A 57,671-nucleotide genomic window follows, 5' to 3' on the forward strand; every position below is an offset into this window, starting at 1 on the left:
ACCATCCGTAAAAATTTTTACTTCATTATCTTGGGTTAAGAGGGCATTATTATTGGACAAAAACAAATTCATTAAATCCCGACGAGCCTTTTCTTCGGCCGTTTTTAAAGGGTAGCTTCCGTCACGAATTTGTAACGTCTGTTGTCGGATTTTTTTTTCAAAACCAATTTTCTTTAAATCTTCCCAAAAAAACAGTCGCTTCCTTGCCAAATTTTGGCCTAAAACTAAGTAAAGGATAAAGCCCAATAATGGAATAAAAAATAAAACGAGTAACCAAGCCCAAGTAGCACTCGGGTCCCGTCTTTCTAAAAAGACGACGACAACGGCCAATATAATGTTCAATAAAAAAGTGATGCTAATGAAAATTGTTAAAAGATCCATCATTTTGCCCCTAACATCATGGAGGTGGATGAAAAAACTCCACCGACCCGTGATTAGTGATTCCGTTTATTTTCCAATGACCAATGATTTCCGTGTGTGAAAGATGTAGAGTATTTTCAACAAAAAATTTCCATCTAATTTGATAAAAAATGACGGTTAAAGTCATAACTTTACATACTATAGCATTTATTATAATACAAAATATTTTTGTGTGAAATTTAAATTACTTTTGTCCGATCAATAGTGAAAAAATTTGTTTTATTCACACAGGTTCTTTAATAAGAACAAATCGACTGATAAGCCTCAAAAAATGAATATTTATAATTATCTTTTTGTTTGTTATAATACAATTGTTAAGGGTTTGATTATTCGATTTGTTCTTTAAAAAGATTTATTCTTTTATTTTTTAAAAGTGGGTGGTTATGTTGGGAACACTCCAAAATTCATTAAACAAGATGAATGTTTATGTGCAAATTTTACAAAAAATCGCAGACCATTTCCATAGTGTTGTTACATACAGTACGATGTCAGGAATTATCCGATATGTTTCTCCTAATTCAAAAGATATTCTCCAATACGAACAAGAACGGATGGTAGGCAAAAAAATTTCCGATTTTTTACATGAAAATGATTGGATGAATGCTGGTGGGAATCGGGTGCTTTTTCAAGGAAATGGAAGCAAATATACGATGCGAATTCGAAAAGGGGACGGTACGTATATTTGGGTAAATGTAACCGTGTATGCCGTCAATGAAAGGGGGACGTTAAATCAAGGAGGGCTCGTTTACGTCATAAACAAGTTAATCGATCATGAAGATTCTTTGCTGCAAAATGATAAACTCTCCCTTTTCGGTCAATTGGCTGCCGGAATTGTCCACGATATCCGAAATCCATTAACATCATTGAAAGGATTCATCCAATTGATGAAATCGGAAAAAAAATATAATAGTGAATATTTACGGATTATGGAAACGGAAATGGAACAAATCGATGCCATATCGAAAGAATTAATGATTTTTGCTAAACCGACAGAACCCCAGTTCACTTCGTGCATCTTACAATCGATTTTATATAGCTGTCTGAGGTTGTTGGAAGGACAATTTTTCCAAAAACGGATTAAAGTCGAAACAGATTTGGAGAAAGAACCTATCTATATTGTCTGTGATGAGCAAAGACTACGACAAGTGTTGATCAATTTGATGAAAAATGCCATTGAAGCGATGGACAAACCCGGAAAAATTACGATGAAAGTAACGAGGGGGACAAAGGAAGGAATTTTTGAAATTACCGATGAAGGTAGTGGAATTCCTGAAGAGTTAATCGGTAAATTAGGGCAACCGTTTTTTACAACGAAAAACAATGGAAATGGATTAGGACTAATGATGTGTTATAAAATAATTGAAGAGCATGCTGGAAGGATTGAAGTGGAAAGTAAAGAAGGAGAAGGGACAACTTTCCGTGTATACTTACCATTAGCGAAAAAGGAAAAAGCAAATCCGTCTACGTAGATAGGAGGAATGAAATGATGAAACTCGGTTTTGGAGAATTGGCGGTTATTTTATTCGTCGCCCTTCTCATTTTTGGACCTGCGAAGCTTCCTGAATTAGGCAAGGCTGCTGGAGAAACGTTGAAAGAATTTAAAAAGGCTTTGCATCAGTCAGAAAAAGAGAAAAAAAAATAAAAAAGTTTTATCGTGTCTTTATCATTTGTTCATTAGGAAAAGTGTTAAAAAGCCTCCGCGTTTTTGCGGAGGCTAAGCCATGTTTATTCATTTTTAATAATTTTGTTGTCCACCTGAAAGTTGTTGTTGGGCCATTTGAACTAACCTTTTTGTAATTTCTCCTCCTACGGAACCGTTCGCCCGGGAAGTTGTGTCTGGTCCGAGGGTTACACCAAACTCTTGGGCAATTTCCATTTTCATCTGGTCGATCGCTTGTTGCACTCCTGGAACTAACAATTGATTTGAGGAACTGTTGTTTGCCATGCTAATCTCCTCCTAATGATTTTTGGTTGGGTTTGTCGGGATTTCACCGACTAGCACCTCTTCAGAACGGATTTATAATTGTCCTGAAAAAGTGCCACCTAATTAAAGGTTCAACCCATCGATGAAATAAGGAATTTCTATTTCATATTGTGTTAAAAAATAAAATCCCTATACATTTTCGTATAAGGAAAATGATTCCTTTATTCATTCGATAAAAGGGAAAAATGTGAGTATAGGTAATGTTTTCGTATGAAAAGGGTAGGAAAAATGGAAACATGTTTTAATGAAATCCACGAATCGTTCCATTGATATTTAAAAAATCATTATGAATAAGAAATAGGTACTTCATTGAATGGTGGAAAAGAATCAACGATGGGAAAATGATTTCAGATCGTGTTAGGGGATGTTGAAGGGAATAAAATTGATTGGATAGGTAAAAATGTAAAAAACCTACCTTGATAAAAATCAAGCTAGGTTTTTATATAAGGGGGATAACAAAAGGGAATATTATTCAGCTCCACGAATTCGGATTTCCGATTCAGGATCGAAGAAATGAGCTTTATTCATGTCAATCGCTAATTTAACATTTTGACCAGCTTTGTATTCCATCCGTGAGTCGATCCGTGCGACGAATTCATGTTTTCCAATGGTCGAGTATAACATTTCTTCAGCACCGAGTAATTCAGCTACTTCAATCTTCACATCGATTGTCGACCCTGGGAAAGATTCTAGGAATACCGGTTCATCATGGAAATCTTCCGGACGAATACCAAATATGACGTCTTTTCCGACGTAACCTTGATCCCGTAACACTTTCATTTTACCTTCAGGGATTTCTAGTTTTAAATCTGCAATTTTGATGGCTCCATCTTCTACCGTTCCTTCAAAAAAGTTCATGGCAGGAGAACCGATAAATCCACCGACGAAAACATTTTCTGGGAACTCATACACCTCTTTTGGTGTACCGACTTGTTGAATTACCCCATCTTTCATGATGACGATTCGAGTGGCCATCGTCATCGCTTCCGTTTGGTCGTGGGTTACGTAAATCGTTGTCGTATTGAGTCGTTGGTGCAACTTGGCGATTTCAGCACGCATTTGTACACGCAATTTCGCATCGAGGTTGGATAATGGCTCGTCCATCAAAAACACTTTTGCATCCCGTACGATTGCCCGACCGAGTGCAACCCGTTGTCTTTGTCCACCGGAAAGTGCTTTCGGTTTTCGCTCCAAATATTCCTCTAATCCTAAAATTTTCGCTGCTTCTTTCACCCGTCTGTCGATTTCATCCTTCGGGAATTTGCGTAATTTCAAACCGAAGGCCATGTTATCATAAACGGTCATATGTGGGTATAATGCGTAGTTTTGGAAAACCATGGCGATATCCCGATCTTTTGGAGGAACATCATTTACCCGTTTTCCATCGATGTAAAGATCACCTTTCGAAATTTCTTCAAGTCCGGCAATCATTCGAAGGGTGGTGGATTTACCGCATCCAGATGGACCGACAAAAACGATGAATTCTTTATCTTTTATATGCAAGTTGAAATCCTTTACTGCGGTCACTTTATTGTCATATACTTTATAAATATGTTCCAATTTTAATTCAGCCATATATTTTTCCCTCCTGAGTGAAAACGATTTCTATTTCACTAGTTAGTTTACCGAAAAAGACAATTGACCGGTATAGGCAACGTGCACAAAAATGATTCGGTAAAATTTGGGCGCTTGTTCAATAAAGCACAGAAATGGTAACTCTTCATCGGTCAGACAAAACGGTCTCGGCAAAGATGCAGATGAAATAGACGGAAATTGCCCCTTTAAACTCTTTAATATCAATCGATGAGCGTTCGACAAATTTATCGATTCGATATTGGAGACTATTTCGATGTAAAAACAATTTTTTTGCCGTTAAGCTCGTGTTTAGATTATTTTCTAAGTAAAGTTTAATGGTTTCCAGTTGTTCTCGGTCATTTTGAAATAAATCTTCCCATTCCGCACGTAAAATTGGAATCAGTTCATTTCCATCCATCGTCACAATGGTGAGGGGAAAAGCTGTTTCAAATGTAAAAATATGGGTTTGGGGAAGAATTTTTCTCGATAAATAAAAATATTGCTCTTCCCTTGAAAAATGGTCCTTTAACAGTGTTGATACGTGATAAAAACGACCTAAGTAAAAATCGACGGAAAAATAAAAATCCGATAATACCGCCTCTGTTAAGGATAGAACGTCGTCTGGTAATAAAATTTCTTCCGTTTCCTTTTCAATGATGACCCCACTGTTTTCCCGAAGCCAAACGATCGTCATATGATCTTGAAAGAAGGATTTTAGCGTTTCTTTAAAATTATCCCGATTGGATTTATCACGGATGGAAAAGTGGATAAACCGAATTCGATTTCCTTCTGTAGATGGAGGGTCTCCCCCTTCCGTTAAAAACTTGTACCATTGTTGTTCGATTGCCGAATGATTGAGTAAATGATTAGATGGTTCAATTAAAATAAAAAAGGTTTCCAAAAGTTGTTTTTCCCGATGATTTATATCCTCTTTCGGTATGGCGATATAGGATTTTGACAACTCATCAAAAAAACAATAAAACGTTGGATTAGTAATTGGAGTATCTTGGATGATGGCGTTTCGAAAAATCGACTTTATTTTTTCCAACATATAAATAATCCCTTCCATTCTTCCATATTTATAGAAACGAATCTCAAATTTAGTAAAAAGTTTTCGTTTTTCCATTTTCATTCGGGTAAGTGAGATGTCGAAAAAGAAAAAAAGATTATATTGTCATTTTAGAACGGAATGAATCGTTTATTCAAGGAGAAACGGGAAAATATGCACAAGCATTGGAAAATCAGGTATAATGAATGTAACATAAGGGTGAGAGGTGCGAAAGATGGAATATTCCCAAGATGTGATCAATCGATTAAAACGAATGGAAGGACAGATTAGAGGCATTATTCGGATGATGGAAAAAGGAAATGATTGTAAAAATGTCGTAACCCAATTAAGTGCAGTCCGTTCGGCTGTCGATCGAGCAATCGGGCTTGTCGTTGCCAAAAATTTGGAAGCTTGTATTCGGGAAGCACAGGAAAAGGGAGCTACGTCCGAAAATGCGATTAAAGAAGCGGTGGATATGATCGTCAAAAGTCGCTAAACATTACACTAGGGGCTTTCGTTGTTAAAATATAATAAATTTTAAGAAGCCGGCAACCTTTTGCCGGCATGCTTAAGCCTTTCCATATTTATGCTTAAACTTTCCCCACCACCATCCTTTATTCTTTCCATATAGTTAAGGTGAATTCGCTGTGAAAGAAGCATGTTGAATGGCCTTTTCAAAAAATTTTTCCGGAACTAAAAAAAATTGTTCAGTCAAATATACCGAGTAGGACAAAAGAAATTTACGAATCATTTGTTCATTTTTACTCAAATCAGGGTGACTGAAAATCGATCGCCCAGGTTTTGAATTGGCTTCGAACATCCACACGTTACCTTCTTCATCGATCCCAAGATCAAAGCCGATTTCACCTAAACGTTCATGGTACCTTTTATCTAATTCTTTACTCAATATTAAAGCAGCGTTTATAAGAGAAAATACATTCCGGTTTTTCTCCCTTTGATCGGGAAATAGTTCATCCACGGTTTTTACGGATCCACCGGATAATCGATGGGTAGTTGCCCCCAATGGATTTGCGACTTTAACGGCTATAGCTGTAACATACCATTTTCCGTCCTTTCCTTTATTTGTATGGACACGAAAATCCGCCGGACATCCGTTTATTTTTAAAAGGGGAATTCCCCGTTGAATAACGTACTCTCCCTTATCCTTTTTTTCCAATAAGTGTAAAAGCCTTTTGATGGAAGAAAATTTTACGATACGGTTGTTCCCTTTTTTATCTCTAAAACTGCATAATAAATCTTTTCCTTCCTTTTCAATTCGATAAACCCCATTTCCTAAACTACCTTCATTTGGCTTCATATATACGCATTGGAACTCATCGAGCATCATTTTTACATCCTTTTCCTTTTGAAAAGGAATTGTTTTTGGTATATAGGTTTTTGTTTTCGTATTTTGAGTGAGTTTTTTATAGATCTCTATTTTGTTGAAAAATCCCGGGTTAAATGATGGGATAACATATTCCTGCGTTAGCTTCCCCTTTGCTTCCTTTATTTTTTTAAGTTTTTCTACTTCCCGATTCGGTAGGCGGTCGTAAATGATATTTGGTAAAGGAACACTCATTTCCATCCATCGATTTTGATAGAAATAATATCCCCTCACTAACCCCTTATCCCAATCGATATGTTGTAAACCGAAAAGGATCGGTAAAACACCGACACGATGACCAACGGAAAAAAATTTTGCAAATTGATAACTTCGATTCCCAAGGGGGAGTTTAGACCCCCTCGTAAATCCTGCTGTAAAAATGCCGACGATCGGCCCGAGGAAAAAGGTTTGATGATGGCAAAAAAGATGCAATCTAAGTGGAATATTTGGAATGTGTAAAAAATCCTTTAATGCGGTGCTAATCGATATCGTTTTTTTCTTTCGTTCATGGGGAAGGACCTTTGCACTTGTAACGAGAGAACCGAAGGCGACTTGTTCGATGGGCTGGTCAAAATCATTGTCTTTCGGAAAATATAGTATTGGCCGGGAATCCGTAAAAAATTCAACGGAATAACATTTTGTCATTGTTCCCCCTCCTATTTATATGTAATACTAGGCGTGCATGTTGAATAGGTGCTTCATAAAGAGTTTTGGGTTTCGTGGAGAAATACATTTTTTCCTGGTTTTTCCATTACTTCTAAAAGCTATACAACACCATTGCCATCAAAAGCACGCTCAAAAAAATATTAAAAAAAGGAAACGTCTCTTCAACCTATTTGATTTTTCCCTTCGAATATTGACAGTTGGAACTGGTCTTTTTCTTCTTCGCGGCTACAAGGGAAAAGGGATAAACATCTGATCTCTTTTTAAAGCTAAATTAGCCATATCGGAATGGAAGGTGCGATTCCTTTGTTCATCCAAAGTGCTAATTCCGATTGAATGCATTCATTATCCGCCATTGATTTAAAAGGTTTAGGAAAAAGGGGTGTGGTTTCAAAACATTTTCTTTGTATTGCCCCGTTCGTATACAAACGATATAATGATTCAATATAGAGGTTAGATGAAAGAACGTTTATTTTTGGGCGGATGCCATATAGCACATCATATGAAACTGAATGAAAGAATGTGCGTAAATTAATTGGATGAATTTTAGCAGAAAGGTCGAAAACGATGTATTCAATATTGATGATTCTTTCCATGGCAATAATTGGAGCAGTCATTGGTGGGATGACCAACTCCCTTGCTATAAAAATGCTATTTAGGCCATACAAGCCGGTCTATATTGGTAAATGGCGGCTTCCCTTTACCCCTGGACTTATTCCGAAAAGACGAAAAGAATTGGCGAAACAATTAGGATATCTTGTCGTAAATCATTTAGTTACTCCAGAAACGGTTCAAAAAAAATTAGCAGAAGGACCTTTTCTTAATGAAATCAAATTATTTGTAGGGAAAAGCATTCGTAAATTTTTAAATTCTAATCGTTCCCTTGTCAATTGGTTTCAACAAATTCACCTAGAAATCGATCAATCGCAAATTCAGCAAAAAATCCATAGGTTTATGGACGAACAATTGGAAAAGTGGCTGAACAAAAACCGCAATAAAACGATCAACGGATTTATTCCCCTATCCATTTGGTCAAAAGTAGATGAAAATATCGAACGATTGTCAAAGATGATTATGGATAAATTGATCGATTTCGTCACAAGTGATCGAGGGAGAGTGTTAATTCAACATACTTTAAACAAATATTTAGAACGAATTAAGTTCGGACCAATGCTCCAACTTTTTCTCAATGAGGAGCAATTAGTCGCAAAGATTCAAATGGAAATTGTAAGTCTTTTACAGTCCGATTCAAACCGGAAACAATTGGCAGAATTTATTCGAGAAGAGGTTGATCGGGTAAAAGCTCGCCCCCTTTCTGAACTACTGGAAAAAATAGGTGAAAAGGACATTAAAGAGGCAATTACTAAGGAATTGCATCAGGCGGTAGACATTACAGCTTTCCTTCATCAACCGTTATCGAATTATTTGGATTCATCGGAAAAGGAGCAATTGGAAATAAAAGTGTCCGAAACGATCGTTCAATTCGGTATGGAACAATTATCAAAACATATTCATCAAATTATGGATACGTTACAAATTGTTGGGATGGTTGAAAGGCAAGTGGATTCCTTTTCAACAAAAAGATTAGAGGAGCTTGTTTTAACGATTAGTGGTCGAGAATTGAAAATGATTACGTATTTAGGTGCCTATTTAGGAGGGATGATCGGTCTGATCCAAGGCATCATCGTTCAGTTTTTCAATTGATTCGTTCAACGAACTTAGGTCCCTTCCCCCGAAAGAAAAATTTCCGCACTTCCTCGCTTTTTGCCTCATAATTTGATATAGTGAAGTGAAAACAAAAATATGGAAAACCAAAAGAGAAATTTGGTTTTCTTTTTCATGGAGGGATTTTATGTCTGTAGAAGTATACAATATCGCTGAAAATCTAGAAAAGACGATTCGAGAAAGTGATGAATTTACTCAGTTGAAAACCCAATACGACAAAGTTTTTTCCGATGAACCAACAAAGCGGATGTTTGAAAACTTCCGAAATATTCAACTTAGTCTTCAGGAAAAACAAATGATGGGTCAACCGATCTCAGAAGAAGAAGTTCAAAAAGCTCAGCAGATCGCCGCTCTCATTCAGCAGAACGATTTGATTGCCCAATTGTTGGAAGCGGAGCAAAGAATGAGTACGTTAATTGCTGAAGTAAACAAAATTGTTATGAAACCATTGGAAGAATTGTATAACGATCAAATGAAATAGGCGCATGTTTGTTTAAAGAAAATCACCTTATGAAGTATGTAGGGTGATTTTTTATTTTCTCCCTTCCTTCTATGATCCGTGTTCTATAACTTTTTTTTTCAACATAGTCATGTATTGATAGGCATCTAGTGGCAGAGGGGGAAGGAAAATGATTTACCGCTTGCTTGCGATGAATATTGACGGAACGGTTTTGCAATCAAATGGGAAGATCGATAAATCGGTGAAGGCAGCCATTGACTATGTGCAAGAAAAAGGTGTGACAGTAACGCTGATGACGGGTCGTAATTTTTCTTTTGCTAAGCGGGTTGCAAAAGCGTTGAATATCCGATCTTTGATTATTTCCCATCACGGGGCGTTTATCGCTTCATCGATCGATCAGGCGATTTTTGTCAAGCGTATCGGTGAAGAGACTTTATTCGACATCGTTCAATTTTTAGAGTCCTTTCCTTGTGAAATTCGTCTTATTCACGAATCCTTTTCCATCGGAAACAAGCCGGTAAAGGGTCGTCGTTTGATGGCAAGGGCGGTCATCGATTCGAATAGTTTTTCCGTATATCAATACCGATTTGTGGAACGTCTTAGTCGAACAATTCAAGAAGAACATATTCTTCCGACCCATTTAGTGACTATATTTGAAGAAAAGTACCATGCGGAGGAAGTGAAAGCGGCGATTCGAGGGATGTTTGATGACGTGGAAGTGAAAACCTATGGTAAAAAAATGATCATTTTGCCAAAAAATATTTCAAAATTATCCGGGTTACTCTATGTTGCTGATTATTGGAACATATCTTTAAAGGAAACGGTTGCCATCGGAAGTGGAATGGATGATTTAGACGTTCTTATCGCGTCCGGATTAGGTGTTGCCATGGGAAATGCCCCTGATGAATTAAGGGGGAGGGCCGATTGGGTGACGCGTACGAACGACAGTCATGGGATTTATTATATGGTGAAAGAACTGTTTCGAAAACAACAACCATTACCTTTTTTGGAAAAAATACAAGGCGTAAAAAAATAATGCATGCCTTGATTATGTTCTTTCTTTTGCACAATTGAACAGGTAAAAACCATGTTAAAGTTCTTATTTTTTTTTGCTTTTTACAAAAAGAACGTTTAAAATAAGATTTGAAATAACTATTATTTACAAGTAATTCGCTTCTTTTCCCGTTGAACGGATTCGTTTATAAGAGGCATGATACATAAAGTCAAGTATACCTTAAGTGAAAGGGTTTACATGATTCGGCATTTTTGGGAAAGGAATTGACTTACTTTTTATATGAAAATATTTAAGAAAAGTGAAGGGAGATTTGGACATGTCGAACGTATTGGAAGATCAAGTAAAGGCTAAAGAAAAATCGGTAGACGAGCGTGAGCTGTTAGATTTACTCTTGAAACCAGAAGTACAGCAGTCATTGACCGCCTTGGTGGAACAGCTTCCAAAATTAAATGAACTCGTTCAAGTGTTAACAAAATATCAGGATATTGTCCAATCACTTGCTTCCGATGAAATTTTGAAAAGGGAAATGTTCGAGGCGATGCGGGATACGATCACACCTGCTAAGCAGTCGATTCAACAGGTTGCTCAAAACGTCATCGAAGCGAAGGAAGCGGCTGAAAAAAGTGAGGAAGTAATCGGCTTATTCGGATTGTTGAAAATGATTAAAGACCCGCAAGCACAAAAACTGTTTCGCTTTATCAATGCCTATCTAAAAATCGTATCTGAAAAAGAAGAAAAATAATAGATACTGAAAAGAACGGGGGAATCGAAATGTCAAAGCAAATCGTCATCTTAGGAGCCGGTTATGGTGGGGTTTTATCAGCCCTATCTGTTCGTAAATACATGGATCGTTCAAAGGCGAAAGTTACGGTTGTTAACAAATATCCGACCCATCAAATTATTACTGAGCTTCACAGACTGGCGGCGGGAAATGTTTCCGAAAATCGAATTGCTCTACCATTGGAAAAAATATTTAAAGGAAAGGATATCGATTTAAATATAAATGAGGTTGAATCCTTTTCCGTCGATAAAAAACAAATTAAATTATCCGATGGGTCTACTTTATCGTATGATGTTCTTGTCGTTGCTTTAGGAAGTGTCACCGCATTTTTTGGCATCCCAGGACTAGAAGAAAACAGTATGGTTTTAAAATCGGTAGACGATGCGAAACGGATTTATCGTCATATTGAAGAAAGAATTCGCGAATACGCTAAGTCTAAAAATGAAGCAGATGCGACGATTTTAATCGGAGGCGGTGGACTAACGGGTGTTGAACTCGTTGGCGAAATTGCCGATTTGCTTCCAGAATTAACGAAAAAATACGGAGTGGACCGTAACGAAATTAAATTAAAACTCGTCGAAGGTTTGCCGAAAATATTACCAGTATTACCCGATCATTTAATTGAACGGGCGACGAAAAGCTTAGAAGAACGGGGAGTAGAATTTTTAACCGGCTTGTTTGTAACTAAGGTTGATGGCAATGTCGTTGAATTGAAGGATGGAACGGAAATTGTCACGAACACTTTCGTTTGGACCGGTGGTGTACAAGGAAACCCACTCGTTGGCCAGTCCGGTTTAGAAGTGAATCGCGGTAGGGCAACGGTGAATGAATATCTCCAATCCACTTCTCATCCAGATGTTTTTGTGGTTGGTGATAGTGCGGTTGTATTTGGACCGGATGATCGTCCATATCCGCCGACTGCACAACTCGCTTGGCAAATGGGTGATTGTGTCGGTTATAATATTTTCGCTTATTTGGAAGGAAAAACAATGGAAACATTTAAACCGGTTAATCTCGGTACATTGGCGAGTCTCGGAAGGAAAGATGCAGTCGCATCCGTCGGTAGCAATGGAACGCCATTGACGGGAATGCCTGCTTCAATTATGAAAGAAGCAAGCAATGTGCGCTATTTGTCCAAGATTAAAGGTTTGTTTACGTACGCATATTAAAAAAGTAAGAAAGGGGCTGTTCAATCGGACAGTCCCCTTTTTCTAAATGTCAATTCTTGTGTGAGCAAAAGTTTATACATGGAATAAAAGTAATTGACCCTCTGGAGAGACGAGACGGTGGGTATGGTTAGAAAGATTTTTTTCTTCCAGTATCCTTTCTCCTATTTTTTTTGCTTCATCCGCATTTTTTGCTTCAATCGCTTCATCTAAAATTTTTTCTCCATTCTTTTCAAAGGCGGTTAAATAATAAATTTGCATACATAGATCCCCCTGTTTTATTAAATCATGTTCAACAATTTTTTTGCTATTTTAGAAAAGGATCATTCAAGATTGACCCTGTAAATAATGATTCGCCGATAAGAGCATATTTCCTGCTATTTTAAAAAAATTGAAACTTTCTTTCCAGCGAATCGTAATATTTTTATGTAAAGGAGGAGAGGTTATGACATTACGAATCGAACATGTAACAAAGAAATTTGGAGATTTTACTGCTGTTGATAATTTATCATTAACGATACCGGAAAAAGAAATGTTCGGATTTTTAGGTGCAAACGGAGCGGGAAAAACGACGACATTTCGAATCATTCTCGGCTTATTGGAAGCAACGGAAGGAAACGTTACATGGAATAACGAAAAAATTAGTTACAAAACAAGTCCTTATATCGGCTATTTACCAGAAGAACGGGGATTGTATCCGAAATTAAAAGTAAAAGACCAAATTATTTACTTAGCAAGATTGAGAAAAATGAGTAAAAAGGATGCGATAAAAGAACTCGATTATTGGCTAGAAAAATTAAAAGTGCCTGATTACAAAAATAAAAAGGTCGAGGAGCTATCAAAAGGAAATCAGCAAAAAATCCAATTTATCGCAGCGGTTATTCATAAACCGAAATTGTTAATTTTAGATGAACCCTTTTCCGGCTTAGACCCGGTCAATGTCGAAATATTAAAAGAAGCGGTCACCGAATTGAAAAATGCCGGCACATCCATCGTTTTTTCAAGTCACCGAATGGAACATGTGGAGGAATTATGCGAATCCCTTTGCATTCTTCATAAGGGGAAAACCGTCGTTTCAGGATCATTGAAGGAAATTAAACGTTCATTTGGGAGGAAAAACGTTATTATCAATGCGGATTTTGATTTGTCCTTCCTTCAATCGTACCCGGGTGTGGTGAAAATGAAAAAGACGACGGAAGGAGTTATGTTACAAATCGAAGGGGAAGATGTTGCCGAAAGGATTCAAAGGGAGCTACATGGCAAGGGATTTGTTAGAAAGTTTGTACTGGACGAGCCTTCCTTGAACGATATTTTCATTGAGAAAGTGGGTGCAGAATATGAATAATTTTTGGACGGTTTTATCCCATACATATATTTCAAAAATTCGTTCGAAACAATTTATTGTTACAACCCTTTTAACGCTAGCGCTTATTTTAATTATGGCCAATTTTAACAAAATCATTGATTTGTTCAAAGGAGGAGAGGATGAAGCAAAGGTCATTGTCGTCATCGATGAGACAAACAAACTATTTACCCCCTTTGAACAGATCGTTCAAACGATTAATCCAGATTTGAAATTGACAAGTGAGGATGCGAGTGAAGAGGATTTAAAGGAACGAGTATTGAATGATGAGATTTTTGGCTATTTCATTTTGCAATTGGACGAAAATCAGTTGCCAAAGGGGACATATAAAGCAAAATCATTAACGAATTTTTCCATTCCGTCCGATTTAAATAACGCCCTTCAACAATTGAAAATGTCTGTGGCTGCTGAAAATTTACAATTATCTGGCGAACAACTCCAAATTTTAAACAATCCTGCCCAATTCGATGAGGTTGCGCTCGGAAGCCAAGGAAAATCCCAAGAAGAATTAAGTCAAGCCCGTGGACTCGTCTACGTTCTTCTTTTCGTCATTTACTTCGCCGTCATTATGTATGCGAACATGATTGCGATGGAAGTAGCTACAGAAAAGTCTTCTCGGGTGATGGAAATATTAATTTCGAGCACTCCACCGATTACCCAAATGTTTGCAAAAATCATCGGTGTCGCCTTTGTCGGTTTGACCCAACTTGCCCTTTGGCTCGGTGTCGGATATGTGGCAATCAAAAGAAATTTAAATGATATGACCGGTGGATTTTTCTCCGTATTCGGTTTTGAAAATACACCCCTATCGACGATTATTTATGCCATCGTATTTTTCCTATTAGGTTTTCTCCTTTATGCGACAATGGCTGCTTTCCTCGGATCATTAGTGAGTCGAATCGAAGACGTGTCGCAAGTAATAAATCCGATGATGTGGCTCATAATTATCGGTTTTATTATTGCTGTTAATGGTCTAACTATGCCGGATGCTACATTTATAACGGTCACTTCATATATACCGTTTTTTACACCGATGATCATGTTTTTGCGTGTCGGTTTATTGGATCTCCCCCTTTGGGAACCGATTCTAAGTATTGTATTAATGATTTTAACGATTGGGATATTTGCGGTATTCGGTGCAAGGGTCTATAAGGGTGGCGTTTTAATGTACGGAAACACCGGTGCATTGAAAAATATTAAAAAAGCGTTGCAATTGACAAAGAGCGAAAGATAATTGAATTTTCAAGTGGGCAGTTCTCGGTCTCGAAATAAACGAGCGGGGGCTGCCTTTTTTCATAAGAAGTATCCGTATAGATAATATATGTACGAAATTCACAGAGCTGTGGGAAAAACGAGCGAGATCATTTCCGAAAAGGAGAAACGAACGGGAAGGCTCAATGGCTAACCTTAAAAGGGGAATGAATTCCACGTAAATCAACTCTTCCTCATCCAATTACGGCATTTTGAAACGAATCCCATTTCGTCAAGGAGAGCAAATAAAGTGCGGTAGCTGAAATTGTGCGAAGGAAGCGTATTGGAATACGAGATATGTAAGGACAATCGAGAAAAGTTTCTCACATACCTAGGAAATTATGAATGGTATCCGATAATTATTCAAGGTATAATAAAAAAGAACATGTATTCGCCATATTGTGTACGAGGTGTTTTTTTATGGAAACAATCAAATTTATCCATTGTGCAGATTTGCATTTAGACAGTCCATTTGTCGGTTTGAACACATTGCCGAATAAGATATATGAGCAGGTGAAGGAATCAACTTTTCGTGCCTTTTCTAAGGTCGTTGATTTGGCCATTGAGTTCTCTGTCGATTTTGTCATTATTGCAGGCGATTTATACGATGGGGAAGATCGAAGTATACGGGCGCAATTGTTTTTGAAAAAGGAACTGGAAAGGTTGGAAAAGCAGGGGATTCACGCCTTCATCGTTCACGGGAACCACGATCATTTAGGAGGAAAATGGACAAAAGTCAATATGCCTTCGAATACCCACATTTTTCCTCCAAAAGCGAAAATGATTCCCTTTACGACGAAAACAGGTGGGAAGATTCATTTGTATGGATACAGTTACCCGAGTAAACATGTTTATGAAAAGATTGTTGAACGTTATGAAAAGGTCGATGGGGCAGACTATCATATCGGAATTTTACACGGTCATGATTCTTTAGATAATCGTCACTACCGTTATGCACCTTTCCAAGTTACTGATTTATTGGACAAAGATTTTGATTACTGGGCGCTTGGGCACATTCACAAAACTCGAATATTACATGAAAATCCGTATATTGTTTATCCAGGAAATATCCAAGGTCGAAATCCGAAAGAAGATGGTCCAAAGGGTTGCTATGTTGTTGAGATGAATCCATATCGGACCTCGGTTACGTTCCACGAAACGAATGTGATTTTATGGGATGCGATTGAACTTACGGATGAAGAAACGTTCGAACAGTTTGATCAACTATATAATCGGCTCATCCGCTTGAAGGAAAGAATGAGGCGTAAGAAAAAATCTGTGATTTTAGATATCTCTCTTTCAAAAAAACAACTATCTTCCTCCTTAATCGAACTTGTGGAATCGGAGGAATTGTTAGATTTGTTGAGGGAAGGGGAAGAGAAGGAACTTCCATTCGTATGGGTTCGCTCCCTTTCGTTTTCTGATGAAAATTCCATGTCCATTTTCTTAAATGAAAATCATGAATTTTTCCGAGAATTGAACGAATCCCTTCATCAATTGGACAATTTTGAACGACCCCTTGCCCCCTTATTTTCCCATCGAGTAGCGAAAAAATATATTCAACCTTTTACAAAGGAAGAGGAGATGGAAATAAAGGGAAAAGTTCAACAACTATTTTCCCGATATTTTTCCACAAAGGGTTAGAATATCTGTTCGTTCATAAAATGATCCTTGTTCTGATTTAGGAGGTTGTAACATTTGAAAATAAAAGAATTAACCATTTATGGATACGGGAAATTTGAACTTTTTTCTTTGAAAAATCTCGGCTCCTTACAAGTAATTTACGGACCGAATGAAGCGGGAAAATCGACGATCTTGTCCTTTATCCAAAGCATCCTCTTCGGATTTCCATTGAAAAATAGTCAAGAATCCCGTTTTGAACCGAAAAGTCATTCAAAATACGGTGGGCAGCTGGTCATTGAACTTGATGACCATCAAATTGCCCGTATAGAACGGGTAAAGGGAAGAGCGACGGGTGATGTTACTGTAACCTTGGAAAATGGTGTAATTGGTGGGGAAGAGCTGTTAAAGGAAATATTAGGTGGACTCGATCGCCATCTGTTTCAAGGTATTTATTCTTTTAATATCCATGGGTTACAAAACGTACATAAATTAAAGGGAGAAAATCTCAATCGATTTTTGTTTTCAACTGGTACGATTGGAACAGATCAGTTGATGGAGTTGGAAAATACCCTTGAAAAAGAAATGGAAAAACGATTTAAAAAAGCTGGTACAAAACCGGAACTTAATCGAAAACTAAATGAATTAAAGGAAATTGAAACCCAGTTAAAGAGAAGCCAAGAACAAATTGATCATTATGACCGACTGGTGACAAGTAGGGATGAAATGGAAAAAAAACTTTACGATTTACGTATGCAATTGAAGCAGATCGATGAACAATTGATTAGAATGAAAGAATGGAACCGAATGTATCCCCTACTTGTGGAAAAACAACAATTGCTTCAAGATTTATCAAAATTGAAAGAGGTACGTTTTCCGAAGGACGGAAGAAGGCGATTTGAGCAATTGGAATTGGAGAAACTATCGGTAGAAAAACGGATCGCATCTTTCACCGAACGGAAAAACCAATTGAATCAAGAAATCAAACAGCTCAACATTGAAAATGCATTCATCGAAAATGAAGGGAAGTTGAATTGGCTAATTGAAGATCTTCCAAACTATCAATCCCTTGTCGATCAAAAAATGAAGATTGAACAAGATTTGGAACAATTGATCGATGAGGAGCAACAACTTGCGTCGAAATTAGATTTAGGCTGCCCTGTTAATGAAGTGGAGCGGTTCGATCTTAGTTTTGCTGTTAAAGATACAATTTTAGACTTAATGAGTCGGAAGGAATTTTTAAAGAAACAGCGGAAAGAACTGGATCAACAGGATGAAATCATTCGGTTTAAATTAAAGGAAAAAAAACGAGAATTAAACGATTTAGTAAAGAAAAAACTTCCCGATGAAGAAATTACAAAATTAAAACGTATTTTAGAGAATGAAGGGGAAAGACAATTATTAGAAAAGGAAAAAAGATGGATCATCAACCAATTAGATGAACTTGAACATACTCCTTTCCAAAATGTAAATGGGAACTTCCGGATGCCAAAGGTGATTGGCATCTTCCTCATGATGGTTTTTGCCATCACATCCCTTTTATTCAACTATTATGAAATGGCCATCGCCTTTTTCTCTTCAACTATTATAATGATTCTCTTTTTTTTCGGTATGGGTAAAAGGGAATCCAAGGGGAAATCGACGTCCAATCTTCCATTAAAAAATCGTTTGGAACAAGTTGAAAATAAATTAAAAGAAAAAACTTCCTATCCATTCGATCCGTATCAAGCAAAAATGCTATTGGAAAAGGATTCGGACATTGAAAAGAGAATTGAACTGGAGAGAATGAACGTTCGCCTTTTAGAAGATCAATTTGAACAAATAACGATTGCTAATGAAAAATGGGAATATGACTGGAATCGTATAGAAAAGGAATTAAAACAAATAGGAGATCTGTTTTATTTAAAGCCGAATATTTCACAACAACATCTTCCGGAAAGTTTTGATCTTCTAGAAAAAATAAAAAATATCCAAATGGAAAAAAAGCGACTAACAGAACAACGAAGACATCTGGATGAAATGTTGGAATCTAGGGAAGAACAAATCGAAGAATTAAAGAAACAAATGTCCATCCAGGGCACATCCTACCATGAAAGAGTGTTATACTTAAAACAGAAAATGGCTGCTGTAAAAGAACAATATCGAAAAAGAAAGGAATTGGTCGATCAAAAGGAAGAATTGAACAAAGAATTAAATAGCCTAAAGGAAGAACTCCGATTGATCGATGAAAAAGAAGCACAATTATTTAAAGAAGCAAACTCGGATTCAGCCGATTCGTTTTTAGCAATGGAAGAAAAAGCAAAAAGGCGTGCTCATTATTTGGAGAAAATCCAATTAATTGAAAAACAAATTGAAATATCGGGCATTTCCGTTGAATCTCTACAACCGCTTTCGAAGCCTTTTACGGAAAGTGCATTTTTAGAGATGGAAGAAAAGAAAAAGGAATTAAAAAGTGAGATCGATCGGCTAGAACAACAACGGGCCTCCATCAATTATGAAATTTTACAAATCGAACAAGGTGGCATTTATTCGGATTTGTTGCAAAAATTCCATCAAGCAAAATATGAGTTTGCAGAAATGGCAAAAGCTTGGTCCGTGTATGCAACAGCCTACTATTGTTTACGTCAAAGTATGGAAAAATATAAAGCTGAAAAACTTCCAAAAATCCTTCAAAAGGCTTCCGAATATTTTCGAATATTAACAGAAGGCAGCTATTCAACAATCCATTTGGATCGAAAAAAAGATGTATTATACGTTCAGCGTGCGGACGGGTTGATTTTTTCTCCCGACGAATTAAGTCAAGCAACGGGTGAACAATTGTACGTTAGCATTCGTTTTGCCCTAGCTAAAACGTTAAACGAACGAAAAAAATATCCACTTTTGATCGATGACGGTTTCGTCCATTTTGATGAACGGCGATTGAAACAAATGATGCTCGTATTGAAGGATTTGGCGAAGGAGCAACAAATTTTCTTTTTTACATGTCACAAATCATTACTTTCATTTTTTAATCAAGAAGCGATTATTCACCTTCCCTAATCTCCTTCGTGGGAGAAGGAAAATTATACATGCTTAATAGGAGGTTTCTATGAAAAAAGGAATTAGTTTTATGGAAGCTGGGGAACAGGTCGAACAGTTTTTATTAATAAAAAGTAGTACGAAAGGCATTGCCAGTAACGGAAAGCCTTTTTTAACATTAATCCTCCAAGATAAAAGCGGGGAAATTGAAGCGAAATTATGGGATGTTACCGAAGAAATTGAAAAAACGTACGTTGAACAAACGATCGTTAAAATTAGTGGAGATATTCAAAATTATCGAGGAAAACTGCAATTACGTATACGAAAAATTCGCCCAGCATCTCCGAAGGAAAATTTGCAAATCGAGGATTTAATTGAAAAGGCACCTTTAGAAAAAGATGTGATGTTTAATAAAATTACCGAGTATATTTTTGAAATGGAAAATCCGAATATCCAACGTCTTACCCGTTATCTCGTGAAAAAATATGAAAGGGATCTTTTAGAATATCCGGCAGCGACGAAAAATCATCATGAGTTTTATTCGGGACTTGCATATCACGTCGTCTCGATGTTGGATTTAGCTAAGGCAATTGTCAATCTCTATCCTTCCATCAATAAAGATTTCCTTTATGCTGGAATTATCCTTCACGATTTAGGTAAAGTCATTGAATTGTCGGGACCGATTGCCACCTCCTATACGACGGAAGGAAAACTATTAGGACATATTACAATTATGGTGAACGAAATTGCAAAAGCGGCAGAGGAATTGAACATTCAGGGGGAAGAAGTGCTAATCTTGCAACATATCGTGTTGAGCCATCACGGAAAATCCGAATGGGGGAGTCCGAAACCCCCGATGATTTTGGAAGCGGAAGTGCTCCATTATATCGATAATTTGGATGCAAAAATCAATATGATCAATCGGGCCCTTGAAAAAACGAAACCGGGAGAATTTACAGAACGAATTTTTGCCCTTGACAATCGCTCATTTTATAAACCGAAACTTGATTCGTAAAAATTAGCACTCGCACTACAACAAATATGCTCCCCTATAAGGAGTCAGATTTTAAAAAACTGGCTGCTTATGGGGGATTTTTTATGTCCAAAAGATCCTATACTCTTGTAGAAAGAATGGGAAGTATGAAAGGAAGTTGAAGCTTTTTAAAACATTGGATGAAAAAAAGAGGTGAGGAAATTTTTCTGTTGAATTAAAGGGTGAAGGTTTCCATTCGTTTGTAAATGTAGGAGATCATGTAAAAACAGGGGATCAGCTAATCGAAGTAGATTTTCATTTCATCCATTTACAAGGGAAAAACACGATTCCCCCTGTTATTGTATCCAATCATGATCAAATGGAGATTAATTTGGCTATTCATGATATGAAAAATGTACAGGCGGGAGAAGATCTCCTTTTTACAATCGATCTGGTCCGTAATTGAAGGATAGGGATGCGTATCGGAAACGAACTATTCTAAGATGTGAAAATAAAATCATACAAAATGCCTAGTAAAGAAAAGTTCTTTGTAGGATGAACGTTTATTGGATTCAAATTCCCTTTCCGATGTCATATGAAAACATAAAGTGAATAGGATGGTAGTAGAAAGAAGTAGGACAACCTACCTGAATTTTAAACATAGTAAAGGAGGAAAGGGAATGGATTTTCCATTTTGGCTTTGGTTAGTAATTGTGGGCATTTTTTTTAGTGCATATATGACGATACGAACGAATAAAGAAGAGCGGGAAATGGAAAGAAAACTAGCAGAGAAGGAAGGGGAAGTGTATTTGGAGCGGATAAAAAAGGAACGGGAGCGAAGAAAAAAATTATCCTCAGACACATCCTAAAGGGTGGAAAAGAGGAGAAAAGGGGAACCGGTTATTTGTCCGGAACCCCTTTTTCAATGCGTTCATCTATTTTACTCTTGTTTAAATAAATCTTTGAAGTCGGAATCGTTAATTTTAATATCGGCGTTATCGACTAATTTATCAAGCGCTCCTTGGACGACATCGTTTGTTAGTTTCGATTGTTTCACCTTTTCGATTAATTCCTTTTTCATATCTTCGTACGATTGAACATCTTCTTTTTGTTCCACTTTCGTAGCTTGAATGATGTGGAATCCATATTCGGTTTCAATCGGTTCGGAAATTTCTCCTTCTTTTAATTCGAAGGCGGCTGCTTTAAATTCGGACACGAGGTTTGCTGGATCTAAAACTCCGAGGTCGCCTCCGTTTTCTGCAGAAGCCGTATCTTGTGAATATTCTTTTGCCAAGTCTTCAAATTTTTCCCCGTTATTAAGCTTATCTAATACTTCCTGTGCTGTTTCTTCATCATTAACAAGGATATGACGGGCTGTCACTGTTTTCGTTTCATAATTATATTGTTGTTTTAATTCTTCCTCTGAGACTTCCATTCCATCCATCGCAGCTTTTTCTTGAAGTAGACCAAGTTCGGCCGATTGAATCATGGAATTGTATTGATCAGTATTGGCTTTTAATTGTTCCAATACGGTTTCATAACTATCTTCACCATAGTACGATTTCAAAAAATTCACTAAATATTCTTCGATTTCTTCATCGGTTACTTCATACTTATCGGAAAGAACTTTTTTATAGACTAATTCTTGAAGGGTTGCTTCTCCATAACGGTCTTTTAATACTTCATAAAATTCTTCCTTCGTTATATCCCCTGCTTTTGATTCAACGATGACATCACCATTGTTACATGCGGATAGTGCGAAAACGCCAGCGGCTAAAGTAATGGTAAGTAAAAGTTTTTTCTTCATTTTCGATTAACAACTCCTATTAAATTTAATTCTTCGTCAGTCAAAATTTTCTACAAGATACACTATAACATAAAAGTCGATAAGAGAAAAAGCTTTTTTGGAACGAAAAGATGATCGATTAACGAAATCGAAGGAACGAAACAGATACAAATGATAAAGTGTATGTTCAGCCTGAAGCTTCCTTTACGAATCCTAAACATTGCCCTTACGGCTAAAATTATTTTGGAATAAAATGGAAATTACACTCCAGTTTCAATAAGGCACTTGTTTACAATTATGATTGTTATACAGAAGCCAAACTATGTTTTCCATTCTTCGTACGTAAAAGATGTCAAACATCCTTTTGTAAAAAGGGATCGTCAAGGTGGCGACTGATTAAAAGAACATCACTTCAATATACGTGGTGAAAAGCCAAATGACCGTCGTTCCATTTGCCACACGAAAGATTGTTCTTTCCTGTTTCCCAGATATTTCCCGTTGGTTACAAAATTCATCCATCAATTTATTCATATAATAAATGCTCAATGCGGCAATGATTATAAACATAAAAGTCAATACAATCCCCCCAGTCTAACGTTCCATCAGCGTCAATTTCTTAAAATTTCATATCCATCATCACTTTCTTCGATTAAACAATTAACCGGAGATTTTATCATACTTTTTAAATAAATAAAATCAGGTACGCATACGCCGATATGGGAGGCGAGCAAAAACGAGATGTAGTGAAAATAATTCGGGAATATGAACAAAAAGATCAATAATACACTATTTAAAAGAAAAAAAGGCATTAAAAGAGCGACCATATACTTTTCTTTTTTCATCGGCTCTGTGACTAGAATTCGCCAACGGTATAATTTTTTTCGCAACAATACGACTTTTGCTTTCAACAAATATAATGTAATCAAATGTACCACTTTATGGAGCGGATAAAGGGCGAGCAACAAAGTTAGAAAAATTAAGAAATTATCGTCACGGATATTTTGAATATCTAATAAAAAAGATAACGGAAGAAATAATAAAGTAAAAGAGATCAATACGGTAATAAGGGAAAATCCTAGCAATTGCCAGTCACCGTACAACTGATCAATTTTCACCGTTTTCCAGCAATGCATACTCCATTCCATCCTTTTTCAATTTCGTTTTTTCTCCACACATACCATTATCCCTGATGGAAGGAGCATCACCTTTTTCGTCTCCAATCCATCAAATTCATTCAATGATTCCAGTCACGGTATTCGTTTTATGAAACCAATATTTTTTGAAACATTAGTGAAATAATTAAATCTTAACCTAATGTACGACGAAAATGAAAAAAAATCAACGGGTAAAGAAAAAATAAAGGATTTTGTCAATAAAGGAATAAAAATGACAATTTTTTTGAGCAGGAAAAGAAGATCCTGTAAAGAATGTATTAAAGAGGAAAAAATGGTACAATAGTGGCTGCAGAAATGGGGGAATGAATATGAATGACGAGTTATTGAAACGGATTCAACGGTTAGAATATCATCAACGTTTGTTATTACAATTAATCAAAGGGGAACAGGCACCATTTACGAAGTTAATTATTGAAAAAAATTTAGATGAGGAAGAGGTAAAAGCATTTCATAATCTATGTGAGTACATGAACAATAAAATGGAAGAACAAAAAGCGGAAGGATTTCTATACTTTCATCCGCTATTTCAAGAATTCACATCGAAATTAAATTCAAAGTTGGATGCAAAGGAAACGGTCATTGCATGTATAAAAGAAAAGGTTTATCTCGATTTAATGAAGGAGTTTTATAAATACGTTGAAGATTAGACGACTTCTTCTCGGCTTTCATCCTCTATGTCTTCATCTCCCTTATGATGATCCTCTTTAAAAACTTGTTCAAGGTGGTCGAAGGATTTTTGGAATATTTCCATAAAATCATCGCCGTAAATATTTCGAACGATAGCCATCAATTCTAAAATATCCGGGTACTTCCCGTAAATTTCCTTTAAAGGCTTTGCACCTAATAAGACCGTTTGGTTGGAAAGATCGTAATTTTCTAGCAACTCCAAAACGAGTTTTTCTCCCTTTTCTGTCAGACGAATGTACGTATTTCGTTTATCTTCAACTTTTTTGGAAAAGGTTAAATATCCCTTCTCTTCCAACTTTTTCGAAAAATTAAACGCTGTGGAAACATGCATGACTCCAAATTTTGCCACGTCAGAAATAGATGCACCATCCAAATGATAGGCTATCCATAAAATATGATGTTCATTAATATTCAAATCGTATGGTTTGATCCATTGTTGCCAATCTTTTTCAATTGATTTCCAAAGGGCTTTACCCAATTGGAAAATTTTTTGACTGAAAATTAAAGCTTCCAATTTCGAAATATTTTTTTCCATATAATCACCTACTTTTTTAATATATATTGGATGTTGGCCAAGATTAGGAATCTTTTTCATTCACAAAGGAAATAGCTTTTCGAACTTGCGACGAATCATCTGCCATTGGAAATAGTGATCAGTTTGTAAAGGAAATCCACTTTATTACTGTAAAAAATGCGCTTAAATTATTTTAGGGGAAAACTATTTTCCAAAAGGCTTACAAATATAATATATCAAATATAAATAAAGATGGTAAAATAAAAAATATTGCGATTTCTAGCGGGGAACTGTTTGCACAAATTTTGTACCAAGGGATTATACTTTGTATTAGTTTCTTATTCTACAAAAAAGGTAAAAATCCTCTTTATTTCAAAAAATTTTTTTCATATCGAAGAATAGGATGTGGGGAAAGGATCGATAAGAAAATGTAGGGGGATTCGCTAAAAAAAGAGAACTCAATCCGTCGATTAAGTTCTCTTTATTTTTTATGAGAAAATTACGCGAATTCAATCATTTTTGTCCGTTTCGCAATCGAAAGAATAATCGGATATAATACGAACATGACGATCGAATTAACAGCTGTAGCAGGAAGCACAAAAGCACTGAATAAAAATAAGAACGATGCAGGTAACTCACCAATGAAAAGGGCAGATGTTAAAAAGATCGTGCCTGATATTAAAGTACCGATTGCTGTTAAAACTGTGTTTTTAAACACCGATTGTCCCTTTTTAACCAAGGTGTATAAACCAAAGAAGATAAAGGATGTCAAAAATTTATCGATGATATTTGGGATTTGACCTCCTGGAAAACTAGTCGTTAAACCAGAAACGATTCCGGTTGCAATGCCAAGGATTAAAACACTCCTTTTATCGGGGAATAGGAGGATCCCTAGAAAAAGCATAATTAAACTAAAATCCGGCTTCATTCCCCCCGATGGAACAACCATATGAAGCACTGCACCAATTCCGACAAATAACGACATAAGGACTAAATTTTTCGTTTTCAATTTTACCTCTCCTCTTCTGAACTAATCTCTTCTCAACTACCCCTTTTGTGTCCGCGGACCAAAAGCGGGAAAGTTATTTTTTAGTATAGCATAAGAACGATTTTTTTGGAAGCAATATTTTGCGAAAATATAGATAAATTATTAATGATCACCCGATGCTATAGGTGTTTCCCAATCGTTTTTGCAATCGATTGTAAATCTTCCGAACTGTACTCGCTTGTATGGGTTTTCCAGATTGCACCGAATCCGTCATTTTCTCCGTATCTCGGAATGATGTGGACATGGAAATGGAACACACTTTGACCGGCGTGCTCCCCATTATTGTTTAGTAAGTTCAAACCGATTGGATTGTATGCATCTTTGATGGCATTTGCGATTTTTGGAACGGCAGAAAATACATGGGTAGCTGCTTCCGGTGTTAATTCATAAAGGTTTGGTTGATGTACTTTTGGAATGACCAATGTATGTCCCTTCGTAACTTGGCTAATATCAAGAAAAGCGAGTACATGTTCATCTTCATACACTTTTGCAGATGGGAGCTCTCCTTTTACAATTTTACAAAAAACACAATCGCTCATATTTTCAACCCCTTCAAATGATTTTCCTTTATTTTACCATAAATGGGTGGCGACGCGAATGGGAAAAGGGGGGATGATCGACGGATGAAAATGAAGTTTAATCATAATTACCATGTAGAAAAAAAGAGCAAGGTCTATATTGACCTCGCTCCTTGTGAAGGGAAATGGGAGAAGGGACTTACAAGTTTTAAAAAGAACGATCGTGCATTCGACCTCAATCATTTCCGAAAAGGATTTGTTCACGTTTCGTAAAATGAATTTGAGAGTGGTAAAACCGAATGCAAACATTCGACCTAAACAAGTAAGTGAACTTCATCATTGTCCCTACACTGGATTTCCCTTCGCTAATTAAGTTACCCGTTTTTTTCGACAATATACAAAAAAATTGTAAAACGTTCTTCTTTTTTTCGTTTTTTGATAAACTAAAATTTAGTACGTGGAAAAAATGTTGCGGGGAGATTGAACAATGAAATTATTGGAAATCGATTCATTAACAGGTGGTTACACGAAAAAAAACGTGTTAAAAGACATTCGTTTTTCAGTTAATCGAGGGGAAATCGTTGCTTTAATTGGATTAAATGGGGCGGGAAAAAGTACGACAATCAAACATATTATCGGGTTAATGCAACCGAAAAAAGGAACGATTAAAATTAATGGACTGACCATTGATTCGAATCGAAACGAATACCGAAAACAATTTTCCTTTATCCCGGAAACCCCTGTCTTATACGAGGAGTTGACCCTTCAAGAACATTTGGAATTGACGGCGATGGCCTACGGTTTAGACAAGGAAACGTATAAAAAACGTCTCGAATTCCTATTAAAAGAGTTCCGAATGGAAAAACGATTAAAATGGTTTCCATCTCATTTTTCCAAGGGAATGAAACAAAAGGTGATGATTATGGCTGCTTTATTAGTAGAGCCGGAGTTACTGATTATCGATGAACCCTTTGTCGGTTTGGACCCATTGGCGATTCAAAGTTTACTCGATCTATTGAAAAATCGGAAGGAAGAGGGTTCGGGAATTCTCATGTCCACCCATATATTGGCGACTGCAGAAAAATATTGTGATCGGTTTGTCATCCTCCACAATGGGGAAATAAAAGCCCAAGGAACCCTTGATGAGTTAAGGGATTCCTTACATATGGAAAGGGCGAGTTTGGATGAAATGTATATTCAAATAACAAAGGATGGTTCAGACCATGAATCGTGAAAAATTATGGGTAAAACGTTCAGGTGAGCGATTCCGTGAACTTTTCCGCTACAGTCGATATATGTTCAATGATCACCTTTTATTCGTCATCATCATTGGAGTTGGTGGTGGAGCATATTATTACCAAAATTGGGTTCATACGCTGTCACCCCAATTTCCAACGGCCATTCTTTTCTCTATCGTTTTCGGCGTTTTATTAGCCTATGGAAATATCATCACCTTTTTTAAACAAGCGGACAAAGTTTTTTTACTTCCTTTGGAAACGAAATTACACGGGTACTTGCGCCGTTCTGCTCTTTTGACGATCCTTTGGCATTGGTACATATCCGGTCTTAGTTTGCTTATTTTGGCACCTATTTTTTTTCAAACTGAAGGGGATAGCAAAAAATTTTTCCTTTTCACTTTCGTCATTCTTATTTTAAAATTAGTTAATTTGTTTATTCGATGGTATGTTGATTTTGAAACAGATCGATTGTCAGTTATCGTCGATTTGTTATTCCGCATCCTTTTTAATGGTTTCATCGTTTATTTTTATTTAACAAGTGAGTTTCCCTTTGTCGGTATCACATCGTTTATTTTTATCGCATATGGTGTTTATTTTTTCATGAAAAATCGTACAAAACCGTTGCCGTGGGAAAGACTTGTTACAAATGAAGAAAGACGAATGGGAACATTTTATCGTATAGCCAATTTATTTACGGATGTTCCTCAACTGCGAAATCAAGTAAAGCGCCGGAGATGGTTAGATCTTCTTTTGAAAAATGTTCGTTTTTCTCCGAATCAAACATACGTCTATTTACTGAACCGAACATTTTTTAGAAGTGGGGATTATTTCGGATTATTTATGAGATTAACGATCATTGGGGCTATCCTTCTTTTTGAAACGGAGGGGGCTTATTTCCGTATATTTTTAGCGGTTTTATTTATGTATTTGACTGGTTTTCAATTATGGGGATTATGGATGCACCATCGGTCGATTCTTTGGATATCCCTTTATCCTGTCAATGAAAAGGACAAGGAACGGGCCTTTTTGAATCTTCTTGCACGAACTTTATCGGTTCAAATGATTCTCTTTATCCTTTTATTGCTACTGTTAGGAGAATGGACTGAAGCCTTTGTATTGTTCGGGTGTTTAATATTGTTTCTTTATTTATTTATATTTATCTATACGAAAAATCGGATCAAAAACTGGCGTTCATAAAAAGGGGAGACCGATCGTTTTGGTTTGGTCTCCCTTTTTTCCATTGCTGAATAAGGTAATGGACAGGTTCCCCATTTTTTAAAAGAAACGAGAGGGGTTAAACCGTTATTTTTTCATCTCCACGTCTTTTCGAAACTTCCTGATATTGTAAACTGGCTCGAAGTAACGTCTTCGCTGCAATTAACATCGCCCTTTCGTCAATATCAAATTTCGGATGATGATGGGGGAATGCGTTCTCCTCTTTTATCGGTTTTGCACCGGTGAAAAAGAAGGTTCCTTTAACATGTTGTAAATAATAGGCGAAATCTTCCCCTCCCATGGAAGGGGCTGTTTCTACTACTTCCTCAACCCCTGGTACATCCTTGGCAATATCGGCTAAAAACTTCGTCTCTTCTTCATGGTTGACAACTGCCGGATATCCCCGGGAAAATTCATATTCATAGGAACTTCCATTGGTAAGAACGACCCCTTTTGTCACTTGTTCGATTTCCTTTTCGATTTGACTTCTAACCTCTTCGCTAAACGTACGTACTGTTCCTTCCAATTCTGCTTTATCGGCAATAACGTTAAACGCATTTTCTGCAGAAAAACGACCGATGGAAACGACAGCTGATTCGAGGGGGTCGACCCGACGACTAACGATTTGTTGCAATTGGACGACGAGTTGGGCAGCCGTTACAATCGCATCTTTCGTCATATTTGGGTGGGCACCATGTCCCCCTTTGCCGAGAATCGTAATTTTGAATCGGTCGGCAGCAGCCATAACCGGTCCCGAGCGGTAAAGGATTTTTCCCGTCGGTTCTGTCGCCCATAAATGGGTTCCGAAAATGACGTCCACATTTTCTAAACAACCATCTTCGATCATCGATTTGGCACCACCGGGGGCATATTCTTCCGCGTGTTGATGAATCATAATATATTCTCCGGAAAGTTCTTCTTTATGTTCAAATAAAACTTTTGCCACATGTAATAGGGTTGCGGTATGACCGTCGTGACCACAAGCATGCATTACACCGGGTACGGTCGATTTGTACGGCACATCCTTTTCATCTTGAATCGGTAATGCATCGAAGTCAGCTCGAAGTGCAACGGTTTTCCCCGGTTTCGCCCCTTTAATTTTTGCAACGACCCCATTTCCCCCCACATTTGTCCGTACGTCTATCCCGATATTTTTATAAAAGTTGGCGATATACTTTGCCGTATTGTATTCTTGAAAGGACAATTCAGGATGCATATGCAAGTAACGGCGCATCTGAACCATATCGTTAAAATAGTTGTCTAAAGCCCGATAAAATTTATCCATTTCCTTTCCCCCTTTATTCGTTTCAAACATTATATCATGATTGGGAATTGTTTAAATGACAAATCTATTTATAATTTTTCCTCTTTTATATCTAATGGGAAAATTTTTCAGCAAAAAACAATGCCAATTTTCCACCTTTGCATTTTTGGCATTGATTGAAAGATGAAGTAATCGTTCTTTTTTAACGAAAGGTAATGAAAGAAGGGAAAAAGAAAACGATCAAATTACATGTTTTTCTTCATTAATAAAAGATGGAAAGCAGAAGTGGCTTTTCAATATGAATAAAAAAGTTATTTTTCTTCATCATGACCGATTTGATACCCTTTGTAGTACGTTGGATTTGGGTAGTTCATCGACTTACTGATTTCAACATTTTTCGATGTCCAAATGGCACTTAAATACTGATGTTTTTTCCATATTTTAAAGGATGATTCCTTGTCCCAACAAGAAAAAACAGCATATAGATCCCCTTTTACTGGACGTAAAATTCGATAGGCGATAAATCCGGTTGATCCCTTGAATGTTTTCCCCAGTTTTTTTATCGCATGTTCAAATGCGGGTCTTTCCTCTTCTAGCACGGGAAGATAATAAAAGGTGGCAAATCCTTTCGAAGGAAGAAAACCGGCTTCTTCAATGATTTCATATATCCTCGGTAATTTGAAAATCGATTTCCCATAAGTTTCATGAAATAAAAGGGCGTGTTCCACATTTTGCAAAAATAACAAAGGAATATCTGGGAATTTTTTCTCAATCCTTTGTAAATAACTGCTTGTGCCTGTCGTAATATATACTTTTTTCATCGTTGTACCTGCCTTTCAAGCGATTTCATTTTGAATTTTCCGAGGGAATGCTATAATTTGAGAGGGTATTTTTTATTAATTTCAAATTCGATTCACGGTTGATTCAAATTTTTAACATCATTCTCATTTTAAAAATATAAGAAAATGACGAATTTGTGAAGTTTTTCAACGTAAACTGTACATTTATTTCTTTTCGCGTTATATTAAAATCGATTATTACGAAAATAATTTTCATTTAATAATAATTCTTTTTAAATAAGAGTATAAAAAGGGGCTGAAACCGTATGACATCCTTCAATGATACATTTTTAAAAGCGGTAAGGAGAGAGAAAACATCGTATGTTCCTGTTTGGTATATGCGACAAGCGGGACGCTCCCAAAAGGAATATCGAAAACTGAAAGAAAAGTATTCTCTATTTGAAATCACCCATAATCCCGAACTTTGTGCGTATGTAACGAGACTTCCTGTGGAACAGTACGGCGTTGATGCAGCGATCTTGTATAAGGACATTATGACCCCTCTTTCTGCCATGGGAATCAAAGTACATATTGAGCCGAAAAAGGGTCCGATCATTGATGAACCAATCCGTTCGAAAGCGGATGTGGAAAGACTTGGTACTTTATTTCCAGAAGAACAAATTCCGTATGTGCTTGAGACGATTCGCCTTTTGACGAAAGAACAGTTGAACGTACCGCTCATCGGATTTGCAGGTGCCCCTTTTACTCTTGCCAGCTATTTAATTGAAGGGGGTCCTTCAAAAAATTATACGAAAACGAAAGCGTTTATGTACGGTGAAAAAGATGCCTGGTTCCTATTAATGGATAAATTGGCGGATATGACCGTTACATACGTGAAAGCACAAATCAAAGCGGGGGTACATGCGATTCAAATTTTTGACTCTTGGGTCGGGGCATTAAATTCCGAAGATTATACCGATTATATCCAACCTGTTATGAAACGAATTTTCGATGAGTTGGTCGATGAAAAGGTTCCGATGATTTTATTCGGTGTAGGTGCAAGCCACTTGGTTCAACAATGGAATGAGCTTCCAATTGATGTTATTGGACTCGATTGGCGGATGCCCATTAAAAAAGCGCGTTCTTTAGGAGTGGATAAAGCGGTGCAAGGAAATTTGGATCCGGCTCTCTTGTTAGCTCCTTGGGATGTACTTGAAAGGAAAGTGAAGGAAATCTTAGATCAAGGAACGGAAAAAAACGGTTTTATCTTTAATCTCGGCCACGGGGTTTTTCCAGAGGTTCAACCAGAAACGTTAAAGCGATTAACGGAGTATGTTCATCATTACAATAGAAATTAAAAGAAGAAATAAAAGGGGTGGAGAAAAATGAGAAGGAGACTCGGACTACTCGTTATGGCATACGGTACACCTTACAATGAGAAAGATATTGAACCGTACTTTACCCATATCCGTCATGGAAGGAGACCTACGGATGAAGAACTACAAGATTTAAAAGAGCGGTATAAAGCCATCGGCGGTATTTCACCTTTAGCGAAAATCACAAACAATCAAGCGGAAAAATTAGTCGCCCATTTAAATAGCAAACAGGAGGAATATGAATTTCAATTATTTATCGGCTTAAAACATATCCATCCTTTTATCGAAGATGCTGTACAGAAGATGTATAAGGAAGGAATAAAAGAGGCCGTAAGCATCGTATTAGCCCCCCATTATTCTACCTTCAGTATTAAAAGTTATAATGAGCGGGCAAAAAAAGAAGCTGAAAAACTAGGAAACTTACAAATTTCTTCGGTTGAAAAATGGTACGATGAACCGAAATTTATAAATTATTGGATTGACCAATTGAAACATATATTTCAAACGATGGAGGAGGATGAACGAAAACGTTCGGTTGTTATATTTTCCGCCCACAGTTTACCAGAACGGATATTACAGGCGAAGGATCCGTATCCGGAACAATTGGAGGAAACGGCGAAATTGATTGCGGAAGGGGCAGGTGTGGAAAATTATGCAATCGGATGGCAAAGTGCAGGAAACACACCCGAACCATGGCTAGGACCGGATGTGCAAGATTTAACGCGGGATTTATTTGAAAAACATGGATACACGTCCTTTATTTATTGTCCAGTTGGTTTTGTGGCTGATCATTTGGAAGTGTTATATGACAACGATATCGAATGTCGACAAGTGACAGATGAGCTAGGGGTTCGTTATTATCGTCCAAAAATGCCGAATGACGATCAACTGTTTATTGAAGCACTTGCTGACGTCGTTTTAAAAACGGTGAAGAAGAAACGTTTGTAAAGGGGCTGTCAAAAGAACAGCCTTTTTCTTTGAAAATAAAATACGATTGATTTCATTTCGATAGTGGCGCTTTCCGGAGGTACGGCTTAGCCTTTTCCACTTGCAAGCCCATCTGCGGGGCCTTTGACTCATGCTGTACCCGATGGGGTCGTTGCAACCTTCTCTTTCATCAATTTAGGGACTGATCGGACAGTCCCTAAAATTTATATACGTGAAATGAATAACTAGAAACCTAGACTAGGAATGTGCCCCAGTTCGTTCAATCGCCGACTGGGGCTTAAATCAGGAGACAGACATTCGAAAGGATTAATCCAAATCCTTCAAACCGATACAAGTAAAACAAGTGTTTCCGTAACATTCATGCTGTTCTTCAATTGGTTTCCCACAATTGGAACATAATTTCGGTGGTAAATTTTCAAAAAACTCTACAATTCCAGTGATCATTTTCTTACGAATCCCCCTTTGTTGAATAGATCGAGTTATACATATTGTATTATAACAAATATATAAAATCAATACTGTTTTACTACAAAACCAAGCCCATTTCTTTGTCAAACATTGTATGGTACAATGTTTTCGAAACGGATTGTGTCCCTTTTTTTTGTTAACCAACTATTTGCTTAGTGTGAACGATGAAAATGAAGGTGGTGAAATAACGGTTGAAATTGACGGTGATCGGATTTTGGGGAGGCTATCCGAACGTCAATGAGGCTAGCTCCGGGTATTTACTACAACATGAAGGTTTTCACCTCTTGATTGATTGTGGGAGTGGTGTTCTGGCCAAATTACAGCAGTTTATTAAACCAACCGATTTGGACGCATGTATTATTAGCCATTATCATCCGGATCATACAGCCGATATTGGGGTTTTGCAGCATGCCTTTCTTATCCATGGATTTATTTCCGGAGAAAAAAAGCATCTTCCAATTTACGCCCATCCCCATGATGAAAAGGGTTTTTCCTCTCTTACATATAAAGATATAACGTCAGGAAAGGCGATTGATTTAAATGAAAAACTTACGATTGGTCCCTTTTCCGTTACTGTTCACCAAACGAAGCACCCTGTCCTTTGTTACGCTTTCCGTTTTGAAGCTGATGGGAAAACCCTTGTTTATACTGCAGATGGTTCATTTTCAAAGGAATTGATCCATTTTTCAAAGGACGCGGATGTCCTGCTTGCAGAAAGTAATTTTTACGCAGGAATGGATGCAAAACAGAGTGGACATATGACGAGTGAAGATGCGGGACGTTTAGCGGAGCAAGCGAATGTCCGCAGACTTATTTTGACCCATCTTCCCCATTTTGGAGTGAAGGAAAAATTAGTCGAAGAAGCCGGTTTGTATTATAATGGCCCGATCGAATTGGCAGAAACGGGAAAACAATGGATCATTTCATAAAGCAATAAACGGAGGTTGAGTAATATGCTATTTGTTGATAATAAAGGAATTCATGATCCACAAATCAATTTAGCGATTGAAGAATATATTTTAAGACATTTGGACATTAACGAAACGTATTTGCTATTTTATATTAACGAACCGTCAATTATCGTCGGGCGTAATCAAAATACGATTGAAGAAATTAACACTGAATATGTAGAGAAAAATAATTTAAAGGTTGTCCGCCGTTTATCTGGTGGAGGAGCGGTTTATCATGATTTGGGAAATTTAAACTATAGTTTTATTACGAAGGATGATGGAAACAGCTTTCATAATTTCAAAAAATTTACTGAGCCAGTCATTAAAGCGTTACGTAAATTAGGGGCGAATGCGGAACTTCAAGGACGAAATGATATCGTAATCGACGGGAAAAAGGTTTCTGGAAATGCCCAATATTCTACAGGAGGAAGGATGTTTACCCACGGTACTCTTCTGTTGAATTCCGAACTTGGAAATGTTGCTTCCGCACTGAAGGTGAAAAAGGAAAAAATTGAATCGAAAGGAATTAAATCCGTTCGAAGTCGGGTGGCAAATATATCCGAATTTTTGCCGAACCCGATTACAATTGAACAATTCCGACAATATTTATTAGAGAGCATTTTTGCGGAACAAGGTGGCGAAGTACAAGAATACGTATTGCAAGATAAAGATTGGGAAAAGATCCATGAAATCTCGAAAAACCGTTACCAAAATTGGGAATGGAATTACGGAAAAAGCCCGAAATTTAATATTCAACATTCTCGACGCTTTCCTGTAGGTTCTGTAGATGTCCGCTTCCAAGTAGATAAGGGAATCATTCAAAGTTGTAAAATATTCGGTGACTTTTTTGGCGTAGGAGAAGTGGAAGATATTGAAAAACGTTTAATTGGAATCCGATATGATCGGAAAGAAATGGCCAAAGCGTTGGAAGATGTGGATATTAAACATTATTTCGGAAATATTGAAAAGGATGATTTCTTAAATTTAATTTATTAAAAGATTCACTCTAGGCTCCGACTATAACAGTCGGGGCTTTTTTCATCAAAATTTATGGATCGGTCTTTTCGAAAACGAAATTTTATTGAGTGTTGTTTAAAACCGTAGAAATAATTGAATTTTCCTTTTAGACCTATGTAAAAAATAATTTTACATATAAATAATATTCGAAAAATACTTGACAAAGTGATTGTTAAGATTATAATGTATTTAACACAATTTAGCACTTTAAAGGGGGATAAAAAATGGGGAAACGAAATTTAGGGATTCTTTCACTTCTCCTGGCCATCATTTTCATCCTTGGAGCGTGTGGTGGATCAAATAATAGTTCCGATGGTGGAGACAATGGAAGTGACAATGGGGAAGGGAATGAGACTCAGGAAACTACATATGAAGTAGGGATTAGTTTGTACGTTGACCATCCGAGTTTGAATGCGGCGGAAGAAGGATTTAAAAAGGCATTGGAAGATGCGGGATTGAATGTGAAATATAATAAACAAAATGCTCAAGCGGATCCGAATACAGCTAAAACGATTGCTCAAAACTTGGTAAATGCAGGTGTGGATTTAATCTTTGCTAATGCGACACCGAGTGCTCAGGCAGCTGTTAGTGAAACGAAGTCGAATCCGATCCCTGTCGTATTTACTTCGGTGACCGATCCGGTAGGAGCCGAATTAATCGATTCTATGGAATCACCCGGGGGGAATGTTACGGGAACGGCAGATATGCATCCCGATGCAATTCCAAATACGATCAAATTTATCGCTGAACAAATGGAAGCCAAAACGATCGGGACGATATACAACGCAGGGGAACAAAATTCGGTGAAACAGATTGAAGTGATGAAGGAAGCGATGGATGGTACTGGTTTGGAACTTGAGGAAAAAACCGTTGCCAATACGTCTGAAGTAAAACAAGCGGCAGATTCGTTAGTTGGAAAAGTGGATGTTATTTTTATCGTAACGGATAATACGGTTGTAAATGGATTGGAAGCAGTGATATCCGTTGCTGAAGACAATGATATTCCATTGTTTGTCGGTGAGCTAGACTCTGTTAAGCGCGGGGGATTTGCCGCCTACGGATTTGATTATTTTGATATCGGATATGAGGCAGGCGAACTGGCTGTAAAAATTTTGAAAGATGGAAAGGATCCGTCTGAACTACCTGCCCAATATCCACAAAATTTAAAACTTGTTATTAACAAAAACGCTGCAAAGGAAATGGGAATCGAGTTAAAATCTGAATGGGATAATATGGCGGAATATATAGAATAGATGGAGTTACAAGACGACTATGGTTTTGAATTTAATCGGGAACCTTTGCGGAAGGGTCGAGGTTTAGTTTTCTCGGCCCTTTTCATTCAAAGGAGGAGATTGATATATATGCAGGTGTCAACGGTCGGACAGATTGGCAGTTCGTTAAAAACTGGTTTACAGGCGGGGGTACCCATTGCCATCGGTTATATGCCCATTGCGATTACATACGGTTTTATTGCAAAAGCAACGGGTCTTTCCTTAATAGAAACGGTGTTGATGAGTGTGATTGTTTTCGCAGGGGCTTCCCAATATATGGCTCTTGACATGATTACGAAACAAAGTGGCGGATTCGAAATCATTATAACGACATTGATCGTAAATATCCGACATTTTTTAATGAGCGCATCTTTAAATGGAAAAGTTGAAAAGGATCATCCACTTAAAAAGGCAATTTATTCCTTTGGTATTACGGATGAAACCTTTTCCGTTGCTGCTGTGCAAAAGGGGAAAATTTCAACGAGTTATATGCTTGGACTAAATTTCATATCATATATTAGTTGGGTCGGTTTTTCCGCTGTCGGTTATATTGTTGGTGCCGGTTTGCCTGATGTTTTCCAAGAGGGGATGTCAATCGCTTTGTATGCGATGTTTATCGGACTTCTCGTACCGTCGATTAAAGGAAACCGTAAAGTATTGTATTTAGCGGTTGTAGCTGCTGGATTCAATTCCCTCTTTACATTCTATCAACTTATGTCCATCGGTTGGTCGATCGTCCTTTCCACATTGCTATCTTCTGTACTTGTTGAATGGGTTTGTTGGATTCGAAGGGAGCGGATCGAATGAGTAGTTCAATCATTTGGATGATCATTGGAATGGGACTAGCCACCTATTTACCACGTATGCTACCCCTTGTCGCTTTACAAAATGTTCAATTCCCCCCTTTTTTAGAAAGGGTGTTGAGAAATGTACCTTATGCAATTTTAGGTGCGTTAATCTTTCCAGGGGTACTATTTATCCAAGATGGGAAGCTTTGGTATGGGATTGTGGGAAGCGTCGTCGCCTTTTTTTTGGCTTATCGAGGGATTAATGTTGTTATTGTTGTCATTGGATCAATTATCGTTTTAACCGTCATATCTTTTATAATTCCTGTTTAATTTAAAAAATTGGAAAAGTGAGATGATGGATGGCGATGTCAAAGAGAAAAATAACAATTTACCTCATCATTGGTTATTTGATTTATCTAGGTCTCATCTATTTATATCTTTTCCATTGGGATAAAGGTGACATTTCCCCGGAAATAGCCGGAACTTCCGTCGATCCATCCATATTTATGACGGAAACTGAGCGAATTCAGGCCGAACAGTATTCGTCGATTCGTCATTTTCTCTTTTTCTTGCAGATTCCGTACGAATGGATTTTTTATTTCCTTCTACTTTTATTCGGCTGGGGAAAACGGATGGAGAAATTGGCTGAACAAACATCTACGTTTCAATTGATCAAAATCGGGGTCTTTTCCTTTTATTTCTCGGTCCTTTCTTTTATCGTTTTTTATCCCATTCGATTTGTCTCATGGGTTTATGCGAAAAATTATGGCATATCAACCCAGTCCTTTTCCTATTGGATGAAGGACCATCTGATTCGTTTTTGGATCGATTTCCTTTTATTATTTCTCATTATGACCGTTGTCATTTTCTTCATTCGAAAAAAGGGTGAGAGATGGTGGTTGTATACGTGGTTTTCAGCAGTTCCTTTCGTTCTTTTTTTCATGTATATTCAACCGGTAGTGATCGATCCCCTTTATAACGAATTTACTCCCCTTACTAATAAAAGCTTGGAAGGAAAAATTTTGTCATTGGCGGAAGAAGCTGGAGTGGATGCAGAACATGTTTATGAAGTAGATATGTCTTTGAAAACGAATGCTTTAAATGCTTATGTAACGGGAATAGGGGGGAATGCACGAATTGTGTTATGGGATACGGTCATCGAACGATTGGATGAAGAGGAAATTTTATTTATTATGGCTCATGAAATCGCCCATTATGTAGAAAAGCATATTTATATCGGAATTGTAGGATATTTACTTCTTTTATTCATCGGGCTATTTTTCACAGCGAAATGGATGAATGTGGTTATCCGGAAATTTGGGAAGATATTACAAATCGATTCTTTAGGGAGTTTATCGTCCTTTCTATTAATCATTGGGATGATTTCTGTTCTTTCCTTTTCCGCCAGCCCATTGGTCAATGCGGCATCCCGCTATCAAGAAATGCGTGCGGATCGTTACGCTATTGAAACGGTGAAAAATGTGGACGCTGGTATTTCAACCTTTCAGAAATTGGCGAAATCTAGCTTGTCACAAGTCAATCCTCCGATCTTAGTGAAATGGTTTCGATATGGTCATCCAACTTTAAAGGAACGAATTTTGTTTGTGGAATCGTATCGTGATTCTTATGAAAAACAATAATCAGATTATGAAATTTTTTTAAAACGGTGGCTATGTCCAAATGATATCGTAGAAAAAAACTGCCCAATTAGCAGTTTTATGCATTCAATTCTGCTTCAAGTTTTTTTAACTGTTCGACCAATGTAAAAAATAGTTCTTTGTCCTTTGCATCTAAACTCGAATCAATTTCCCTTTTGATTTTTTCTCTTTTTTCTTTAAGGAGGGATTCATGCAGTAAAATATCAATATACAAGGTTTGAACGAATTTTTCTTTATTTTGCATTTGAACCGTTCGATATGCCTTCGTCAACTCTGAATATGAACGTTCTTTATTCATCTTCCAGGCTCCTCCTTTCTTTATGTTTTTCCCACGACCCTCTCTGACGATCAAAATATTTATTACATATTATATTGGAAAATAGTTAAAAACACAATAAAATTTTAAAATGTTCTGAAAAGATATTAGCATCCTTTTAATCGCAAAAGTCAAATTATTCGTGACAATAATGAGTTAGTATGATATAATTTATTTGAATTTTGTAAAAATATGAGAAAGGAGAGAGAATTTTGTCGGATAAGAAGTGGAAGTTGCATGAAGAATTTTATCTATCTCCACAAACGATGGCTATTTTACCTATCCAGTATGGGAGCAAAACGTATTCGAAAATTTTAGAACTGAATCGAGAAATTACAACTCCTTATAAACCATTAGACGTTATAAAGAAAAGTTGTCGTTTTTATGCTTCCAGCTATGATGGAAGAAGGGAGGGAACGAAGGAACTGATCGGTGTTACCCATAAAGCACCAATTGTCATCGATCCAATCCAATCCATCTATGTTTTCCCAACAGCTTCACCGACGAGTCCAAAATGTGCCTGGATCTCTTATGAACATGTCATCGATTATCGACCTGTCTCAAAGATGAAAACGGAAGTGACCTTACAAAACGATGTGACTATTCAACTGTCCATTTCTACGTATTCTTTTGAAAATCAATTGTTTCGAACGGCTCATTTACAATCGAAAATTGTAAAGCGATTGCGAGGCTGGTATAAAGAAAATATGATCCACCCTGTAGAGATGCAAATGGAGGCAGCGGAAAGGAAGAAAATGTACCGTTATTATTCGAAACTGCTGAAAAATTATTCCGGATCAAATCGTTTATATAAATGATAAGCCAACAATTCTTCTACTTTATTTCGTATACTCGGATTAAAATAGCTGTGATATTCCTCATATCCCCTGTAAACAAACAAATAGGTTGTAAACAACTCATCCCTTTTTACTTCGTGAATTTTCATCCCTTGCCTTTTTAATTCCCTTTTTATTGAAAATAATTGTTTTTGTACGAAAATTAATGTTTGTTCGATCCAGTCTTTATATGGTTTTGGCAGTTTAAAGGGGCTCTTGTCAACGGCGATTAAATCCCTCTCCAAGACTTTAACGAGCATCGGATAATAAATAGCCTGTTCCAATAAATCTCGTGATTCGGATGGAATATTTGACACAATCAACCCCTCCAAAAACAAGAACATAAGTTCGTATTTATAATGGTATATGAAATTCCAATGAAAATCAATGGTTTTATATTTCTTTTATATAAAAAATCCCTCTGAAAGAAGGAATTTTATTAAGGGTGTCGAAATATATGAGATAAGAATTTGTGAAAATGAAATCAAGAAGGGTGAGAAACATGTCATTAAAAAGAGGGATTCAAGCAAAAGATTTGTACGAGTTAAAATCGGTAAGTGATCCGAACCTTTCACCGGATGGAAATTTGGTTGCCTTCGTTCAAACGACCATTTCTGAAACGAAAAACGCATATGTTTCTAATCTGTTTGTTTACAATCGGCAAACGAAACGACTTTCCCAATGGACATTTGGTGAAGACAGAAATATTTCGCCAAGATGGTCGCCGGACGGAACTCGCCTAGCGTTTGTGTCCAATCGATCGGGAAAAAATCAAATTTATATCATGGATATTAGCGGAGGTGAGGCAGAAAAAATTACAGATGTGGAAAACGGGGCATCCAATCCAGTTTGGTCACCGGACGGATCAAAAATTGCTTTCACCGTCCCACTTAAGCCTGGAGAAGGATTAAAAACAAAAGAAAAGCAGGAAGACGAGGAAGAAAAACCCGTTCCTTTCGAAGTGGATCGATTGAAATATAAATCCGATCATGGGGGATTTTTTAACGGTAAATACGATCAGATTGCTGTAATCGATGTGGAAACAAGGAAAATGGAACTGTTGACGGAGGGAGAAACAAATCATTCGCTAGGTGGTTTTTTACCGGATGGTTCAAAGATTGTATTTGGAGCGGATTATTCATCGGATAAGGATTTTTCATTTATTGAAGATTTATATTTGTTGGATATGAAAAGTAAGGAAAAGGAGAAAATTACCTCCGGAAGAGGGATGTTTTTCAATCCATCCTTTTCCCCTGATGGTCGATATATCATATTTTATGGACATGAACGGGAATTTCAAAATGCAACATTGGTGAAAATTTGGCTATACGATATAAAAGAAAAAACGGTAACTTGCCTATCGGAAAATTGGGATCTATCTGTCGGTGACTATGCGATAGGGGATTTTCAACAAGGGGTAACGATGCCGGCACCGCTTTGGTCTGAGATGAGTGAGGGAATGTACTTCACCGCATCTAAAAAGGGGAGCACAAATATTTTTTATACCGATTTATCGGGAAATGTGAAACAAGTGACGAATTTGGATGGCCATGTGTATGGACTGTCAAAAACTGAAAATCATTTCGCTATCGCGACCATTAGCTGGCCGGACCATCCCGGTGATGTATATGAAGTAGATTTACAAACAGGAACGATCCAGCCGTTAACAGAAATGAATAATGATTTCTTAAAAACTGTCCAATTGGTCAAACCGGAACCGATTCAATTTCAAGGTGCGGAAGGTTGGACGATTCACGGCTGGATTATGAAACCGTTACAGTACAAGGAAGGAGAAAAATACCCATTAATTTTGGAAGTGCACGGCGGTCCCCATGCGATGTATGCAAACACATATTTTCACGAATTTCAAATGTTGGCAGCTAGTGGCTATGCAGTTTTATATACGAATCCAAGGGGAAGTCACGGTTACGGACAGAAATTTGTCAATGCCGTCCGCGGAGATTATGGAGGCAATGATTACAAAGATGTTATGGCGGCCGTTGACTATGCGTTGGATACATTCGATTTCATTGATGAAACACGATTAGGAGTCACAGGTGGTAGTTACGGTGGATTTATGACGAACTGGATTGTCAGTCATACGAATCGATTCAAAGCTGCCGTAACGCAACGTTCCATTTCCAACTGGGTAAGTTTTTATGGTGTAAGTGATATCGGTTACTATTTTAATGAATGGCAACATTTAGTTGAAAAAAATGATGTGGATGCTCTTTGGAACATCTCTCCTCTCGCTTATGTAGACAAAGTGGAAACACCTCTCCTAATTTTACATAGCGAGAAGGATTATCGATGCCCAATCGAGCAAGCGGAACAATTATTTATCGCATTAAAGCATCGGAAAAAGAAGGTGAAATTCATCCGTTTTCCGGAATCAAACCACGAACTTTCACGAAGTGGAAAACCGAATTTGCGTGTTGCACGTCTTGAATATATAAAAGGTTGGTTTGATGAATTTTTACATGAAAGATAAAATCATCTGAAATCGATGGAGATAAAATGAAAGCATAGGCATTTATATGATTTCAAAATAGGGGGATCTCAACGGTATTTAATCCCATGGATTTTGAAAACTTTCAATATATAAATCGTAGGCAACATCATTTCTATGGTGTTGCCCACTTTTCTATTCGGGATTTACTTTTCAAGAGTACATTAAAGGCCCTTTCATTTTTCCTACCATAACAAATTCTCCTATTTCAATCAGAACCACTCTATCATCAGCTGAAGGCTTTATGATTCAAATCCGTTCCTATTCCCCTTATTTCTTCTGAAAATAATCTGGGGATTTATCAAACAATTTCTACAGAAATTTAGGCTCATAAATCTGATTTTTTCACATAAACCAGTTTTTGTTTGGTGCTGGAAAAAGGATAAGATGACAAAAAAATTACTTATTCATTGAATCCATTTTCTGTTTCGTTCGTATATAGATTGAAAATATTTTTTGATACAATTGATTATGATAAGATTGTATTGAAAAGCAGATTTTTGCAAGAGGGAACGAAGGGAACAAGACTAGTACAAACGACACATAAGGGAGACGTTTTATGGATTTTACTTTTATAGAGGAATGGTTCACACTTGAAAACTTAATGAATCTTATACAAAGTTATCGATCCTTTGGGCCGTTACCAGGAATTATCCTCCCGCTAATTGAAGCCTTTTTGCCTTTTTTACCCCTTTTCCTTTTTGTTATGGCTAATGCCAGTGCTTTCGGGTTAGGATTTGGATTTTTATTCTCTTGGACCGGTGCCTCCATCGGTGCGTTACTCGTTTTTTCCATCGTCCGAAAATATGGACAAAAGCGATTTTTATCCTTTATAAAAAATCATAAGCAAGTGAATAAAATGATTAACTTTGTAGATAGGCATGGTTTTAGCCTTATTTTTCTTTTACTTTGTTTTCCCTTTACTCCTTCTGCAATCGTCAATATTGTTGCTGGTTTATCGAAAATCAATATTTATCAATATGGTCTTGGTGTATTAGCGGGGAAAATGGTGATGATTTTTACAATCAGTTTCATCGGACACGATATCCCTTCTTTAATTCATAAACCGAAACAAACGATTATTGTTTTAATCATCATTTTCGTTCTTTGGGTAGTAGGAAAACAGGTGGAAGCTAGGTTAAATAAACGGATGGAAAAGGAACGATCCTATGAAAAACACGATTAAAAAGAAAAAATGTTACGCAATTACGGTACCTAAATCATTTAGCCGATAGGTATCGCTTTTTTCTTTTTTTACCCAATTCGTGGGAAAGGACGGACGTAACCGCCCATCAATTATCGTGCTTCCAGAAAATTCCTTAGAAAACAAGAAGGAACTAAAGGTGGAATGGAAACGATGACGTCCCTTGTTCCCATTCGATTCAAATATGGATGCAAAAGGAATGTCTTCGTTGCTTGTTGAATTCGTCCATATTCATTCCTATGTTTATGGTAAAATGGGAAATACAAAATGACACATAGTTTAGTTCATAGATTGGGGGGATCTGTATGTCACTCCGCTTTGTAATCGGCCGGACGGGTAGCGGGAAAACATCCTTTTTGATGAAGGAAATAATCGATCAACTACAAACTGATCCGATTGGTGAACCAATATATTATATCGTTCCAGAGCAGATGACCTTTTTATCCGAATATAAGCTCGTTACTCATCCGAAGATCAAGGGCATGTTTCGAGTACAAGTATATAGTTTTACCCGGCTTGCATGGCGGATATTGCAAGAGACCGGAGGAATAAGTCGCGTTCATTTAAATTCTACTGGATTAAATATGTTGATTCGACGAATTATCAACGAAAAAAAAGGGGATTTTCGAATTTTTAAACGAACCTCCGACCAGTTGGGATTTATCGACCAAATGGAAAAAACGATCTCGGAATTGAAACGGTATTGCATAACGGAAAATGAACTTTCAGAACATAGTAATCGTTTGGAATTGGGTACAGAATTAAAAGATAAACTCCATGATATGGAAATTATATATCGCCACTTTGAACGGGCAATTCAAGATAAATATGTCGGTAATGAAGATTATTTGACCCTGTTGGCAGAAAACATAGGCAAATCCTCTTCGCTGAAACATGCGACGATTTATATTGATGGATTCCATAGTTTTACACCCCAGGAATTTGCCGTGATCGAGCAATTAATGAAAGTGGCAAAGAGGGTGACGGTTGCGTTAACAGTTGATGCTCCGTATCGTCGCTCGGTTCCTGATCATCTAGAATTATTTCGAATGACAGGAAGTACATATGCTTCCCTTTTTGAAATTGCAGAACTTAATGAAATTCCAATTGAAAAGGATATCGTTTTAAAAGAAGTCAAACGATTTTCTTCCCCGTCCCTTCAACATTTGGAGCAATTTTTTAATCGACTACCCACCCCGTCCTTTAACGGGAAGGGAGATATTTCCATTGTTTCTGGAGCAAATCCTCGGGCAGAAATCGAGGGGGTGGCGAGAAAAATTATATCCTATGTACGGGATAAACAGTTTCAATTTAAAGATATCGCTATTTTTGTTCGTAACGGCCAAACTTATTATGAACTATTCGAAACGGTGTTCTCCAATTTCGACATTCCCTTTTACATCGATCAAAAACGTTCCATGTTGAATCATCCATTAATTGAATTTATTCGATCCACATTGGAAATTATCACAGGAAATTGGCGTTACGATCCGGTTTTTCGTGCGATTAAGACGGATTTACTCATTCCAATGGATGAACCGATTGATCAATGGCGGGAAAAAATGGATCGTTTGGAAAATTATTGTCTCGCATTCGGTATCCAAGGGGAGAAATGGACACGGAAGGAAAGATGGCGATATAAAAAGTATCGAGGACTCGATGGGGATATTCCTCAAACGGATGAGGAATTGGCATTGGAAAAGGAATTGAACGAAAGTCGTGCCCAAGTATCTACACCGATTATTCGGTTAGCCAACCGATTGAAAAAGGCGAAAATAGGAAAAGAATTTTGTCATGCTCTATTTTTGTATTTGGAAGAATTAGAGATTCCCGCGAAATTAGAAAAGATGAAATTGGAAGCGGAACGGCAAGGAAATCTCACATTAGGTAGACAACATGAACAGGCATGGAATTCGGTAATCGATTTACTCGATCAATATGTGGAAATTCTCGGGGAGGATCAAACAGACGTGAAACAATTTGCCTCCGTTATCGAATCCGGGTTGGAATCTCTAACGTTTTCCATCGTTCCTCCCGCATTAGATCAAGTGATTATCGCCGATATGGAATTATCCCGTTTGTCGGATGTAAAGATTGCTTTCGTCGTCGGTTTAAACGATGGGATTTTGCCTAAAAAATATGAAGATGAAAGCATTTTTTCAGATGAAGATCGGCAAATGTTACAAGCATTAGGAATGAATTTAGCACCATCTACGAAGGAACGATTAGCTGATGAGGAGTTTATCGCTTACAAAGCGTTTACCGTAGCATCGGATTATTTAATTCTTACCTATCCGTTGGCCGATTCGGAAGGTAAGGCATTGGTTCCTTCGCCATATCTTAAACGTTTGAAAGACATGTTTCCCGACCAGGAGGAACTGTTTTTTGGAAATGAACCGAATGATGTATCTCAAGAGGAGCAGTTGGAATATCTCGTCAATTGGAATGAGGCAATCACCTATGTTACGTACCAATTACAACTATTAAAGAAAAATTACCCGATAGAACCGATTTGGTGGGACGGGTACAATTTACTGATCAATAGTGAAAAGAAACAAGACGCGATGAATGTATTTTCCAGTTTGTTTTATAAAAATCAGCCGATGCCTTTAACTGAAAGGACCGCAAAAGAGCTGTATGGCGAAAAACTACAAGGAAGTATTTCCCGAATGGAGCGATTTAATAGTTGTCCATTTTCCCACTACCTTTCTTACGGTTTGAAGTTAAAGGAACGGGAGGTTTTTCGATTGGAAGCCCCCGATATTGGCGAATTGTTCCACGGAGCATTAAAAGTAATTGGCGAACGGATTAACGATTCGAATCTTTCATGGGCAAGTTTAACGCAAGTTCAAATTCAAAGACTCGTTCGAGAAGCCGTCGAACGTTTAGCTCCGAAATTGCAAAATGAAATATTACACAGTACGAACCGTTATCAATATTTGAAACGAAAATTAGAAAAAGTTATTTGGCGAGCGACGAATGTCCTAAGTGAGCAAGCGAAAGCTAGTGGATTTTCACCAATCGGAATGGAAGTCTCCTTTGGACCAAAGGGGAAATTTCCCCCTGTTCGATTCCGTTTGAAAAATGGAACGACGATGGAGTTGGTCGGCCGAATCGACCGAATTGATAAAGGAGAAAACGAAAGGGGAGTTTTTTTACGAGTTATCGATTATAAGTCGAGTAGTCGGGATATAAATCTTGCAGAAGTTTATTACGGATTGAGCTTACAAATGTTAACGTATCTCGATATAATTTTACGTTATTCGAAACAACTGATCGGTCAAGAAGCAGATCCTGCAGGAGTTCTCTATTTCCATATTCATAACCCGACGATTAAAGTGAACAAACCGTTAACGTTTGAAGAAATCGAAGAAGAAATATTTAAACGGTTTCGAATGGATGGCCTGATGTTAGCGGATGCGGACGTGATTCGCCTAATGGATCAAACATTGGAAAGTGGGACATCGAAAATTGTCGCAGCTGGATTGAAAAAAGATGGAACGTTACGGTCGAGTTCAAAAGTGGCAAGTAAGCAGGATTTTGATATTTTGCGAAAATTTATCCATCATACCTTTCAGAAAACGGGAAACGACATCGTTGAAGGTCGTGTTGATCTTTCCCCGTATAAAATGAAGGACAAAACTCCTTGCCGTTTTTGCCCATATAAATCGGTCTGTCAATTTGATCCGACTATGGAGGAAAATCAATATCGAATTTTATCTCCGTTAGATGGAGAAGAAGCACTGGAATTGGTGAAGGGAGTTGTTCGATCATGAGTATTCCAGTAAAACCAAAGAATGTGACGTGGACGACCGATCAATGGCGGGCCATTTATGAAAGCAGACGTGATATTTTAGTCGCAGCAGCAGCCGGCTCAGGAAAAACTGCTGTTTTAGTAGAACGGATTATTCAAAAAATTATCGATGAAAAACATCCCGTTGATGTAGATGAATTATTAGTCGCAACGTTTACGAATGCATCTGCTGCAGAAATGCGCCATCGGATTGGTCAAGCGATCGAAAAGGAAATTGAAAGGAATCCAAATTCCCATCATTTGCGAAAACAACTACAATTGCTGAACAATGCATCAATTTCCACTTTACATTCCTTTTGTTTAAATGTGGTACGGAAATATTATTACATGATTGATATCGATCCCGGTTTTCGTATCGCCGATCAAACAGAAATGCTATTAGTGCGCGATGAAGTTGTGGAAACGATGTTGGAGGAGGAGTATGGCAAACAAAATCAAGATTTTTTCCAATTGGTTGATTTATTTACAAACGATCGAAGCGATGTGATTTTGCAAGATTTAATTTTAAAATTGTACGATTTTTCCCGGTCGAATCCATATCCAAATGAATGGCTTGAAAAGATTGTGGGAATGTATGACACGTCGACCGTTGATCAAGTGGATGATTTACCTTTCATCGAGCCACTATTGATCGATATTGAACTCAATTTAAGAGAAGCGAATCGTCTGTTCCATGAAGGTCTTGAATTGACGAAGTTGCCTGGAGGTCCTCACCCCCGTGCGGAAAATTTTTTAGCGGATATCGAACTAACTGAAGCACTTATTTCTGCAAAAAATGAATCCTTTGAAACGTTATTCCATGCTATGCAACAAGTGAAATTTTCAACCTTAAAACGATGTTCTGGAGATGAGTTTGATCAAGAATTAGTAACCAAATCTACAAATCTTCGAAATAAAGGGAAAAAAATAATCCAACATTTAAAGGAGACATTTTTTTCCCGTAAACCGTCCACCTTTTTACAAGATTTACAGGAAATGAAACAACCGGTTCGTACATTAGTCCGACTCGTACGTGACTTCAGTGCGAAATTCGAACAGGTGAAAAGGGAAAAAGGAATCGTAGACTTTTCAGATTTGGAACATTACGCCTTACAAATATTAGGCAAAAGGAAATCGAAAAACACGGCATTGGAACCGACGGAAGCGGCACTCCATTTTCGCCAACGGTTTAAAGAAGTGTTAATCGATGAATACCAAGATACGAATATGGTCCAGGAAACGATTTTACAATTGGTGAAAAAGCCGACCGAAGAAAATGGAAATTTATTCATGGTCGGAGATGTAAAACAATCGATTTACCGATTCCGCCTTGCAGAGCCCAATCTATTTTTACAAAAATATTTGCGCTTTTTTAGCAAGAAAGAAGGTGGAGGACTACGGATCGACTTGGCAAAAAATTTCCGGAGTCGGAAAGAAATTTTAGACGGAACAAATTTTTTGTTCAAGCAAATAATGGACAAAAAAATTGGAGAAATCGACTATGATGAAAGGGCGGAATTGAAAAAAGGTGCACCTTATCCAGAGGATGAACCTCATCCTATCGAGCTTGTAATTATCTCGAAGGAAGGGGAAGAAGAAGAGCCCGCTACTCATTCAATTGAAGAAACGGATGAATTTGCAAAAGAGGAATTGGAACAGTCGGAAATGGAATCCCGTTTTGTAGCCAGAAAAATTCGTGAACTTATCGATTCAAAAAAACAAATTTTCGATCCGAAGACGAAAACGTATCGTCCGATTCGCTATCGGGATATCGTCATTTTATTTCGTTCCTTTGTATGGGCCCCCCAATTTATGGAAGAATTAAAGGATTATGGAATACCGGCGTACGCAGATATGTCAACGGGGTATTTTGAAGCTGCGGAAGTATCTACCATGTTGGCTCTTTTGCAAATCATCGACAATCCGTACCAAGATATTCCTTTAGCTGCTGTATTTCGTTCTCCGATGATCGGATTGAAGGAAGAGGATTTGGCTCGCATTAGGATAGCGGATCGTAAAGGAACATTTTATGAGGCGGCGAAGGCTTTTGTACGTCATCCTGTACGGGATAAAAGGGATGAATGGATCCATAGTAAACTAACTTCCTTTTTCAAAAATCTAAGTAAATGGCGTTCCATGGCAAGGCAAGGAGCTCTTTCAGAATTAATATGGGCGTTGTATCGGGATACAAATTTTTACGATTTCGTCGGAGGACTTCCCGGAGGAAAACAGCGACAAGCGAATTTACGAGCCTTATATGATCGAGCGAGACAATATGAATCAACATCTTTCCGGGGGCTGTTCCGTTTCTTACGCTTTATCGAAAAGATGCGAAAAAGAGGGAGCGATCTCGGTACCGCACGAGCATTAGGGGAGCAGGAAGATGTCGTTCGTTTAATGACGATTCATGGAAGTAAAGGATTAGAATTTCCCGTCGTCTTCATCGTCGGCCTGGCGAGGAAGTTTAACTTTTCGGATTTAAAACAAAATTATTTATTAGATAAGAATTACGGTTTTGCCACAAATTATATGAATGCGGAAAAACAAATCACTTATCCTTCCCTGTTCCATATGTCGATCGCAAGGAAAAAACGGTTGGAACAAATCGCAGAAGAAATGCGCGTTTTATATGTTGCTTTAACAAGGGCGAAGGAAGCATTATATTTAGTTGCGTCCGTTAAAAATATCGATGAGGAATCGGAAAAGTGGCAAAAACATTTAGACAATCCCGATTGGCTTTTGGCCGATTACGATCGGATGAAAGCGGAAAAATTTTTAGATTGGATTGGTCCAGCGCTAATTAGACATCGGTCTGGCCACATATTAAGACGTGAAGACGAGCAAAAGGAGGATTTAACCAATCGGGAAATTTACAATCATCCATCGGAGTTTATCATCAATGTAATGACGAGTGAACAGTTTGAAAGAAGCCAGGAGGAGGAAAAAAACGAAGATCTCGATTTCTTAACATTAGTTAAAAAGGGGGAGCCGATTCCAGTACAATCATCTTTTCGAAAAAAAATTGAAGATCAATTAAATTGGACATATCCATATATGGAGGCGACTGTATTTCGTAGTAAGCAATCCGTTTCTGAACTTAAAAGGTTAAAAGAAATTCGTGATGTGGAAAGTGGCGAAGATCTATTACCGACTTGGAAAAAACCGATTACAACCCGTCCAAAATTTATGCAAGAAAAATCACTGAGTCCAGCGGAAAAGGGAACGGCCATGCATATGGTCATGCAACATATCGATTTAACGATGAAACCGACAGAAAGCTCCCTCAAATCGCTCCTTTTTTCCATGGAACAAAAGGAATTATTAACACCGGAGGAAGCAGAAGCGATCGATATTTCCGCCATACTATCTTTTTTTGAAACGGAGATAGGAGAGCGATTGTTGCGAGCAAAATGGGTGAAACGGGAACTCCCCTTTAGCTATACGCTTCCCGCTCGTGAAATTTATTCGACACAGATTGAGGATTCAATTTTTATCCAAGGAATTATCGATTGCCTGTTTCAAGATGATCAAGGTTTGATTCTTTTAGATTACAAAACCGATCAAATTACCAGACGATTTAAAAACGGTTTTGAGGGAGCAAAACCGATCTTATTAAACCGATATAAAATTCAAATGCAGTTGTATAAGCGGGCAGTGGAAGGGATTTTGAACAAATCGTTGGCCGAAACGTATTTATTTTTCTTCGATGGCGCCCATCTTTTACAGGTAAATCTGGAACAATCATAAAATGTATGGGATTTTCAAAAGGTTGAAAAAAAGTTTTTGGGCATGCATCTTTTTACGAAATAAGCCTTATCTAATAGAACATCTTTGAAAAAATACCGTCAAATCCACCATAGGCTTTGGGAAACAACGAACTTTTGCCCTTCACCATTATTGGGGGAGGGCATCTTTGGAAACAACGCTATTTAACGGGTGATAGTCAATTGTTGGCCGCGTTTGGTTGATCCAATACGTCCGGATCTAAGGAATTCGTTGCATTAAATCCGTTGTTAGTGATGATAATGCCACCAGTATTCGAACTACCTGAGCCTTCATTTGTTTTCGAATTGGTTTTCGGGGAGATATTTAATGCATCACCAAAATTGGCAATTCCCCCAGAAATATTTAAAATTTGCAAATTTCCAATTATGGATGGCATGGAAAAACATCCTTTTCATCAGCATTTCGAAGGGAGTAGAATGACAAAGGTTGAATTTTTCGTCCTGTGAACTGAAAAACTGGCCTTTGTCATCCTATAAAAATAGAATATGAAAATTCCTACTCATTCGTTCGTTACGATTCTTCTTTTTACAATATTCATTTTGCGTTTTGTCGAATATGTTTCGTTTTTGATTCCATGAAGGTGAAGTCATTGTTTCCAATATGGACAATTGCTGAACCAGCTGCCCCGATAACCGATAAGTGGTTTACGTGAATGATTCCGACGATGTTTTCTTTCTTTTCATATAGTGGTTTTGTAATAGGGGGAAGGTGGATTGGGCGGTTAAAAATAGGATATTGATTCAAACTTCCCTCGTTACCAAAAAAGAATTCTTGCTCCCTTTGTACGGCTAATATTCGTGATCGACCGATGATTTGATGGGAGTCACCGATTTGAAGTTGGGAACTTAAATCAATGGATTGGATGTTGATGGCATTTACTTTGGCAATTCTTCGAAACATATTATCCTTCCGGCCCAAGTGGGAGTAGGGGGCCGATCACGAATGATTCTGGAGGGGTATCGAAACTCGAAGCTAGTTGAATCGTGTTCGCATCTCCAACGAGTACGAGGGATGAGGAGGACACCCCATATATTTTCACCTGTCCTACGGAAATCTCTTTGTTTTCCACATCCAACATCATGAGTCTTTCGAATCTCCCTTCTTCTGATTCTGATTAAAAAAGGTTAGGACTGCCCTTTCAATATCCGATTTGATGGTCGAAAATAATTTTTCCTCCAAATGATCTTCAGACGAGCCCGGATCCGTGTTAAATCTTTGAAGATAATAAGAAATTCGAGAAGAAAGTTGCCGTTCGATATCTTCTTTAATAAAATCGATATAAGAGGAATCAATGTTTATCTTCAGCTCATTTAATGTTTTATCGATGAATGTTGGCCATTCCTTTTCTAAATAGTCGTTCAACCGTTGTTCTACTTTTTGAATGATTTCACTTTGCGAGGGGGAATTTGATTGGAATCGAGGATGTCCGATGGAAAATTCGTCTAATTCTTGCAAATCATTTGGATTAATTCCTATATTTAATGTACCTTCCAATCGTTCAATTTTTAATTGGTCGAATTGGTAATCGATTCGTTCGATATTTATCGTCGGTTCGTTTTTCATCTTTTCAAGTTCCTGTTCCAATAGTGATTGCTTTTGTTTTATTTCTCGTATAATTTCATCTTGTTGGTTGACTTTATTAATGATTTGATGGTAGTAGTAAAATATATCTTTCTGCACGATGCCACATCCTTTACAATCAATCTTCTTGTTGACCTAATTGTTAAGATTGAAACGGTAATGGAATACTCTCAAGGGATGAACTAACAAACCCATCTTGAACGGGCTTTGGGGCAGGTTCTGTGTATTTTCCTGTATTGTAAATATGGGCTTGCGATTGAATCCTTCCTGAAGTGCCAATTTGTAAGACAGAAGAATTGGCCATACTATTTACCCGTAAAATATTGATTTGGATCGTTTGGTTAACGTGTATGTTCATATACACTTCCTCCACATTTTTTATACATTTAACACATTGCCTTGATCTTTAACATCTTTATCATACGTATTCGTTTTACTTCGGTTGTTGTACACATAAAGCCTTTCACCGGTATTGAACGAGCCTGCGCCCGAATACGTTTTAGCGGTTGATGTTGGGGCGATTTGATAAACGTCTCCAATATGAAAAACGCCACTCGATCCAATACTGTTCACTTGAACGATTCCGACGATGGCAGGCAAATTTACCACTCCCGGCTAATCAATTTCCCGGTTGGTGACCGATTGAATCACCAACATTTCATACCCATCATCGATTTTACATTCCAACTATGAAGGGATTTTACTTTAGTTTATGCGTAATAGAATGAAATGTGATAAAAATGCCCAGAGGTCGATTCGTTCATTTCATTTATTCATTTTGTATAAAGTTCGCAAATTTACAGAAAGGGGATTGTTATGGGGGAGAGAGGCAGAATTTTTTTCGTTGATGTTTTGAGGGGGATATCAATTTTTGGAATTTTTATTGTGAATATGTATTTCTTTTCGATGCCATATGTGTATGTAGATCCATTTTCTGAAGCAGATTCTGTATTGGATCGAACCATTTACTTGTTAACGGATGTTTTCGCCCAAGCGAGTTTTTACCCGCTGTTTTCCTTTCTCTTCGGGTATAGTTTTATCCTCTTAATGGAGAAATTAGAGGAGAGACAATTGAATACTGGTAAAATTCTTTTTCGTAGAATGGTGGTACTGTTCATCATTGGGTTTATACATATCATTCTTTTTTGGTCAGGGGATATTTTAGTTACTTATGCGACGATAGGATTTTTATTATTGTTCGTGAAAAAATGGGGGGAAAGAAAATTAACCATTACGGCAATCTTGCTCTACTCCATCCCACAGTTGTTTCTATCACTCTTACTTTTAATCTTTATCCACTTTGTTCAACTAACAGAACTGAATTCACAGATTGAAAAGATGGGCGCTCAAGCTACAAAAATCTATCAAAATGGCAACTTTTTGGAAGTAGCCCGTTTTCGAATCGAAGAGTGGTGGTATTTTAGTGGGGTTTTAAATTTTAATGTCATAATCATCCTTTTCTTAACAATTTTTCCATTGTTTTTAATCGGTATGGCCTTTGCCAAAGGGAGAAGATTGGAAAAAAGTGAAGCGAACCGGAAATTTTTTAAAAGACTGTTCCTGTTTACCTTTCCTACCGGGCTGTTATTGAAGTTCGTGCCTTATTTTACAAGTAAAAATGAAGCAACCGAATATATTCAAGATTTCATTGGAGGACCACTTCTGGCCTTCGCCTATATTTCTTTATTTTATATCCTTGTTAACGGAGGTGAGAAGAGGAAAATATGGCGATATTTTGCAGATGTGGGTAAAATGTCCTTGACGAATTATCTACTTCAATCATTAATAAGTACTTTTTTATTTTATGGGTATGGCCTCGGTCTGTATGGAAAACTCGCATACTATGAAACAACATTCATCGTTTTAATCATTTACCTCTTTCAAATTCTTTTCAGTCGCTATTGGTTCCAGTTTTATCGACAAGGTCCGGTAGAATGGATTTGGCGCGGATTCACCTTTGGTCGTTTTTCACCATTAAAAAAGGGGGCACCGAAATAATATAAGTTTAATTTTGGCATTTTTTTAAAAAATTCCCATCATCAATGCGGATGATTATAAAGATCCGATGTATTATGATATGATCAGAATAATAAAAAATAAAGGAGAGATGAAAAATGACACATTTACATATAACAACATGGGTACTTACATTATTGTTATTTTTTACGTTATTCATCGTGCAAAAGGGAGAAAACAAAAGGCTCGTTAAAGGATTACAAATCGCATTACGAGTAATGTATCTATTCATCATAGCGACCGGTCTCCATTTATTTTTCCAAGTAGATGCAAATTTTCAATACGATATTAAAATGTTGGCGGGGATTTTAACAATTGCTGCAATGGAACTCCTTTTCAATTCTTATAAGAAAGGAAAATTAACGAAAGTATTTGGCTTCATCTTCGCTGCTATACTAATCTATACGATTTACTTAGGATTCCGTCTTCCACTTGGTATTTTTTTCTACTAAATACAACTAGTCCAATGGATGAAGGAATTCCGTAAATTATTTTTCGTCGCAGAACTTCCATGTCTAAAAAACGTACCGAAGGACTTGAATTTATTACATTTTGTAGTAAAATATGTTATTTTATAAAATAGGGTAGGTTTTTTGACATAATATGGGATTTGAAAAGCAGGTGGAAGTCTGTGGTGAAAACATTCAGTTGTCAATACTCCGATGAAGCAACTTTGAAACAGTTTATTCAAAAACATCAATTGCAAACATATAAACATCTGTTAGTGCAAGCATTTGTGAAAGACGATGATCGAAAGTGGATTCAACAAGTGCAAAAGGCGATAAAAAAACTTCTACCGAATAGTCAATTGATCGGGTGTACATGTTCGGAATCGATTCATCTTGGGGAGAGAATCGTAAATCAAAATATACTGACCTTTACCGCCTTTGAACAGACGAAAATTCAAACGTTCGTATTGGAAGAGTCGGAACTGAATAATATAGAGGAGATCAATCGTTCGATAACATCTGATTTATCAGCATATTTCTTATTTACTACGGGGGAATATGCGAAGCTAGAATCATTGCATCAATATTTGTCAATTCAAAAAAAAATATCGGGTGTAGGTGCAGTTGTCCATTCAAATTGGGCGCATTCGAATGTACTTTTTTCCATCGATCGTATCATCCATGGTGCGATAATCGTCTTTTTTTATAATACGAATTTAACAGTTACAACTTACACAGACCGATGGGAAGAATCGAGTTACCGTTTCCGTATTACTCAATCGGAGGGGAATCGGGTGATGGAAATAGATGGAGAAAACCCGCTCCTCCGATTTCGCAAGCATTTTAAACAATTGTTCGCATCAAATATCAATCTGGATCCTTCTTCGTTACCTTTTCTTCTCACCCGGAGAAAGGGGAAGGATTTATCCCGTATATTACGTTTTTTTCATGACGGAACCTTTGAATTGAGTACAACACCGATTCAAAGGGAGGAATATGCCCTCGTTCATCCAGATGATTATCAATCTATCCTTCGTTTAGAGCATTTTATGGAAAATCCGATTGAATCGATCTTTGTCTTTACGTCTACTTGGCAACAGGATGTGTACCCCTTACAAACGAAGGAAAAATTGAAACATCTGCAAAATACCGCCCCAACATTCGGGATTTTATCAAACGTGCATTTCCTTTCTAAAGAGGACCGATTTTTGCGACAAATGTATTCCTTTCAAGCAATCGGTTTATCGGAAACACCCATAAAACAAAAAAAGGAACCGTTTCGTTGGCAGTCAGGAGAAAGGAATTTATTACTATACTATCGGGATTTGCTTTCCATAAATGAACAATCATTCAAACGATTGAAAGAACGTTATTTTACGGTAAACGAATATTTCAACTCCCTATTTGAGCATAATGATGACTTCGTTTTTTCAGTGGATTTATATGGGCGTTTTACCCGTGTAAATCAAACGTTTCTGTCAACCTTTGGCATTAAAGAAGAGGAAATCATCGGCAAATCCGTCCTCAATTATGTAAAAAAAGAAGATCTTCGGCAAGTGAAACGGTATTTTATAAAATCATTAAAAGGGTATGAACAGTCATATCAAATTACCCTTCCATTTACAGGAAACCAAATTTTTCAAATCCGCAATATTCCTATTTTCATTAATGGACAACCGGAAGGAATTATCGGGTTTGGAAGGAATTTTACTGAAAAAATTAAATTTGAAGAAAAAATTATTCAACTAGCTTATTATGACCGGGAGACAAATTTACCGAATCGATCGTTGATTATTGAAACGATTACAGAAGAAATCGATCGGGTGAGTGCAAAAGGAAGCGGAAATCTTACATTGATGTTTCTCGATATCGATCGTTTTAAAATGATTAACGACAGTTTAGGTCATCAAATTGGCGATCAAGTAATTAAGGATATCGCATACCGAATTCAATGGATTATTCCTGAAGATGTAAAGATCGGTCGATTTGGTGGAGATCAATTTGCCCTAATTTTTCCCTCTGCTTATGATTCAAA

General features: G+C 37.3%; 56 protein-coding genes and 1 pseudogene (2 of these 57 cut by a window edge). 34 read left to right on the forward strand and 23 right to left on the reverse strand.

From position 1 onward, the window contains the following. Positions 1 to 381, reverse strand: the start of a protein-coding gene (cls, locus tag OE105_RS02365; RefSeq protein WP_275421124.1) for a cardiolipin synthase. Its footprint begins 1,068 nt before the window's first position; the window shows 381 of its 1,449 coding nt (coding positions 1-381); the start codon lies at positions 379 to 381; the stop codon falls past the left edge of the window. 425 nt (positions 382 to 806) lie between these two features. Between cls and OE105_RS02370 the strand changes: the two genes are divergently transcribed. Further along, positions 807 to 1,889: an ATP-binding protein gene (locus OE105_RS02370; RefSeq protein WP_275421125.1), complete on the forward strand. Its 1,083-nt coding sequence runs from the start codon at positions 807 to 809 to the stop codon at positions 1,887 to 1,889. A gap of 17 nt (positions 1,890 to 1,906) precedes the next feature. Further along, positions 1,907 to 2,062 (forward strand): twin-arginine translocase TatA/TatE family subunit, encoded by a 156-nt coding sequence (tatA, locus tag OE105_RS02375; protein WP_275422073.1) that lies wholly within the window; start codon positions 1,907 to 1,909, stop codon positions 2,060 to 2,062. Positions 2,063 to 2,155: 93 nt separating this feature from the next. On the opposite strand, the gene OE105_RS02380 is transcribed toward tatA, so the two are convergent. The 3 genes from OE105_RS02380 to OE105_RS02390 form a co-directional block, all read right to left on the reverse strand. Continuing rightward, on the reverse strand, positions 2,156 to 2,365 hold the full coding sequence (locus OE105_RS02380; protein ID WP_275421126.1) for an alpha/beta-type small acid-soluble spore protein: 210 nt from the start codon (positions 2,363 to 2,365) through the stop codon (positions 2,156 to 2,158). Positions 2,366 to 2,872: 507 nt separating this feature from the next. Further along, complete coding sequence (locus OE105_RS02385) at positions 2,873 to 3,979, reverse strand: ABC transporter ATP-binding protein (protein WP_275421127.1); 1,107 nt, start codon at positions 3,977 to 3,979, stop codon at positions 2,873 to 2,875. A gap of 145 nt (positions 3,980 to 4,124) precedes the next feature. Continuing rightward, on the reverse strand, positions 4,125 to 5,030 hold the full coding sequence (locus OE105_RS02390; protein WP_275421128.1) for a helix-turn-helix domain-containing protein: 906 nt from the start codon (positions 5,028 to 5,030) through the stop codon (positions 4,125 to 4,127). Positions 5,031 to 5,262: 232 nt separating this feature from the next. On the opposite strand from OE105_RS02390, the gene OE105_RS02395 reads away from it, so the two are divergent. After that, on the forward strand, positions 5,263 to 5,523 hold the full coding sequence (locus OE105_RS02395) for a metal-sensitive transcriptional regulator (RefSeq protein ID WP_275421129.1): 261 nt from the start codon (positions 5,263 to 5,265) through the stop codon (positions 5,521 to 5,523). A 135-nt stretch (positions 5,524 to 5,658) separates the two neighbouring features. Here the strand turns inward: OE105_RS02395 and OE105_RS02400 are convergent, their stop codons facing one another. Next, entirely contained in the window at positions 5,659 to 7,056 is a 1,398-nt protein-coding gene (locus OE105_RS02400) for a YheC/YheD family endospore coat-associated protein (RefSeq protein WP_275421130.1), read from the reverse strand. A 585-nt stretch (positions 7,057 to 7,641) separates the two neighbouring features. On the opposite strand from OE105_RS02400, the gene OE105_RS02405 reads away from it, so the two are divergent. The 5 genes from OE105_RS02405 to OE105_RS02425 all read left to right on the forward strand — a co-directional run bounded on the left by OE105_RS02405 (position 7,642) and on the right by OE105_RS02425 (position 12,224). After that, on the forward strand, positions 7,642 to 8,778 hold the full coding sequence (locus tag OE105_RS02405) for a DUF445 domain-containing protein (protein ID WP_275421131.1): 1,137 nt from the start codon (positions 7,642 to 7,644) through the stop codon (positions 8,776 to 8,778). A gap of 148 nt (positions 8,779 to 8,926) precedes the next feature. Continuing rightward, positions 8,927 to 9,280, forward strand: a complete 354-nt coding sequence (locus tag OE105_RS02410) for a YlbF/YmcA family competence regulator (RefSeq protein WP_275421132.1) — start codon at positions 8,927 to 8,929, stop codon at positions 9,278 to 9,280. A 148-nt stretch (positions 9,281 to 9,428) separates the two neighbouring features. Then, entirely contained in the window at positions 9,429 to 10,295 is an 867-nt protein-coding gene (locus tag OE105_RS02415) for an HAD-IIB family hydrolase (protein ID WP_275421133.1), read from the forward strand. 295 nt (positions 10,296 to 10,590) lie between these two features. Next, positions 10,591 to 11,016, forward strand: coding sequence for a helical membrane plugin domain-containing protein (locus tag OE105_RS02420; RefSeq protein ID WP_275421134.1), 426 nt, complete (start codon positions 10,591 to 10,593; stop codon positions 11,014 to 11,016). A gap of 29 nt (positions 11,017 to 11,045) precedes the next feature. Beyond that, entirely contained in the window at positions 11,046 to 12,224 is a 1,179-nt protein-coding gene (locus OE105_RS02425) for an NAD(P)/FAD-dependent oxidoreductase (protein WP_275421135.1), read from the forward strand. A 72-nt stretch (positions 12,225 to 12,296) separates the two neighbouring features. On the opposite strand, the gene OE105_RS02430 is transcribed toward OE105_RS02425, so the two are convergent. Continuing rightward, positions 12,297 to 12,482 (reverse strand): YhzD family protein, encoded by a 186-nt coding sequence (locus tag OE105_RS02430; RefSeq protein WP_275421136.1) that lies wholly within the window; start codon positions 12,480 to 12,482, stop codon positions 12,297 to 12,299. Positions 12,483 to 12,666: 184 nt separating this feature from the next. Here OE105_RS02430 and OE105_RS02435 point away from each other — a divergent pair, with 184 nt between their 5' ends. The 7 genes and pseudogenes from OE105_RS02435 to OE105_RS02460 all read left to right on the forward strand — a co-directional run bounded on the left by OE105_RS02435 (position 12,667) and on the right by OE105_RS02460 (position 21,315). Further along, the gene (locus OE105_RS02435) at positions 12,667 to 13,566 is read left to right on the forward strand and encodes an ABC transporter ATP-binding protein (protein ID WP_275421137.1); all 900 of its coding nucleotides are present in this window, start codon (positions 12,667 to 12,669) and stop codon (positions 13,564 to 13,566) included. Further along, complete coding sequence (locus OE105_RS02440; protein WP_275421138.1) at positions 13,559 to 14,818, forward strand: ABC transporter permease; 1,260 nt, start codon at positions 13,559 to 13,561, stop codon at positions 14,816 to 14,818. The genes OE105_RS02435 and OE105_RS02440 overlap by 8 nt, the downstream gene beginning before the upstream one ends. A 437-nt stretch (positions 14,819 to 15,255) precedes the next feature. Then, positions 15,256 to 16,479 carry a metallophosphoesterase family protein gene (locus tag OE105_RS02445; protein WP_275421139.1) on the forward strand — a complete coding sequence of 408 codons (1,224 nt, stop codon included), beginning with the start codon at positions 15,256 to 15,258 and terminating at the stop codon, positions 16,477 to 16,479. A gap of 54 nt (positions 16,480 to 16,533) precedes the next feature. Further along, positions 16,534 to 19,494 carry an ATP-binding protein gene (locus OE105_RS02450; RefSeq protein WP_275421140.1) on the forward strand — a complete coding sequence of 987 codons (2,961 nt, stop codon included), beginning with the start codon at positions 16,534 to 16,536 and terminating at the stop codon, positions 19,492 to 19,494. Between the two features lie 49 nt (positions 19,495 to 19,543). Beyond that, positions 19,544 to 20,488, forward strand: a complete 945-nt coding sequence (gene yhaM, locus OE105_RS02455) for a 3'-5' exoribonuclease YhaM (protein ID WP_275421142.1) — start codon at positions 19,544 to 19,546, stop codon at positions 20,486 to 20,488. Positions 20,489 to 20,732: 244 nt separating this feature from the next. Beyond that, positions 20,733 to 20,912, forward strand: a pseudogene (locus tag OE105_RS13910) (hypothetical protein); the annotation flags it as partial. Between the two features lie 214 nt (positions 20,913 to 21,126). Further along, positions 21,127 to 21,315: a sporulation YhaL family protein gene (locus OE105_RS02460; RefSeq protein WP_275421144.1), complete on the forward strand. Its 189-nt coding sequence runs from the start codon at positions 21,127 to 21,129 to the stop codon at positions 21,313 to 21,315. A 71-nt stretch (positions 21,316 to 21,386) separates the two neighbouring features. Here OE105_RS02460 and OE105_RS02465 read toward each other — a convergent pair whose 3' ends face one another. The 3 genes from OE105_RS02465 to OE105_RS02475 form a co-directional block, all read right to left on the reverse strand. Beyond that, entirely contained in the window at positions 21,387 to 22,253 is an 867-nt protein-coding gene (locus tag OE105_RS02465) for a peptidylprolyl isomerase (RefSeq protein ID WP_275421145.1), read from the reverse strand. A 375-nt stretch (positions 22,254 to 22,628) separates the two neighbouring features. After that, positions 22,629 to 22,808 (reverse strand): hypothetical protein, encoded by a 180-nt coding sequence (locus OE105_RS02470; RefSeq protein ID WP_275421146.1) that lies wholly within the window; start codon positions 22,806 to 22,808, stop codon positions 22,629 to 22,631. A 32-nt stretch (positions 22,809 to 22,840) separates the two neighbouring features. Then, positions 22,841 to 23,365, reverse strand: coding sequence for a DUF3267 domain-containing protein (locus tag OE105_RS02475; protein WP_275421147.1), 525 nt, complete (start codon positions 23,363 to 23,365; stop codon positions 22,841 to 22,843). Positions 23,366 to 23,715: 350 nt separating this feature from the next. On the opposite strand from OE105_RS02475, the gene OE105_RS02480 reads away from it, so the two are divergent. Next, positions 23,716 to 24,054 carry a DUF1878 family protein gene (locus tag OE105_RS02480; RefSeq protein ID WP_275421148.1) on the forward strand — a complete coding sequence of 113 codons (339 nt, stop codon included), beginning with the start codon at positions 23,716 to 23,718 and terminating at the stop codon, positions 24,052 to 24,054. On the opposite strand, the gene OE105_RS02485 is transcribed toward OE105_RS02480, so the two are convergent. The 3 genes from OE105_RS02485 to OE105_RS02495 all read right to left on the reverse strand — a co-directional run bounded on the left by OE105_RS02485 (position 24,051) and on the right by OE105_RS02495 (position 26,195). Beyond that, positions 24,051 to 24,629, reverse strand: a complete 579-nt coding sequence (locus OE105_RS02485; RefSeq protein ID WP_275421149.1) for an HTH-type transcriptional regulator Hpr — start codon at positions 24,627 to 24,629, stop codon at positions 24,051 to 24,053. The two genes, OE105_RS02480 and OE105_RS02485, sit on opposite strands and share 4 nt — an antisense overlap. A 478-nt stretch (positions 24,630 to 25,107) precedes the next feature. Further along, positions 25,108 to 25,617, reverse strand: a complete 510-nt coding sequence (locus OE105_RS02490) for a tryptophan transporter (RefSeq protein ID WP_275421150.1) — start codon at positions 25,615 to 25,617, stop codon at positions 25,108 to 25,110. 158 nt (positions 25,618 to 25,775) lie between these two features. Next, positions 25,776 to 26,195: an HIT family protein gene (locus OE105_RS02495; protein ID WP_275421151.1), complete on the reverse strand. Its 420-nt coding sequence runs from the start codon at positions 26,193 to 26,195 to the stop codon at positions 25,776 to 25,778. Between the two features lie 466 nt (positions 26,196 to 26,661). Between OE105_RS02495 and OE105_RS02500 the strand changes: the two genes are divergently transcribed. Both OE105_RS02500 and OE105_RS02505 read left to right on the forward strand, forming a co-directional pair. Next, entirely contained in the window at positions 26,662 to 27,408 is a 747-nt protein-coding gene (locus OE105_RS02500; RefSeq protein ID WP_275421153.1) for an ABC transporter ATP-binding protein, read from the forward strand. Then, positions 27,398 to 28,609: an ABC transporter permease gene (locus OE105_RS02505; protein WP_275421154.1), complete on the forward strand. Its 1,212-nt coding sequence runs from the start codon at positions 27,398 to 27,400 to the stop codon at positions 28,607 to 28,609. The genes OE105_RS02500 and OE105_RS02505 overlap by 11 nt, the downstream gene beginning before the upstream one ends. Before the next feature lie 97 nt (positions 28,610 to 28,706). Here OE105_RS02505 and OE105_RS02510 read toward each other — a convergent pair whose 3' ends face one another. Next, positions 28,707 to 29,912 (reverse strand): M20 family metallopeptidase, encoded by a 1,206-nt coding sequence (locus OE105_RS02510; protein ID WP_275421155.1) that lies wholly within the window; start codon positions 29,910 to 29,912, stop codon positions 28,707 to 28,709. A gap of 290 nt (positions 29,913 to 30,202) precedes the next feature. Then, complete coding sequence (locus tag OE105_RS02515) at positions 30,203 to 30,712, reverse strand: antibiotic biosynthesis monooxygenase family protein (RefSeq protein ID WP_275421157.1); 510 nt, start codon at positions 30,710 to 30,712, stop codon at positions 30,203 to 30,205. A gap of 284 nt (positions 30,713 to 30,996) precedes the next feature. Between OE105_RS02515 and hemE the strand changes: the two genes are divergently transcribed. Then, entirely contained in the window at positions 30,997 to 32,028 is a 1,032-nt protein-coding gene (hemE, locus tag OE105_RS02520; protein WP_275421158.1) for a uroporphyrinogen decarboxylase, read from the forward strand. Positions 32,029 to 32,055: 27 nt separating this feature from the next. Further along, positions 32,056 to 32,994, forward strand: a complete 939-nt coding sequence (gene hemH / locus OE105_RS02525; protein ID WP_275421159.1) for a ferrochelatase — start codon at positions 32,056 to 32,058, stop codon at positions 32,992 to 32,994. A 306-nt stretch (positions 32,995 to 33,300) separates the two neighbouring features. Here the strand turns inward: hemH and yhfH are convergent, their stop codons facing one another. After that, complete coding sequence (gene yhfH, locus OE105_RS02530) at positions 33,301 to 33,438, reverse strand: protein YhfH (RefSeq protein ID WP_275421160.1); 138 nt, start codon at positions 33,436 to 33,438, stop codon at positions 33,301 to 33,303. 215 nt (positions 33,439 to 33,653) lie between these two features. Here yhfH and OE105_RS02535 point away from each other — a divergent pair, with 215 nt between their 5' ends. The 6 genes from OE105_RS02535 to OE105_RS02560 all read left to right on the forward strand — a co-directional run bounded on the left by OE105_RS02535 (position 33,654) and on the right by OE105_RS02560 (position 39,128). Then, positions 33,654 to 34,391, forward strand: a complete 738-nt coding sequence (locus OE105_RS02535) for an MBL fold metallo-hydrolase (RefSeq protein ID WP_275421162.1) — start codon at positions 33,654 to 33,656, stop codon at positions 34,389 to 34,391. A 24-nt stretch (positions 34,392 to 34,415) separates the two neighbouring features. Then, positions 34,416 to 35,408 carry a lipoate--protein ligase gene (locus OE105_RS02540; protein ID WP_275421163.1) on the forward strand — a complete coding sequence of 331 codons (993 nt, stop codon included), beginning with the start codon at positions 34,416 to 34,418 and terminating at the stop codon, positions 35,406 to 35,408. 245 nt (positions 35,409 to 35,653) lie between these two features. Then, on the forward strand, positions 35,654 to 36,682 hold the full coding sequence (locus OE105_RS02545) for an ABC transporter substrate-binding protein (RefSeq protein ID WP_275421164.1): 1,029 nt from the start codon (positions 35,654 to 35,656) through the stop codon (positions 36,680 to 36,682). Positions 36,683 to 36,790: 108 nt separating this feature from the next. After that, positions 36,791 to 37,507, forward strand: coding sequence for an AzlC family ABC transporter permease (locus OE105_RS02550; protein ID WP_275421165.1), 717 nt, complete (start codon positions 36,791 to 36,793; stop codon positions 37,505 to 37,507). Beyond that, entirely contained in the window at positions 37,504 to 37,818 is a 315-nt protein-coding gene (locus OE105_RS02555) for an AzlD domain-containing protein (RefSeq protein WP_275421166.1), read from the forward strand. The genes OE105_RS02550 and OE105_RS02555 overlap by 4 nt, the downstream gene beginning before the upstream one ends. 35 nt (positions 37,819 to 37,853) lie before the next feature. After that, the gene (locus OE105_RS02560; protein ID WP_275421167.1) at positions 37,854 to 39,128 is read left to right on the forward strand and encodes a M48 family metallopeptidase; all 1,275 of its coding nucleotides are present in this window, start codon (positions 37,854 to 37,856) and stop codon (positions 39,126 to 39,128) included. Between the two features lie 76 nt (positions 39,129 to 39,204). Here the strand turns inward: OE105_RS02560 and OE105_RS02565 are convergent, their stop codons facing one another. Next, positions 39,205 to 39,444 carry an IDEAL domain-containing protein gene (locus OE105_RS02565; protein ID WP_275421168.1) on the reverse strand — a complete coding sequence of 80 codons (240 nt, stop codon included), beginning with the start codon at positions 39,442 to 39,444 and terminating at the stop codon, positions 39,205 to 39,207. Between the two features lie 230 nt (positions 39,445 to 39,674). On the opposite strand from OE105_RS02565, the gene OE105_RS02570 reads away from it, so the two are divergent. Continuing rightward, positions 39,675 to 40,280 (forward strand): competence protein ComK, encoded by a 606-nt coding sequence (locus OE105_RS02570; protein WP_275421169.1) that lies wholly within the window; start codon positions 39,675 to 39,677, stop codon positions 40,278 to 40,280. Here the strand turns inward: OE105_RS02570 and OE105_RS02575 are convergent. After that, positions 40,250 to 40,615: a YhjD family protein gene (locus OE105_RS02575; RefSeq protein WP_275421170.1), complete on the reverse strand. Its 366-nt coding sequence runs from the start codon at positions 40,613 to 40,615 to the stop codon at positions 40,250 to 40,252. The genes OE105_RS02570 and OE105_RS02575 overlap by 31 nt on opposite strands. A gap of 185 nt (positions 40,616 to 40,800) precedes the next feature. On the opposite strand from OE105_RS02575, the gene OE105_RS02580 reads away from it, so the two are divergent. From OE105_RS02580 to addA, 4 genes are all read left to right on the forward strand, one after another. Next, complete coding sequence (locus tag OE105_RS02580) at positions 40,801 to 42,789, forward strand: S9 family peptidase (protein WP_275421171.1); 1,989 nt, start codon at positions 40,801 to 40,803, stop codon at positions 42,787 to 42,789. Between the two features lie 577 nt (positions 42,790 to 43,366). Continuing rightward, entirely contained in the window at positions 43,367 to 43,993 is a 627-nt protein-coding gene (locus tag OE105_RS02585) for a TVP38/TMEM64 family protein (RefSeq protein ID WP_275421172.1), read from the forward strand. A 323-nt stretch (positions 43,994 to 44,316) separates the two neighbouring features. After that, entirely contained in the window at positions 44,317 to 47,787 is a 3,471-nt protein-coding gene (addB, locus tag OE105_RS02590; protein WP_275421173.1) for a helicase-exonuclease AddAB subunit AddB, read from the forward strand. Continuing rightward, positions 47,784 to 51,551, forward strand: a complete 3,768-nt coding sequence (gene addA, locus OE105_RS02595) for a helicase-exonuclease AddAB subunit AddA (RefSeq protein ID WP_275421174.1) — start codon at positions 47,784 to 47,786, stop codon at positions 51,549 to 51,551. The genes addB and addA overlap by 4 nt, the downstream gene beginning before the upstream one ends. Before the next feature lie 196 nt (positions 51,552 to 51,747). On the opposite strand, the gene OE105_RS02600 is transcribed toward addA, so the two are convergent. The 6 genes from OE105_RS02600 to OE105_RS02625 form a co-directional block, all read right to left on the reverse strand. Further along, positions 51,748 to 51,966, reverse strand: a complete 219-nt coding sequence (locus OE105_RS02600; protein WP_275421175.1) for a spore germination protein — start codon at positions 51,964 to 51,966, stop codon at positions 51,748 to 51,750. A gap of 158 nt (positions 51,967 to 52,124) precedes the next feature. Next, the gene (locus tag OE105_RS02605) at positions 52,125 to 52,490 is read right to left on the reverse strand and encodes a spore germination protein GerPE (RefSeq protein ID WP_275421176.1); all 366 of its coding nucleotides are present in this window, start codon (positions 52,488 to 52,490) and stop codon (positions 52,125 to 52,127) included. Between the two features lies 1 nt (position 52,491). Beyond that, positions 52,492 to 52,671 (reverse strand): spore gernimation protein GerPD, encoded by a 180-nt coding sequence (locus OE105_RS02610; RefSeq protein WP_275421177.1) that lies wholly within the window; start codon positions 52,669 to 52,671, stop codon positions 52,492 to 52,494. Continuing rightward, positions 52,668 to 53,270: a spore germination protein GerPC gene (gene gerPC, locus OE105_RS02615; protein WP_275421178.1), complete on the reverse strand. Its 603-nt coding sequence runs from the start codon at positions 53,268 to 53,270 to the stop codon at positions 52,668 to 52,670. Before gerPC ends, OE105_RS02610 begins: the two co-directional genes overlap by 4 nt. 43 nt (positions 53,271 to 53,313) lie before the next feature. Beyond that, the gene (locus tag OE105_RS02620) at positions 53,314 to 53,529 is read right to left on the reverse strand and encodes a spore germination protein GerPB (protein WP_275421179.1); all 216 of its coding nucleotides are present in this window, start codon (positions 53,527 to 53,529) and stop codon (positions 53,314 to 53,316) included. Positions 53,530 to 53,549: 20 nt separating this feature from the next. Beyond that, positions 53,550 to 53,771, reverse strand: a complete 222-nt coding sequence (locus OE105_RS02625) for a spore germination protein (protein WP_275421180.1) — start codon at positions 53,769 to 53,771, stop codon at positions 53,550 to 53,552. Positions 53,772 to 54,062: 291 nt separating this feature from the next. On the opposite strand from OE105_RS02625, the gene OE105_RS02630 reads away from it, so the two are divergent. The 3 genes from OE105_RS02630 to OE105_RS02640 all read left to right on the forward strand — a co-directional run. Then, positions 54,063 to 55,169 carry a DUF418 domain-containing protein gene (locus OE105_RS02630; RefSeq protein ID WP_275422074.1) on the forward strand — a complete coding sequence of 369 codons (1,107 nt, stop codon included), beginning with the start codon at positions 54,063 to 54,065 and terminating at the stop codon, positions 55,167 to 55,169. A 116-nt stretch (positions 55,170 to 55,285) separates the two neighbouring features. Then, positions 55,286 to 55,639: a DUF1516 family protein gene (locus OE105_RS02635; RefSeq protein ID WP_275421181.1), complete on the forward strand. Its 354-nt coding sequence runs from the start codon at positions 55,286 to 55,288 to the stop codon at positions 55,637 to 55,639. 182 nt (positions 55,640 to 55,821) lie between these two features. Continuing rightward, positions 55,822 to 57,671 carry the 5' portion of an EAL domain-containing protein gene (locus OE105_RS02640; RefSeq protein WP_275421182.1) on the forward strand. 1,018 nt of this gene lie beyond the right edge of the window, so 1,850 of the gene's 2,868 nt are visible here — the first part of the coding sequence; the start codon lies at positions 55,822 to 55,824; its stop codon lies off the right edge, out of view.

It is taken from the genome of Fervidibacillus halotolerans, assembly GCF_026547205.1.
Classification (GTDB): Bacteria; Bacillota; Bacilli; order Bacillales; family Caldibacillaceae; genus Fervidibacillus; species Fervidibacillus halotolerans.

Coding starts and splice junctions, on each gene's coding strand:
- tatA (WP_275422073.1), top strand. CDS start 1,907: ATGAAACTCGGTTTTGGAGAATTGGCGGTTATTTTATTCGTCGCCCTT.
- OE105_RS02380 (WP_275421126.1), bottom strand. CDS start 2,365: ATGGCAAACAACAGTTCCTCAAATCAATTGTTAGTTCCAGGAGTGCAA.
- OE105_RS02385 (WP_275421127.1), bottom strand. CDS start 3,979: ATGGCTGAATTAAAATTGGAACATATTTATAAAGTATATGACAATAAA.
- OE105_RS02390 (WP_275421128.1), bottom strand. CDS start 5,030: ATGTTGGAAAAAATAAAGTCGATTTTTCGAAACGCCATCATCCAAGAT.
- OE105_RS02395 (WP_275421129.1), top strand. CDS start 5,263: ATGGAATATTCCCAAGATGTGATCAATCGATTAAAACGAATGGAAGGA.
- OE105_RS02400 (WP_275421130.1), bottom strand. CDS start 7,056: ATGACAAAATGTTATTCCGTTGAATTTTTTACGGATTCCCGGCCAATA.
- OE105_RS02405 (WP_275421131.1), top strand. CDS start 7,642: ATGTATTCAATATTGATGATTCTTTCCATGGCAATAATTGGAGCAGTC.
- OE105_RS02410 (WP_275421132.1), top strand. CDS start 8,927: ATGTCTGTAGAAGTATACAATATCGCTGAAAATCTAGAAAAGACGATT.
- OE105_RS02415 (WP_275421133.1), top strand. CDS start 9,429: ATGATTTACCGCTTGCTTGCGATGAATATTGACGGAACGGTTTTGCAA.
- OE105_RS02420 (WP_275421134.1), top strand. CDS start 10,591: ATGTCGAACGTATTGGAAGATCAAGTAAAGGCTAAAGAAAAATCGGTA.
- OE105_RS02425 (WP_275421135.1), top strand. CDS start 11,046: ATGTCAAAGCAAATCGTCATCTTAGGAGCCGGTTATGGTGGGGTTTTA.
- OE105_RS02430 (WP_275421136.1), bottom strand. CDS start 12,482: ATGCAAATTTATTATTTAACCGCCTTTGAAAAGAATGGAGAAAAAATT.
- OE105_RS02435 (WP_275421137.1), top strand. CDS start 12,667: ATGACATTACGAATCGAACATGTAACAAAGAAATTTGGAGATTTTACT.
- OE105_RS02440 (WP_275421138.1), top strand. CDS start 13,559: ATGAATAATTTTTGGACGGTTTTATCCCATACATATATTTCAAAAATT.
- OE105_RS02445 (WP_275421139.1), top strand. CDS start 15,256: ATGGAAACAATCAAATTTATCCATTGTGCAGATTTGCATTTAGACAGT.
- yhaM (WP_275421142.1), top strand. CDS start 19,544: ATGAAAAAAGGAATTAGTTTTATGGAAGCTGGGGAACAGGTCGAACAG.
- OE105_RS02460 (WP_275421144.1), top strand. CDS start 21,127: ATGGATTTTCCATTTTGGCTTTGGTTAGTAATTGTGGGCATTTTTTTT.
- OE105_RS02465 (WP_275421145.1), bottom strand. CDS start 22,253: ATGAAGAAAAAACTTTTACTTACCATTACTTTAGCCGCTGGCGTTTTC.
- OE105_RS02475 (WP_275421147.1), bottom strand. CDS start 23,365: ATGCATTGCTGGAAAACGGTGAAAATTGATCAGTTGTACGGTGACTGG.
- OE105_RS02480 (WP_275421148.1), top strand. CDS start 23,716: ATGAATGACGAGTTATTGAAACGGATTCAACGGTTAGAATATCATCAA.
- OE105_RS02485 (WP_275421149.1), bottom strand. CDS start 24,629: ATGGAAAAAAATATTTCGAAATTGGAAGCTTTAATTTTCAGTCAAAAA.
- OE105_RS02495 (WP_275421151.1), bottom strand. CDS start 26,195: ATGAGCGATTGTGTTTTTTGTAAAATTGTAAAAGGAGAGCTCCCATCT.
- OE105_RS02500 (WP_275421153.1), top strand. CDS start 26,662: ATGAAATTATTGGAAATCGATTCATTAACAGGTGGTTACACGAAAAAA.
- OE105_RS02505 (WP_275421154.1), top strand. CDS start 27,398: ATGAATCGTGAAAAATTATGGGTAAAACGTTCAGGTGAGCGATTCCGT.
- OE105_RS02510 (WP_275421155.1), bottom strand. CDS start 29,912: ATGGATAAATTTTATCGGGCTTTAGACAACTATTTTAACGATATGGTT.
- OE105_RS02515 (WP_275421157.1), bottom strand. CDS start 30,712: ATGAAAAAAGTATATATTACGACAGGCACAAGCAGTTATTTACAAAGG.
- hemE (WP_275421158.1), top strand. CDS start 30,997: ATGACATCCTTCAATGATACATTTTTAAAAGCGGTAAGGAGAGAGAAA.
- hemH (WP_275421159.1), top strand. CDS start 32,056: ATGAGAAGGAGACTCGGACTACTCGTTATGGCATACGGTACACCTTAC.
- yhfH (WP_275421160.1), bottom strand. CDS start 33,438: ATGATCACTGGAATTGTAGAGTTTTTTGAAAATTTACCACCGAAATTA.
- OE105_RS02540 (WP_275421163.1), top strand. CDS start 34,416: ATGCTATTTGTTGATAATAAAGGAATTCATGATCCACAAATCAATTTA.
- OE105_RS02545 (WP_275421164.1), top strand. CDS start 35,654: ATGGGGAAACGAAATTTAGGGATTCTTTCACTTCTCCTGGCCATCATT.
- OE105_RS02550 (WP_275421165.1), top strand. CDS start 36,791: ATGCAGGTGTCAACGGTCGGACAGATTGGCAGTTCGTTAAAAACTGGT.
- OE105_RS02555 (WP_275421166.1), top strand. CDS start 37,504: ATGAGTAGTTCAATCATTTGGATGATCATTGGAATGGGACTAGCCACC.
- OE105_RS02560 (WP_275421167.1), top strand. CDS start 37,854: ATGTCAAAGAGAAAAATAACAATTTACCTCATCATTGGTTATTTGATT.
- OE105_RS02565 (WP_275421168.1), bottom strand. CDS start 39,444: ATGAATAAAGAACGTTCATATTCAGAGTTGACGAAGGCATATCGAACG.
- OE105_RS02580 (WP_275421171.1), top strand. CDS start 40,801: ATGTCATTAAAAAGAGGGATTCAAGCAAAAGATTTGTACGAGTTAAAA.
- OE105_RS02585 (WP_275421172.1), top strand. CDS start 43,367: ATGGATTTTACTTTTATAGAGGAATGGTTCACACTTGAAAACTTAATG.
- addB (WP_275421173.1), top strand. CDS start 44,317: ATGTCACTCCGCTTTGTAATCGGCCGGACGGGTAGCGGGAAAACATCC.
- addA (WP_275421174.1), top strand. CDS start 47,784: ATGAGTATTCCAGTAAAACCAAAGAATGTGACGTGGACGACCGATCAA.
- OE105_RS02600 (WP_275421175.1), bottom strand. CDS start 51,966: ATGCCATCCATAATTGGAAATTTGCAAATTTTAAATATTTCTGGGGGA.
- OE105_RS02605 (WP_275421176.1), bottom strand. CDS start 52,490: ATGTTTCGAAGAATTGCCAAAGTAAATGCCATCAACATCCAATCCATT.
- OE105_RS02610 (WP_275421177.1), bottom strand. CDS start 52,671: ATGATGTTGGATGTGGAAAACAAAGAGATTTCCGTAGGACAGGTGAAA.
- OE105_RS02620 (WP_275421179.1), bottom strand. CDS start 53,529: ATGAACATACACGTTAACCAAACGATCCAAATCAATATTTTACGGGTA.
- OE105_RS02630 (WP_275422074.1), top strand. CDS start 54,063: ATGTATTTCTTTTCGATGCCATATGTGTATGTAGATCCATTTTCTGAA.
- OE105_RS02635 (WP_275421181.1), top strand. CDS start 55,286: ATGACACATTTACATATAACAACATGGGTACTTACATTATTGTTATTT.